Genomic DNA, 57,671 nt, shown 5'->3' with positions numbered 1-57,671 from the left:
GGAGCAAACAGAAGGGTTATTGGGGCATATGCTCCGATTTGCTGGGAAAGTAGTTCATAAAATTACTGATCTATCATTTAAGTTCATAAAGTATGTATTTAACTTATTGTTGAAGAAGTTAAATAGTTCAGTCTTCAAAGCACTACAGTAACTATTGCCTACCCCACCACAGAGACATTCTCAGCTACCCATTTAAGAAGCTGTTTTGCGGCTTTGGACAGCACTTGGTTTTGGCGAACGATGTAGCCAAAATCGGTGTTGGGGAAGCTGGGTAACGGCGTCACTTTTCTTGATAGTTTCAATCTTGGATCGAGTGAGAAGTCCGGCACAATTGCGGTTCCAAATCCGGCTTCTGCCCAATCAATTTGAGCCTCTACACTGCCCACTTCCATGACTCTATGTTTTGGCAGGTTTAGCTCTGGTAGCGATGCATCAATCAACTCGCGCGTTCGGGTATCGTGACCGAGCAATATCAGTGTTTGGTTCTCTTCACTGTTATCTCGCCAATCGAAGATGTTATCGCCGAAAGCACACCAATGAATTTGCGTCAGAGGCGTGAAATGCAGTGGCTGACTCTCTTTCTGGGCAATAACAAAGCCGATGTCTGCACGGGCACTTTTTACCAAATCCACCGCTTGCGATGAGGTGGTATTAAACAGCGCTAAGTCGATACCAGGATATTCGTTTTTGAATTGTTGAAACGGCTTGATAAGTAACAGACGCGAGACAATATCGCTCGCCGCAATCGAGAGCGTCCCTTGTGTTAAATCGTTAATGGCATTGAGATCGGATTGGCAAATTTGCAGCTCATTCAACATGTGTTGGGCGGTATCTAATAATCGCTTACCCGCTTGAGTCAATTGTACTGGGTTGCGTTCAATCAACTTGGTACGAGTGGCTTGTTCTAACTGCTTGATATGAAGACTGACATTTGGCTGCGTCATGTGCAGTTCAATCGCTGTTTTCCCGAAATGTTTCACTTCTGCCAAGGTGACAAATGTACGTAACCAGTTCAAATCCAACATAGAAAATTACCCGATATGACTTTCTTATCAAGTTAATGAGTATAATTAATTTCTCTTATTCATGCGAGCATCCTAAGATTTTCCGGTCTGTTTTTGGAGAATGAATTATGTCGTCTATCGTTGTTGTGGGTGCAAACTGGGGTGATGAAGGCAAAGGCCGCATCGTTGACTTTTTGGCAGAGCAAGCTTCTGCAAGCATTCGTTTCCAAGGTGGTAACAACGCGGGTCACACCGTAGTTAACGACCTAGGTACGTTCAAGCTGCACCAGCTACCAAGTGGCGTTTTCAACCCTGACTGTTTGGCAGTTTTAGGTCCGGGTATGGTTATCAGCCCTGCGTCGCTGTCTGAGGAGATTGCGGAAGTCGCGGAAGCGGGTGTTAAAGTGAACATGTGCATCTCTGATCGCGCAACACTGTGTCTACCTCTACACGCACTAGAAGATACGCTAGAAGAACAACGCTTAGGCGACAAAGCATACGGTTCAACTCATCAAGGTATTGCACCTGCATACGGTGACCGTGTGATGAAAAAAGGCATCCTAGTTGGTTGGCTGAAACAACCAGAAGTTCTAGTAGAACGCATCAAGTTTTGGATGGACTGGAAACTTCCACAACTACGTGCCCTTTACCCAACGTTCGAATTCGAACAAACCGCTGAAGAAATGGCGAACTGGTTGCTAGAAGTATCAGCACCTTGGCGTGATGCTATCTGCAACGTAACGCTGCCGCTAAAAGAGCTGCAAGCAAAAGACCAAACTCTACTGTTCGAAGCACAGTTAGGTGCGGGCCGTGACCTTGTTTACGGTGAGTACCCATGGACTACATCTTCAAACGTTGTGTCTATGTACGCAGGTATTGGTAGTGGTCTTCCTGCTCTACGTCCAGAGCGCGTTATTGCAGTAGCAAAAGCGTTCAGCTCATCAGTAGGTACTGGTACGCTAATCACTGCAATGGAAGAGCAAGATGCATTCCGTGAACTTGCGGGTGAATTCGGCGCAACAACAGGTCGTCCACGTGACATGGGTTACTTTGATGCAGTAGCGACTAAGAACGGCGTTGAGCTTCAAGCAGCGACTGAAATCGCTCTGACCAAAGTAGACTGTCTGACTGGTCTTAAAGATCTAAAAATCTGTGTTGGTTACGAAGGCGAGCACAGCGAAAACCCAATTTGGCCTCAAACGGCTGCACTAGCACCAATCTACGAGAAGATGGAAAGCTGGAGCGAAGACATTACTGGTTGTCGTAAATTCGAAGAGCTACCAGTTGCGGCACAAAAATACGTTCTGCGTATTGAAGAACTAATGGGTGTACCAGTGAAAATGGTATCGGTTGGTCCTGGTCGCGAGCAAATGATTATGCGTTAAGGCGTGGATTAACACGTCTATATCCAAGTCACATTAAGTACTTGGTTATATTAGCAAGCGGCTTTTTATCTTTTCCGGGGTAAAGCCGCTTTTTTTTAACTTATTTATCGTTAGATACATCGAACCAGTGTTGCAGAAAAGAATGCTTGTAGGTTTCTTGTATCAAATACCTAAATCACTCATCGGCCTGACAATCGAACCGTGTTGTTGAGCCAAAAAAGAAAATTCAACTTCCTGCCCACAGCCGCAGTGGAAGTCATATCCCTCCCCAACTAAGAACGGTGTAGTTCGGTCAATAAACCAATCTTTCGATTGTTGAGTATGCAGCTCACCACAGCACGGACAAGTCACTTTAACAGAGTAAATTTTCGCGATCATTTCTCTAACCTCTTAATAGTGGAATGCTAACTAACGAAAACGTTTGCCTTGGGTAAAGTAAACGAAGTCTTGAAACACTTCGTTAAGAAACTGTCAGATCAACGACCGAAAATTGAGTGTTTCAACCGCATTTCAAACAAATCATATTTTGGTACTAAATGGGCGAGACAAAAACAGGGAAGTAACCGAAAGAATTAATAAACATTCGAACTAAGTTCAAATAAACAACGAGGATTAATTTGATATTTTTTATTTTAAAATAGCAACTTAGCGAAATTTTATAAGATCATGCTCACAGTTTGAATTAACCATTTCCTAAATTTGAGACAGTTAATATAATTTTATATCATTATTTGTTTGCACTAGTTATTTCTGTGGCCAATCAATTCCTCAAAAAGACATCTAAGAAATGGAATAACAATATTCAACTGGGCGTAGTTGGAGTTCTATCATTTACTATCTCGATGCTGGCATTCATCCCTCTAGCAAATCAGCATCATAAAAAGCTCACGGAACAGGCAGTTTCAGCGATCGAGTCTGAAATGCGTGAGAATGTTCAGCAGCTAGCGCCTTTGTTAGATGGCAAGTATTTCCTCAAACCATGTGATGAACTGATCCATGACTTGCGCACTAGCATTTTCAATTTAGGGATGGCGAAAGATATCTCGACGTTCGATCAAAATGGAAACGCTCTTTGTACCAGTAGTGAACGTCGCCCCTCTTTTCGTATTTATTCCAGCATATTGAATCGCTTGGGCGATAGCGACATACATGCCACTTTATCTTTTACTCAAAGGGCACTCACCGATAATCAAGCCTTGATTCTCTTCTTTACTCAACAACAAGGGCGAGGTATCAGTGTCGTGTTTCCAAAGCAAATATTGGAAGTGTTGGTCACCGATGTCTTTAGTTTTGGTGACATGCATTATCGTATCGACATCATTGATAGAACGGCGATAAACACCATAACTCAAAATGGTCTTAGACAAGAGCAAGCTACATCCAAACTATTACCATTTACCGTCTACTCAACAATAGGCTTTCCATTTTATTGGCAATACTTGGTAAGCAAACTCTGGATTGGGCTCTTAGGCATGGCTTGTACTTTGGTTATACACTTGTTTTTTTCATCAAAGAAGTTTGCCAAAAACAGTTTAGAATTCTCGCTAACACAAGCTATAAAAGGCCGTAATTTGAGCGTGCACTACCAACCAATTGTCGATCAGCGAGATAGAACTGTAATTGGTGGAGAATCATTAGTCCGTTGGAACGATCCAGTACAAGGGTTTATCTCTCCGGGTATTTTTATTCCTTTGGCAGAGAAAGTCGGTTTGATAGACCAAATCACTTACTTGGTTTTAGATAATGCAATCACCATGATCAGCGAAAACAAAATCATGTTCAGTGAGCGCTATATCAGTGTAAACGTGAGTCGCTCTTTGATACTTCGAGGAGATTTTATTAATGAAGTCGAGTCTCGATTGAAGTATCACTATCTAGCTAGTGAACGTTTGGTGTTTGAAATTACCGAAGAGGCTATATTCAATGATGACGAATTCTTGACCTTGCGTGCACACTTGGACCGCCTATCAAGGCTAGGTATCCGTATTGCTGTTGATGATTTTGGTACCGGTTACTCAGGCTTAGATTTCATCACTCAGTACCCATTTGATATCATAAAAATCGATCGTGTCTTTGTGAACAACTTGAGTAACGGACATACCATCCAGCCTTTGCTCGAAGCCATTCATACCCTTTCGCAAACCTTAAATATGTCGGTCATAGTCGAAGGTGTGGAAGATCCTTCTCAACTGAGAGTGTTACATGAGCTTGGGTTCTATAACATTCAGGGGTTCTACTTTTCAAAGCCTATACCAAAACAAGACTTCCTTGAGTACGTACAATCAAGCCAGTCATCCCAGTTGCAAAAACTTCAACCTGTATTAAACTGAAGCACAGACCATTAGAACTACACGGAACTTTGGTTAGGCGGAACTGCCCTACCACTTCCTGTTCCCGACCAGTGGTACAATGGCGCTTCTTTATTTACTAATAAATCAATTACGATTAATCAATTGTTGACCAGATTACTGGAAAGGCTCACTTGTTAATCAAGCACGTCGATTACGTTAACCATCTGATTTGATATTCTTTAAGTGCTTGGTTGATCACTATTTTTATCTGTAAATTGGTGAGGTTGTGCTCAAAAAATCTACCGTACTGTTTTTAGGATAGATAACGCTTCCCCCAACATCTAACCCAAAAACAGGTGATCCCTATGAAGAAAAATCTTTTCCGCCTCAGTGCGATAACACTTGGTTTGTGCTTCAGCTCTTTATCATTTGCTCAGTCAGATCTTCCAAATATAAAGATTCTTGCGACTGGTGGTACGATTGCTGGCGCTGGACAATCAGCCACTGAATCCAACTACACAGCTGGTAAGGTCGGAGTAGATTCTCTGATCAACGCGGTGCCTAGCATGACAAATATTGCAGATATCTCTGGTGAGCAGGTTGTCAGTATCGGTTCTCAAGATATGAATGACGAGGTATGGTTGAAATTAGCGAAGCGCGTCAATGAATTGCTCGCGCAAGATGATGTCGACGGTATCGTCATTACTCATGGTACGGATACATTAGAAGAGACAGCCTACTTTCTTGACCTCACCGTAAAAAGCGACAAACCCGTCGTCATTGTTGGCGCGATGCGACCTTCTACCGCGATGAGCGCAGACGGCCCAGTGAACCTCTACAATGCCGTTGTGACCGCAACAGATGAAGACTCACAAGGCCGCGGCGTTTTAGTCGCAATGAACGACACCATATTTGATGCCCGTGATGTCACTAAGACCAACACCACTTCGGTCAGCACGTTCCAATCACCGAACTTTGGTCCACTTGGCTACATTCATAACAGCGATGCGAAATATCAAAGAAGTCCAGAGCGCAAACACACTACTGAAACCACTTTTGACGTATCTAAACTTGATAAACTGCCTCAAGTGGGCATTGTTTATAACTACGCCAACGCGTCTAATTTGCCAGTCAAAGCGTTAGTTGATGCGAAGTTTGATGGTATTGTCAGTGCTGGTGTGGGCAATGGGAACTTATACCATAGTGTGTTTGATGAGTTAGAAAAAGCGAGCAAAGACGGCATTCTGATTGTTCGTAGTTCCCGCACGCCTACTGGGTCTACTACCTTGGACGCAGAAATAGACGACGACAAATATGGCTTCGTTGCATCTGGTACATTGAACCCGCAGAAAGCTCGTATTTTATTGATGTTGTCTCTGACACAAACTAAAGATTATCAAGCCGTGCAAAAGATGTTTGAGTTTTACTGATCACCTAAGTAAAAGGTCAATAGAAGCATGACATAATCGGCAACCAATGAGGAGGCGAATACTATGCCTCCTCAAGGCTTACTCACTATCTCGTTGATATGAATTGCTCTCTGACATCAACGGAAATCTTTCATATATTGAGCAGGAGGTTTACCTAATAATTTTTTGAAAAAAGTGATGAACGCACTAACCGACTCATAGCCTAAATCTTCGGAAATTCGCTGAACACTTTCTCCTTTCGACAGTTTTTGTATCGCGACAATCGCATGTAATTGCGCTCGCCATTGGCCAAACGTCATACTCAATTCTTGTTGAACCAACCTTGCTAAAGTGCGCTCGCTCATCGCCAATGATTTCGCCCATTGACCAATGTGTATTTGATTGTTCGGATCATCAATCATCCAATACGCTAATTTATTGAGTCTCGACTCTCTCGGAATTGGAAAATCAAACCGCTCTGTCGGCATGCTAATAAGTTCATCGATTAAAACTTGAGCTAAACGCCCAACTCGTCCTGCTTCATCATAATCTTTCTCTTCGCTGGCAAGCTTTATGACTAACTCTCGCAATAAAGGAGAAACCGATAAGGTGCACGTTTTATTGGGTAAACCTTGAATAACCGGATCGACAAACAGCATGCAAATATCAGTATTTGCCGCAATATCATTATTGTGGGGAATGTGGCTCGGAATCCACACCGCGCAATGATTTGGCACCATCCAAATCGCATCTTCTATCTGACTCTTTACAAATCCGGTCAAAGGCATGATCAATTGCCCCTTGCGATGCTGATGGTAAGGCACTTCATCTTGCTCGATTTCATGCATCCGTAGCGCAACCACTTTTTGGTGATAGTCATCGGAGTCAAAATAAGAGCTAGGAAGAGGGTTCGCCATATTTGTCTGTTTTTAGCAATAATATGTCAATATCAATAAATTCAGATTCTAATCGAAGACGTACTATGACGCCACTATCTAGGAGGCGACGTTTTGTCACATAAAAATAAAGTAAAGCTCAATCATCCTCTGCTCCTGATTCTTGGCATTATGCTTATCGCGAGCACGCTAAGAGCACCAATCACCTGGGTTGGTCCCATTCTTGATTTCATCTCTAAAGACTTAGGACTTTCCCCCACTTTCGCTGGTTTTATTACAACCTTGCCTTTGATCGCCTTTGCAGTATTTTCTCCAGTGTCGTCAGGCGTTGCGCGTAAAGTAGGGCTAGAACCAGCATTGATGTTTGCGCTCGTGGTTATCTCTTTCGGGATTATCCTACGCTCACTTGGGGCAGTTACTATGCTTTACCTTGGCACTCTGTTGATTGGCATTGGCATTGCTTTTGGGAATGTACTTTTACCCAGCCTACTGAAAAGAGATTTTCCTCATAAGGTCACGACACTCACCTCTATGTATGTCTTGATGATGGGCGTCGCATCAACATTCAGCGCAAGCGCAGCGTATCCGATCATGGATTGGGCAACCAAATGGCATATTGACCAAATCCCACACTGGGGATTGTCATTGGCTAGCGTCTTGATTTTCCCAGTTCTTGCGATTGTGCTGTGGCTACCGCAAGTACACCAACATACTCGACCAACGGCAGATACCACCACATTGGAAGGCCATCAATACCTTTGGCGCACACTTGCAGCATGGCAGGTCACGGCTTACCTCGCGCTTAATTCTTTTATGATGTACATCTTCGTAAGCTGGTTACCAAGCATATTGCTTGAAAAAGGTTATTCAGAAAATGAAGCCGGCGTCTTACATGGGGTGCTTCAACTTGCCACTGCTGTTCCTGCTTTGGTTCTTATCCCTCTTATGGCCAGAATGAAAGACAAACGCGGTTTAAGCAGCATGATTTCAGCTTGTGCTGCATTGGGGCTTATCGGGTTAATGCTATTGCCTCAGCTTGCTGTGGTGTGGGTCATTGCGATCGGGTTTAGTCTTGGTGGCGGGTATTTATTTGCCGCCACCGGCCCGATGATTTTCGGCTTTTTGCATGAATCCTTTCATTCTTGGCAAGAGCCTTTGATTTTCCTATTCGCGATTTCCTTGGTATGGACTGGCATCGCTTTCATTGCAGGCAAACCACAAATGATCAAAACCCGTTAAGGCTCTCGGCTTACTTAGCATCAACGCTACGAATTGAGACAAGATCTCCATAAAAAGACACACCCATAAGAAAACAAGGTGCCGATATTGGCTATCGGCACCTTGTTAAGTTCTGTACTCAAGTAATATCTGGAAATGTCCTTAAAATAGGCGACGTTTCATTCCTGCTCTTTCTAATATACGCGTGGTGATTTCTTCCACCGACAGCGATGACGTGTTGATGTAAGGAATTGCTTCTCTTCTGAACAGCGCTTCTACCGTATCAAGCTCCAACTTACACTGCTCAGTGCTGGCGTATTCGCTGCCTGATAAGCGGTTCTCGCGGATTTCATTCAACCGTTCAGGGTTGATGGTTAAACCAAACAGTTTATGACGATGGATTTCGAACTCCGGCAATAAACGCATCATCTTGACGTCTTCGGCGATAAACGGGTAATTCACTACGCGCATACCAAATTGCATCGCCATGTATAGACTGGTGGGCGTTTTACCACTTCTCGACACACCCAGCAAAATAATATCGGCCTCTTCTAAGCCTTTTAAAGTGATGCCATCATCATGAGCCAGCGTGTATTCAATCGCAGCGATTCGGTCGAAATAAGTATCAGAATCTTTACCAACACTGCGTGAACGTTGCAGCTTTGGTTGTGGCTTCATTTGAATGTCGTCTCCTACTTTCTGCACAATGCTCTCTAACACGTCATAACAATTTGCAGGTGCTTTGCGAAGCAATTCACGAAGTTCTGGTACCACAATTGAGAAGAATACCAATGGTTTAACGCCTTCTCGCTGGTAGGAAATTTCAATTTCTTTAATAACATCGGCAACTTTGTCTGGCGTTTCGACAAAAGGAAAGGTTTTTTCATTAGCAATGAAGGGAAACTGACCCAGAACAACATGCCCTAATGTCTCACATGTTATGGCAGTTCCGTCAGAAACATAGAATACATCACGACTTTGGCTATTTATTTGCATTTTTGTTTATTTTTTCAAATTCATTTGAGTAGGATGGTTTACATAATATTAATAAATCAATTTGGCTTGCAATTACGTTCCCCACAGCTTTGAAAATTCCTTGAGAATTTTTTTCAGCCAATACGTAATCGTTTGCCTTTAAGTCCCCCTACAATTGCTGCAATGTTTCTGGAGAAAGACATGCAAAAGAACACCCTCTGGTTCAATGGCCTATCCATGGATGATGTCGACAAAGTCGGCGGTAAAAATGCTTCACTTGGCGAAATGGTTTCTAACCTAGCCAATGTTGGCGTATCAGTACCAAACGGTTTTGCGACCACCTCTTATGCGTTTAATCAATTCCTAGACCACGAAGGTTTGGATGAACGTATTCACCAACTACTTGATGAACTAGACGTTGAGGATGTAGAAGCACTGCGTGAGACAGGTGCAAAGATCCGTCAATGGGTATTAGAAGCGCCATTCCCTGCGGATCTTGAACAAGACATCCGCGATAACTACAAAGAACTGACAGACAATCATCCTGAGATTTCTGTTGCCGTTCGCTCTTCTGCAACTGCAGAGGATCTACCGGATGCGTCATTTGCTGGTCAGCAAGAGACGTTCCTAAACGTAAAAGGCATTGATGCAGTACTAGAAGCGACCAAACACGTTTACACTTCTTTGTTCAATGACCGTGCAATTTCATACCGTGTACACCAAGGCTTTAACCACCGCGGCATTTCGCTATCGGCAGGTATTCAACGCATGGTGCGCTCGGACAAAGCCTCTTCTGGCGTTATGTTCACCCTCGATACGGAATCTGGCTTCGACCAAGTCGTATTCATCACCTCTTCTTGGGGCTTGGGTGAAATGGTGGTTCAGGGAGCGGTTAACCCTGATGAATTCTACGTTCACAAACCAATGCTAGAAGCGGGTCAACACCCAATTGTTAAGAAGACCTTTGGCTCTAAGCAGATCAAAATGATCTACTCAGACCGTCAAGAGATCGGTAAGCAAGTTGAGATCATCGATACTTCAGTAGAAGAGCGCAACGCCTTCTCTCTGAATGATGAAGAGATCAAAGAGCTAGCCAAACAAGCGATGATCATCGAAAAGCACTACAAACGTCCTATGGATATTGAGTGGGCAAAAGATGGCATCGACGGCAAGCTTTACATCGTACAGGCACGCCCAGAGACAGTATGTTCTCAAAGCGAGCAAAACGTGATTGAGCGTTACGAGCTAAGCAACAAAGCAGATGTTTTGGTTGAAGGTCGTGCGATTGGTCAACGTATCGGCAAAGGCCCAGTGCGCTTAGTCGACTCTCTAGACCAAATGTCATTGGTGCAAGATGGTGATGTGCTGGTGACAGACATGACTGACCCAGATTGGGAACCAGTAATGAAGAAGGCGTCTGCGATTGTCACGAACCGTGGCGGTCGTACTTGTCACGCAGCCATCATCGCACGTGAGCTAGGTATTCCTGCAATCGTTGGTTGTGGTGACGCCACCAGCAAGCTAACAGACGGCGAGACAGTGACTGTGTCTTGTGCAGAAGGTGAAACGGGCTACGTTTACCAAGGCGAGCTGGATTTCGAAATCAAACGCTCTGCGGTCGATGAGCTTCCACTGCTTCCAACCAAAGTCATGATGAACGTGGGTAACCCAGACCGTGCGTTCGACTTCGCTCAAATCCCGAACGAAGGTGTGGGTCTTGCGCGTCTTGAATTCATCATCAACAAGATGATTGGTATTCACCCGAAAGCACTACTGAACTTCGATGCGCAGAGCGATGAGCTAAAAGCGGAAATCACTGAGCGTATTCGTGGTTACAACGATCCAATCGATTTCTACGTTAGCAAGCTAACCGAAGGCATCGCGACTATCGCGTCGGCATTCTGGCCAAAACGCGTGATCGTGCGTATGTCTGACTTCAAATCGAACGAGTACAGCAACTTAGTTGGTGGTAAAGGTTACGAACCGCATGAAGAGAACCCAATGCTGGGCTTCCGTGGTGCGTCTCGCTACATTTCTCCAGTGTTTGAAGACTGTTTCGAGCTAGAAACTCAAGCAATCAAACGCGTTCGTAACGAGATGGGTCTGAAGAACGTTGAAATCATGATCCCATTCGTACGTACACCAAGCGAAGCGGCATCGGTTATCGACCTACTAGCTAAGTTCGACCTACGCCGCGGCGACCAAGGTCTGAAAGTCATCATGATGTGTGAGCTACCGTCAAACGCAGTACTTGCTGAAGAGTTCTTGAAGTACTTCGATGGTTTCTCTATCGGCTCAAACGACATGACTCAGCTTACACTTGGTCTGGATCGTGACTCTGGCGATGTTGCACACCTATTCGATGAGCGTAACCCAGCAGTGAAAGCCATGCTGCAAATGGCCATTGATGCGGCAACCAAAGCAGGCAAATACGTCGGTATCTGTGGCCAAGGCCCATCAGACCACGATGACCTAGCGGAATGGTTGATGGAACAAGGCATCAGCTCTGTGTCATTGAACCCAGATACGGTTATCGATACATGGTTGAAGCTAGGTAAAGTGAGCAAGTAATACGCTCGTTTCCAACTCGCAATGCTAAGCCCTCAAGCCTCGGTTTGAGGGCTTTTTCTTTGTCTATCATGTCAAAGCTCTGTGAGTTCGTGACGACAATCCCAACCTAAACGGCGTGCTAATTTCCCCTCTGAGATTTTTCACCTAGAATGAAAGAATCTGATTTCATAAAAGAATGGACCTATGAAAAAGCCACTTGCACTTGTTACCGCTTTAACGCTACTCGCCTCTCCGGCTTATGCGGACTGGGACGACATTTCTAACAGTCTCTCAGACCTTGGTGACGCCGTCTCTGATACTGCAAAAGACACTTGGGATGACACCAAGGCGTTCTCTAAACAAGCTTGGCAAGATTTCACTAACTGGTCTGAAGATGCGATCAACACCGCTGGTGAATGGACCGACGCCAGCATTGAGACCAGTAAAAAGTGGATCGACGACGCCGATAAGAAAATCGATGAATTGATGGAAGGCGATACGCCAGAAGAAGCACGCCAAGCGATTGATTTAATGGCGGATAGCACTTTACTAAAACTCTTCAACGAGAAACCAGAAGCGAAAGATCTTTACGACAAAGCTTACGGTTATGCCGTGTTTGATTCACGTAAACTGTCGCTGATGTTCCACACCAACTCAGGCTCCGGTGTTGCAGTGAACAAATCGACGGATAAGCGCACTTACATGAATATGTTTGGCGCGGGTGTTGCCCTTGGTGTTGGCGGTAAGTTCTACCAACAAGTGGTGTTGTTCGAACATGAAAAAGACTTCAACACTTTTGTCGAAGAAGGTTGGGAAGCATCAAGCGAAGCCTCTTTAGTTGCGGGTGAGGATGGCGAAGAAATGACAGCCCAATTCAACAGCGGCGTAGCGGTATATCAGTTAAACACCACAGGCTTGTTGGTTGATGCGAACGTTTCTGGTTCGAAATACTGGGTCAACAAAGAGCTGACCGATTCGCAGTAATCGCTTAGTGACAAGGATTTATTGATGGGGAGCACAACGCTCCCCTTTTTGATCACTTTGGGATATCAGTCTGTTGCGTTATGCTTATCTCAACCTTTATCGCACGCTCGAATTCCCATGCCTAACGACGCATTCAACACTCAACTTGCAGAAACAATTTCTGCCCTTAACTCACCAAGCTTTACGCCTAAACTCATGCGCGTTATTGCTTCGTTATTGAGTTTTGATTGCGCGGTGATCCTTGGCTACCGCGAAGGCAAACACCCTATCTATCTGTATGATTCGATTGAGAATGAACGCGAGCTTTTGTTCCAGCGTTACCTCACCACCTCTTTTCAAAACGACCCGTTTTACCAGAAGCTTAACGCCAACAAAGAGCAAGGCATTTTTACGCTCAAAGATGTCGTAGGCAAAGACGTCGCGCGTAACGATCTCGATTACCAAGCCTACTGTGAGCAGTTTTACCATCAAACGGGCTGGAAGGATGAACTCAGTATGCTGATCGAAATCGAATCGACGCGTTGGGTGATGCTCTACTTTGGATTTATGCAAGACGATAAACGCTTCACCAAGGCTCAAGTCACCAAGCTCAAATCTTACTTCGCGATTATTCAGTCTTTGTGCCAACAACACTGGAAACAGACCGAGTTTACACTCGCCGAACCAGTATTCAGCCCTAACGCATATTCAGGGCACATGCGTGCAGCGATTGAATCCGCACTGGCGTCTTTTGGCGAAACTGTCCTCACCAAACGAGAACAGGAAATCGCAGCATTGATCGCGCAAGGCTATGACAGCAAAGAGATAGCAACGCAGCTAGATGTGGCAGAAGGCACAGTTAAGAATCACCGTAAACGCATCTACGCGCAGCTGAATGTGGCGTCGTTGAGCGAGTTCTTTCAGTTGTTTCTCAACCACCTGATCACTCAATCAAGATAACAAACTGTCCCTTTAGGGATATATCTCGATTCCACATCGCCTTTTAATCTGAATACAACCAAACCAGACAAAGATAAGACGATGACACTGATTGAAGATTTACAAGCTCGCGGTTTGATTGCCCAAGCGAGCGATTTAGACCAAGTTCAACAACTGCTATCTGAGCCACAAACCTTGTACTGCGGTTTCGATCCAACCGCAGGTAGCTTGCACATTGGCCACCTTGTTCCACTGATTATGCTCAAGCGCTTTCAAGATGCAGGACATCAAGCCATCGCTCTGATTGGTGGTGCGACCGGTATGATTGGTGACCCGAGCTTTAAAGCCACAGAGCGAAGCTTAAACTCAGAAGAGACCGTAACGGGTTGGGTACAAGATCTGTCGAATCAAATTCAACAGTTGATGAATAACCAAGTCAGCAAGCCAATGATCATGGTAAACAATGCGGATTGGGTGAAGCAGATTAACGTGATCGACTTCTTCCGCGACGTAGGTAAGCATTTCTCCGTGAACACCATGATCAGCCGAGAGTCGGTGAAGCAACGCTTACAACGTCCAGATCAAGGCATCTCATTTACCGAGTTCAGTTACGCACTGCTGCAATCTTACGACTTCGCAGAACTAAACCGTCAGTACGGTTGCCGCCTACAAATCGGTGGCAATGACCAATGGGGCAACATTGTTAGCGGCATTGACCTTACTCGCCGTCAAAATGGTGAGCAGGTCTTCGGTCTAACCCTACCTTTGATCACCAAATCTGACGGCACTAAATTTGGTAAAACCGAAGGCGGCGCTGTGTGGTTAGATCCAAGTAAGACCTCACCTTACGCTTTCTACCAATTCTGGTTGTCTGCGGAAGATGCCGATGTTTACCACTTCCTGCGCTACTACACCTTCTTGAGTTGCGATGAGATTGCTGCGATTGAAGCACAAGACAAAGAGAGCAAAGGCAAACCACAAGCACAGCGTATCTTAGCAGAGCAAATGACGCGTTTTGTCCATGGTGAAGAAGGCTTAGCAAGTGCGGAGCGAATCACTCAAGCGCTATTTAGCGGCAATGTGCAGCAACTAAGTTTGAGCGAGCTAAAGCAGTTGGAACTCGATGGCTTACCGAGCATGCAAAGTGCTGAGCAAGACTTGGTAGAACTACTGGTTGAATCGGGCTTAGCCAACTCAAAACGCATTGCTCGTGAGCTGATTGGCAACAACGCCATCAGTGTGAACGGCGAGAAAATTGATGCAGAAAACCCAAGTTTGAACTTCCCGTTGTTCGATCAATACTGGTTGCTTCAACGAGGTAAAAAGCATTTCTACTTGGTGAAGAGAATAGCTAACTAATAACAAGCCACCATGAAGAACTTCATCATGGTGGCTTTTGGTTTATTTCACGTGTTTAAAGTTTGGCAGAATCGTTTCTGGCTTTTGCTCCACAAACGCTTTGCTTGGTGAGTAAGCACGGAAGTACACAAACCAGTTTTCATCTGGTCGAGTTTGTACCCAGTTCGCTTCATTCACACCTTCTGGCTTGGTTGGCGAGAAGTGGAAAGTGTAGTTACCATCCGCGTCTTTTACTGTGCCCGGAACGTTTGAGCCCACATCGGCACGTTGAATGTCGTTATCGATGATGGCGCGGTTTTCCACGTTGTACACCGTAATGGTCCAGAACAAATCGGCGTAATTCACATCGCCATCTAAAGTCAGTGTGTAGTGATTGCTACCATTTAGGCCATAGCCTTCGCCATCACGGTAGTTATCAAGGTAAATCTGACCCCAGCCACCATTTTCAAAACCATGCATCGCAATATCGTTCGTCACCGCTTCATAAAACCATGCAGCGCGACCATCGAGATCCATGCCATAAGCTCGATCTTGGTTTGGTGTTGATGCTGTTGCAACTTCCCAACGGTTCCCTTCAGGCCCATATTCTGATTGATGTAAACGCCCCGTTTTGTTGAAGTCGATATTCTTAGTCATGGCCTCACCAAGCACTACCGCTTCTTGCATGATCTTCACTTGTTCGGCATTTGGTTCGAAAGGTTTACCCTTCTCAATACCCAATGGACGCAACATGTCATGCATCATGCGATCGCGCTCTGCAACAGGTTCTGTTTGAATGGCTTCGTTGAGCACTTGCCAAAACTCCATACCACGTGGGTGTTTCGCATCGAGACCTTTTTTCGGGAAGTTAACACCTCGATCGCTGAGTGGTTTGCCATCCAGATGCGTGATTGACATCGACTCCAAGTCCGTCATGCGTTGTTTCTCTGTTTTCGCCATTAAGCGCACACCAAAGAAGACATAGTTAGTATCCGATTCAAGTACCACCGCATCTTTTGGTAGGTTCTTCGGCGTTTCGCTGCCCTTTGCTTTTATCACGTATGTGCCTGGTTTGGTCATTTGTGCAATGCCAATCTGCCACATGGTATGCACAGCACCACGCAGTTCATCGGTCGGAATGTTTACCACGACTGGTTCTTTTTCTACGTTGAACCACGTAATCGCATACGGCGTTGAGGTGTTGTAAGTCAGACCGCCCAACTTCGATTGGTGCGATTCTACATACGTAATTTGGCCATCTTCTGAGCCCATTTTTTCATACGCTGCTTTCCACGCGTAGCTAGACGTCAGCGGAATAGACCAGATGTAAGCTTGCGTCGAACGTTGAAAATCCATCAAGTTAAACAATTTCTTGGAGCTTTCCTCTGTTGGAATGCCGTTAAGCACGCTGGTTTCAAAAGCAAAATCACCAGAGCGGGTGTGCATGTTCTCAATCTTGATGTTGCTTTGCGCGTAAGCGGTGCCGGTTAGAGCCGCAAATATCAAACCAGAGATAAGGGTTTTCGCTACTTTTTTCATGTCTATTCTCTACTCGTCGTTTCAGGCGAAATCAGGATGATGAAGGTGAAGTCAGCCATATCTTGACCAACTCAATGTGACGCAGTATAAAAACAAGCTACGATTGAAAATTGACATTTTGAGAATATTTTAGTGAAAAACGAATATCGATTGAGCGCGTTATATCTATCGGCCTTTCCTGAATTGTGCAGAAGATATGGTATTGAGCCGCAGATATTGACTTCACAACTCAACATTCAGATCTCAACCTTGCATGATGAAAACCAAGAACTTAGCCACCAGCAGTTTGCTGAACTTCTGAACTTAGCAGCCAACGAAACTCAAGACCCACTATTCGCTCTAGAACTGAGCACCTTAATTGATTACCAGTCTTTGGATATCGCCATGTTATTGATTGCCAATCAGGAATCACTCGCGAATATCTATCCTGTTCTGTTTGGTCTTTACCGCTATCAACAACGTGCATCACGCCATCAACTCAATATTCGTGACGACATTGCCCGCCACCTTACTCAATTCTTGTTTGAAACCGAGGTAGACACCAGCCAGCACGCTCTACTCTCCATCGGTGGCATCATTACAACTTTTAAAATGGTGTTGGGTGATCGGCTAAAGTTACATCAAGTCCACTTTAAAGCTCGCTACCAAGGCGAATCGGGATCACAACAACAAACTCAGATTGAACGGCTCGAACACTTCTTCGGATGTAAGGTGATATTGGGTAGCCAGTTCGATGGTTTTGAGTTTCCAAAAACACTGCTCGCAGAAAAGCCCAGCTTGGAGATGGCCATTACCTACCAAATGCGGCGCAAGATTTCTCACGGCCTTCAACATCACAACACCCTGCTCGAAATCACAACCAACTCCATTCTGCTGTTGTTCCCTCTTGGCGATATCAGCAAAACCTTGGTCAGTAAAATGTTGGGTATACATCCGAGAACACTGCAAAACTTATTGAATAAAAATGGACTCACCTACCGCGATATCGTGAATGCAGTTCGAGACTCTGAGAGCAAAAAGCTACTCATCAGTAGTGAATACCCAATAGGCACAATTGCAGACATGCTTTGCTACGCCTCTGCCGATTCCTTTATCCGCCAGTTCAAACGCACCAATGGCACAACGCCTTTGCAATATCGTAAGCAGCATAGCCTGTGATGACTAACTAGCAACGAACTTCCAATAACTTAGGCTTAGGTTAAATCAAACCTTACAATTCGGTTTGGTTATTATTTGAATCACATCAATTCATTTCTGTCATTCCATTAGTGTCAAGGTTGGTACCGCTGTGGGCTGGGCTGGCTTACCAGCAGAGTACGCGGTGTACTCTTCACGAGCAGGTACTGGCAAAGTTGAGTGTGCTGACATCACCTTCGATAAACCGTCACTAAGCTATGAAAAAGGCGGTTACTGGTCTATCACGGCATACTCAGGCAAAGGCTGGTTGATGACGGATAACAACAGCGCAGACTCAACCTCCGCTGTACCAAACAAAGATGGCTCTTACACCATTCACTTCGCACCGAAAGGCGAGACCTGTGGTGCCGCCAATAACGTAATTGAAGTGAACGATGCGGGCTGGAACTTCGCCCTGCGTGCTTACCGTCCAAGTGACAAAGCCAAAGCGATTGAAGAAATGCACAACTTCCCGAACGTGACGGCAAAATAACGCAGAACAGGCTTAATCTCCCCAGACCAAGCCTCTGAGAACAAACCTCTAAGAAGAAGCCTCTAAGAAGAAGCCTCTCGATGGAGAGGCTTATTGTTTTTCTTGGATGATGGCGTGAGAAGTGGTGATGATTTTTCGTTTGAGCCACTGATGCATCGGGTGCATGCGCTTATTGTGCGATTCCACCAGCACAATATTTTTAAGCTCATCTGGGGTGTGATTAGGGAAAGAGACATACTCAAACTCACCGCGCAGATAATGAGCAAGCTGTCGAGAGCAAGGCAAGATGATCTCACTCTGCTTAACCACATCGAGTAAGGTATGCAGATAGGAGCTTCGCGCTTTTACTTTCAACACTTCACTTGAAAGATGCTTGGCAATAAAGGGCTGAGTATCATTCCAACCCGGCACCACCAAACTGGCGTATTCTGCTTGATTGATTTCAGCTTGAGACAGAGTCTTTCCTGCCAAAGGGTGGTTGATTTTCACTAACCCAACAAAATCATCTTCACCAATCACTTGGTGGGTAAATTGCTTATTGGTGTCGATTGGCGAGTAGTTGATGGCCGCTTGAATCTCACCATCGAGCAGTTTTTTGAGTGTTTGAGAACCCCAATTCACTATGTTTACTTGTGCGTTTGGTGCCTCTTCAATCACCGCGAGGCACAAGCGTGCACCGAGCCAGTTGGAGATAAAGCCATTAATCGCAATGGTAATGTTACCTTGGTAATCGGCAGGCCCAAACGTTGGCGAGTCTAGAATCACCTCATCCAAACTCTCCATGATCATCGGCAGCTTGTCACCCAACTCAAGTGCACGAGGCGTTGGCTTTAAGCCAGAGTGAACACGAGTAAACAACTCATCATCAAAGTAATCACGCAGCCTTCCCAACGCTTTGCTGACGGCGGGTTGACTCAACGCTAATTGGTCACCCGCAATACGCGTGTTCTTAGTTTCGAGTAACACCAGAAAGATGCGAAGTAAGTTGAGATCCAGTTGCTTCATCGTGATTCGTTCCCTAATACAACCCTGTTTAGTATCGGCTATTCATTCCGAATCGGTGCGACATGTCATCGTCCATACGACCGCCTTTCCAGCCACCCGAACCAAGTAGATTCAGCACGTCTTGCGCCGTGTAATCACAACCATCGAAAAAGTCATTCGAGACATCGGCACGCAAGGAAGTAAGCTCAGTTCTAACTTCTTCGCTCAGTTCTTGAGGATCGGCATACAGGGCCAAAGCGATTTCTTGTTGGCGCTTGCTCAACTCGCTTGTGCTGCTTTGCACTTGTCCGATAGAGAAATACTCGCGACTTCCATAGCCCTTAATCAATCTGGCAGAAAGCAACTTAATGACCTTCTTGATTCGACGACGTTGAATGACTCTCAGCACATTAATTCCCTATTTCTCTTTTTAAAAAAGTATCTGTTATCAAAAGTCACGTTATATTTTGTGCATAACGTTATGATGCTTTAGAGTGTCACGGTTTAGTACAGTGTTCAATAAGCATGGAGCGCCAGTGTGAAAATCGACGATCTTAAACTCTTCATTAAAGTGGTCGAGCTAGGAAGCTTTACCGCCGCGGCAAACGCATTGGATCTGCCGCGCGCGAATGTGAGTCGACGAATTGGCGAATTAGAGCAATCCTTAAGCGCTCAGTTATTCCATCGCACCACACGCAGTTTATCGCTAACCAATAACGGCGAAGCCTATTACGAAAACTTGCAAAAAGCGCTGACGATGCTCGATTCGGCGAACGAACAAGTCAGCAACGACACCAATGAAGTTCGCGGCCGCATCAAACTTGGGTTATTGCCGGAAACCGATGAACTGGTTCGCCCAATTCTGTTTAACTTCCACGATAAATACCCACATGTTGAGTTGGATATTCGCAACATCAACAATGGCTTTAGTGACATGTTCCAACAAGGCTTGGACATCGCTTTCCATGGTGGTGCTCTATTTGATTCCGACATCGTTGCCCGTAAGCTTTTGACACTCGACCGTTGTTTAGTCGCTTCTCCCAATTACCTTGAAACACACGGCATACCAGAGAACCTAGAACAACTGAAGGAACACCAGTGTGTCTGTTTTCGTTGGCCAAATGGCGAGGTAGACAATGTCTGGCACTTCCAAGAGCAAAGTGTACAACTGCATCCGAAGCTCATTTCCAACAACATTGGCTTTATTAAGAACGCGACGATTTTAGATCGTGGCATCACCTTTATGCCCAAACTACTGGTGAAGCGAGAGTTGGAATCCGGTAGCTTGGTGCAGCTATTGTCACAATATTCTGTCACTGAAGAATCGGGGTGGTTGCTTTACCCGCAGCCAAAGACATTGAGTCAGGCGAGCCGCCTACTTATTGATCACCTCATTAAAGAAGTCCCAAAACTCGTTTAGCTGAATACATTGTCTCGTTTTTTGAGACAGTGAGTCTCATTGTCGAGTGATTATCTGAACATTGTACAATTGTATGATGGCACCAAAATTATGGAGCCATCGTATGAATCGTCTATTCAAAACTACTGCATTAGGTGCCGCAACATTGGCACTGTTTGGCTGTAATCAAAGCCAAAACACGTTCACCGAACCAGAGTCCCCTCGTCCAATTCAAGTTGTTGAAGTCACGGGTGAAAACGCGGCATTGAACAAATCGTTTAGTGGCATTGTTCAAGCAAAAGAGACCGCATCCCTTTCTTTTCGCGTTCCTGGCACGGTTGACCGCGTTTTGGTGAAGAAAGGCGATCATGTCGAGAAAGGACAGATCATTGCTACGCTTGATCCACACGATTACCAAGTCTCATTAGAAGAATTGCAAGCACGTATGCTGGAAGCGAAGTCTGCGCATAAACTGGCAAAGGCTGAGCTAAGACGCGTAAAACAAGCCACCGATGATGACGCGATTGCCAGTGTGAGTTTGGATCGAGCCATCAGCGGTTATGAGCGTAGTTTGTCTGCGGTTAAAGTGGTAGAGAAGAATATTCAACGCGCAGAAGATGCCTTGGCTTACACCACGCTGCGTGCGCCATTTTCTGGCAGCATTGGTGAGGTACGAATCGATGCATTCGAGCAGACATTGCCGGGCGTAAGCGTCGCCACCCTTCAACAAGACGGTCAGTGGGAAGTGGATATCGATGTGCCTGAAAACATGATTCGTCAGTTCACTCTTGGGCAAACAGCGGCACTGTCTTGGTATGGTTCAGAGCAAACATACCGTGCGAACGTCGCTGAAATCGCGCCTAAAAAGCATCTCATCAAACAAACTTACCCTGTCACCCTCGCTATCGATTCGATTTCTGACGAACTGTTCAATGGCAAAGCCGTAACGGTAACGACCTCATTCCAACCAGACCAATCCAATCATTGCTTCCCGTATTCTGCGATTTTAGGTGAAAAGAAAACGCTACACGTCAATGTAGTTCGTGACGCTATCGTACACACCGAGCCAGTGAAATTGCAGTCCATCGATTCTCATCAAGCCTGTGTCTCTGGTGCTTTCAATCAAGGTGATTATGTGGTCATTAGCGGCACCCATTATCTGCAAGCTGGCGACAACACGCCGAATTTAACCATCAAAACGCTATAGGTTCGAACCATGATCAATTTAGCTGAATTCGCGATAAGACAGCGCACTTTCGTGTTGTTCTTTATCGCCTTAAGTGTGGTGGCAGGGCTGTATTCTTACTTCGATTTAGGCAAGTTGGAAGACCCAAGTTTCACGGTTAAAACCGCGGTCGTCGTCACCTTGTATCCGGGTGCATCAGCACAAGAAGTAGAGCAACAAGTCACCGATACCATTGAGACCAAACTGCAAGAAATGGCAGAGTTGAATCGCCTGCGCTCATTGTCTCGTCCGGGGATGTCGATGGTATTTGTCGACTTGAAAGAGAGCCTCAATTCCAAAGCGCTTCCGCAACAATGGGATTTACTGCGCCGCAAAGTCGACGACGTAAAACTGCAACTGCCGTCTACAGCGCAAATTAGCATTGTTCAGGATGAGTTCTCTGAAGTGTATGGCATGCTTTTCTCCATCCATAGCCAAGACGCTGCACCAGAAGAATTACGCCGTTATGCAGAAGAATTGCAACGTCAAATCAAAGCCGTAAAAGGCATCAAGAAGATTGAGCTACACGGCGTGCAACCGCGAGTGGTTTACATTGATATGCCTGACGAACGTCTGGCTCAATATGGCTTATCTGTCGCGCAGGTGTGGAATCAACTCAGCACACAGAACATGACCTTTGAAGCAGGCAAGTTCGATGCTGGAACCGAACGCGTCCGCATCACTCAAACCAGTGAATTTCAATCATTAGATGATATTCGTAACTTGGTCATCAAGGGCGGCGTGAGTGAATTAGGTACAGGCTTGATTCGCTTAGGCGACATAGCTAACGTATCTATGGGCTACCAAACACCAGCGCTAACAGAGAGCCGATTTAATGGTGAGCCTGCGGTGACGCTAGCGGTCAGTCCTGTTGAAGGCATCAATGTGGTCTCGCTCGGCGACACGATTCGCGACATCATCCAAAACTACCAACAAACACTGCCGCTTGGCGTTGATATTTCTACCGTGGCTTACCAACCTGAAGAAGTGCAAAAAGCGATTGATGACTTCGTCGGTAACCTGCTTGAAAGTGTCGGTATTGTGTTTGTGGTGCTGTTGGTCTTCATGGGCTTTAAGAGCGCGACGATTGTTGGTTCGAGCTTATTGCTGACTATCCTGCTCACGCTAATCTACATGAACATTGCAGGCATTGATTTGCATCGAGTCTCGTTAGGAACCTTCATCCTTGCTCTAGGTATGTTGGTAGACAACGCCATCGTGATCACTGACATGATGATCGTAAAACTGAGCAAAGGCATCGAACGCACACGTGCTGCTATTGATTCAGTCAAGGAAACCGCAGTCCCTCTGCTCGGCGCAACAGTGATTGCCATCATGGGCGCAAGTCCGGTTCTGTTCTCCAAAACCGACTCAGCCGAGTTTGCGGGTTCTGTGTTCTACATCGTAGCGTCTTCACTTCTTCTGTCTTGGTTGGTAGCGATGACCTTCACCGTGCTGATGTGTTGGATGTTCATCAAACCAACACCTGTTGATGAAGACGCAAAGCCAAGCCGTTACAAGCAGTTGGTGTTTTGGACAGTTGATAACCCAATCAAAGCACTGACAGCATTGATTCCTCTGCTTTTAGTGACTGCCGTGGCCGTTCCTTACGTAGCGGTGAACTTTATCCCCCAATCGGATCGCCCTATCGTGTTCCTTGATTACTGGCTACCGAATGGCGCCAAGATCGAACAAACCTCAGCAGACATGCGCAAAGTCGAGCAGTGGCTCCTCAAGCAGCCAGAAGTAGAAAGCATCTCTAGCTACATGGGCGCAAGTGCACCGCGCTTCTCGGTGACCGTAGAACCAGAGCCGCTTGATCCTGCATACGGGCAGATATTGATTAACACCAAGGATTACGAAAGCATCAGCCAACTTGTTGAACGTGGTGACAAGTGGTTGCAAAACACTTTCCCAGACGCAGAACCTCGCTTTAGAGCGTTAAAACTGGCGACCTCAGACAAGTACGCAGTAGAAGCGCGCTTCTCTGGCCCTGATGAAGCGGTGTTGCACCAACTGGCGGATCAAGCGAAAGCGATTTTTGCCACGCATCCCGATGCCAAATATGTTCGTGATGACTGGCGTCAAGAAAGCAAGGTGCTGAAACCCATCATCAATCAAGACAAGATGCGCCAAGCTGGCATTAACCGAGCAGATATCGCCTTTGCTCTGAAACGCGCTTCTGATGGCATGCCATTAGGTCAGATGAACCTTAACGACGAGTTGATTCCAATTCAGCTGCGTGGCACGTCTCAAAACATGGCGTCACTAGAAACATTGCCCGTGCGTTCGCTACTTGGCATGCACAGTGTGCCTCTAGGACAAGTGGTTGATGGCTTTGAGCTAGTACCAGAAGAGAGCATGATCTGGCGCCGCAATCGCGTCAAAACCATCACAGCACAAGCAGGTGTTGAGCGTTCAACCACACCAGCAAGAGTACGCAACGCGGTGAAAGATCAAATCGAAGCGATTCCTCTGCCAGCCGGCTACAACTTGGAATGGGGCGGCGAATATTACGATGAACACAAAGCGGTTACTGACATCTTTAAACAGCTACCAAAAGCCATGCTGATCATGGTGATCATTCTGGTCGCAATGTTTAACGGCTTTAAGCAACCGATCATCATTCTAGCCACACTGCCTTTGGCGGCTACCGGTGCCACCTTTGCTCTGCTTGGTTTTGATAAACCATTCGGCTTTATGGCGTTGATTGGTGCCATCACCCTGACGGGCATGATCATTAAAAACGGCATTGTGTTGATGGACCAAATTGAGTTGGAACGTGCGAACGGCCGCCCATTATCGGATGCCATCAAAGAAGCCACCGTTAACCGCACCATGGCGATTTCGATGGGTGCACTGACAACCGCACTCGGCATGATCCCGCTGCTTTCGGATCTTTTGTTCGACCAAATGGCAGCCACCATCATCGGCGGTCTGGCAGCGGCGACCGTGTTGTCACTGTTCATCATGCCGGCACTGTACCGCTTGGTATACAAAGAAAAATCACCAACAACGCAAACTGACGCTGAATTGAAGGAGGCGTAATCATGAGAAAGTTCGTTATCACGCCACTGGTATTGGCAATAAGTTTATCAGGTTGTGCCGTTGGGCCAGACTATCAAACGCCAACCACCAGCATGGCAGAGACTTATTTGTATGCCGACCAAAATGGCGTCAGCCGCAATGCTGAGAGAGAAGCGTTTTGGTGGACAGAGTTTAACGACCCGACGTTGAACGATTTGGTGCTTGATATGCAAAGCCAAAACATCCCGCTTAAGGTCGCGGCAGAGCGCATCAAAATGGCAGACAACTATAAGACCGTTGTTGAGTCATTCAAAGTGCCTACCATCAATGTTGGCGCCGGATATGTCAATTATCAGCTGAGTAAGAACGACTCGCTGCTTGGTCCTGCGCTAAATCCGATTGGTGATTCCGCAGCTGGCCTGCCGCCACAAATTGGCAATACAACCTTGTTGGACAATCAGCATGATGGTGTGTTTGCCGGCGCAAGTATCGCTTGGGAGTTGGATTTGTTCGGTCGCATTGATCGTCAATCCAATGCGGCGCAAATACGTGTTGAGCAAGCAGAAATCTATCAAAGCGGGCTGACGACTTTGCTTACTGCGGATTTGATTCATAACTACTTGCAGTATCAAGGGGCAAGCGAGCGTCTCGACTTAGCCAAATCAAACCTTGAAGACCAAAGAAAAACCATGGACTTGGTCGAGAAAGTGGTTCGTAGCGGTTATGGCTCGGATCTCGATTTAGCGCAAGCCAAAGCGACGCTTGCAGCGATGGAGTCAATCATTCCTCAGTTGGAAATCGCACAACAGGTACACAAACATCGTATCGCGGTACTGCTTGGTGAGCCTTTGTCGAAAGTCGAAGTGCGACTTGCAGAAACTCAAGCTGTACCAGCAATGCAACATGTCGTGCCAATTGGATTACCTTCAGACTTACTTCAACGACGCCCTGATATCCGCTTAGCGGAGCGAGAAATGGCAGCCATCAATGAAGAACTTGCGGCAAGTATCGCCAATCAATATCCGAAGTTCTTCTTAACCGGCGCTCCGGGCGTGTCCGCTTCCAGCTTTGATGATCTGTTTAGCAGTGACTCTTTCGGCTGGGTTGGTGCAGCTGGCATCAGTTGGAATGTCTTTGATGGTGGTCGTGGCGATGCTTTAGAGGACATCAACCAAGCTCGTTTTGACGCAGCAACACTGACTTACCAACACGCTGTGGATTCGGCTTTTTCTGAAGTGGATTCCACACTATTTGCGTATGGCAGAAGCCAAGAGAATCAGCGTCGTATTGATGATGCTTTGGTTGCGACAGATAAAGCCGTGGGGAAAGCCAAATCTCTCTACCGTGCTGGGTTGATTGACCACTTGTCGGTACTGGATGCTCAACGCCAGCAACGCATTATGCAAGATCGACAAATCGCAGCCAAATTGCAAACGGCTCAGGTCACTGTCGCACTCTACAAATCATTGGGTGGCGATTGGGCATTAGAGCAATCTCCACAAAGTTAAACCGAATGAGTTAAGTAACGATTTTGGGGAGTGGGTTAGCTTCATCGGGGACCTCGAATCTAACCCCTCCTCTTTTTTATTGGGTATAAAGTCGCGCATTAGCTCGCATTTCCTATAGTTAAAAGGATTGAAATCAGAGAGTAAGGAAGGAACTCCCTCATGATGACATTAATCTTTTTGCTATTATTGATTGCGATGCTCAGTGCATTTCTAGGTAAGAAAGCGGTGGGCTATGCCTTTTTCGCTTCTTCCGTGATCATTGGACTGTATTGGTTCAATCATCACGCCACCGACCCTCTTTCCATCTTATTGTAAGGGGGATTGCACATGAATCGAAACTATCTGGCTTTACTTAATACTCTTGGTTTACTGGGCATGACAGCCGTTCTACTGATTGGCTTTGTTCTGCAATTTGTACTGAATGAATTGCCTTGTCCTTTGTGTTTATTACAGCGCATTGGCTTCATCATGATCATGTTTGGCTTCTTGTTGAACGTGGTGTATGGACCGCAGTCTCGACATTATGGAGTGGTACTTATTGGCGCACTCTATGGCGTCGCCACGTCACTGAGACAAGTCTCTTTACACGTAATTCCTGGTACGCCTGGATACGGTAGCCCTATCTTCGGGATGCACTATTACACTTGGGCGTTTGTGTTGTTTGTTGCCACCATTTTCGCGGTCGCCGTTATTCTGATGCTGACCAGTAAAGAGGAGTCTCCAGAACCTTACGAAATGAGCAACCTAGGTCGCATCACATGTTTGCTAGCGATTTCTGTTGTGGCACTCAATGTGATTGGGACTTTTGCCGAATGTGGTCCTTATCAATGTCCAGATAACCCTGTGAGCTATTGGTTATTTAATTAATCATTGAGACAGGCTTAACGAGTCGTTGCTTAGTGAACGATCCGTGGCTGACTAGACTTTCGTTGTACGCCAACAAGTTCATTTACTAAAACGCCATTAAGCAATTCAACGTGGGGAGTGATGCATAGGTTTGTTTAGCCTAGTGTTGCTCCCCTTTTCTATTCATTAAAAAAATGTCATCTGACGCACAATCCGACTTAGTTCAAATTCGTCGTTATGCAATTGGATGTCATACAAACATGTCAGTATGTTTAAAAGACGAGCATACGGATTGATTTTTATATCGTATGTATTTACCTCAACAGGAGTGGCTATGAATTTTGTCGACGGCGTATTACAAGTCGAATCTTTTCTCGCGGTGACACTTGGGATCATCGTTTTGTTTTTGGGTAGGCGCTTAACACAAGCCAGTTCTTTTCTTAAAGAATTCAGTATCCCCGAACCCGTTTCTGGCGGTATTTTAGTATCGGTCATTTTCGCGATCATCCATTATGTCACTCACATTGATGTCCAATTCGACCTCGCTACCCGTGACTTGTTACTGGTGTATTTCTTTACCACCATCGGCATCAATGCCAGCCTTCAAGATCTGTTCAAAGGCGGTAAGCCATTATTGATTCTGCTTACCGTCACCATTGGCTACATGTTGATTCAAAATCTCACCGGTATTGGTATCGCAACCATGCTGGGGCAACCCGAAGCCGTCGGTCTGTTAAGTGGCACAGTATCTCTGATTGGAGGTCACGGCACCGCGATTGCGTGGTCACCAAGAATCGCAGAAATCTTCGACCTAGACACAGCAATGGAGATAGGCATTGCCAGCGCGACATTTGGCTTAATTTTAGCAAGCTTGATGGGCGGACCGATTGCAAAATACCTGATCAACAAACACAACCTAAAGCCTGCTAAAGTGGAAGAAATGGACGTGGGTACGGCGCAAGATGAGCCCCAACCATCCATCAATGCTTATGACTTTTTGGATGCTATGTTAGCGATTCACGTATGTATTATCTTGGGTGCAATATTGAATGAAGGCGTGAGCAGTTTAGGCTTAGAGTTGCCTCTGTTTGTAACCTGTTTGTTTGCTGGTATTTTGATTTCTAATCTTATTCCAACCTCTTACCCTCGCCTTACAGGTACTCGTTGGCCAGCACGGAAACCAGCGGTTGCATTGATTGCTGACATGGCCTTGGGCGCTTTCCTCGCTATGTCACTGATGAGCATGCAATTATGGGCGTTAGTCGATCTGGCTGGGCCAATATTCATCATTCTTGGTGCGCAGTTCTTTGTGGCTATTTGCATCGCCATATTCGTCGTTTTTCCTCTAATGGGAAAGAACTACGACGCTGCGGTTGTTTGCTCTGGTTTTGGGGGGATTTCTTTGGGCTCTACCCCAACCGCAATGGCTAACATGTCGGCCGTTGCACAAAAATACGGTAACTCTCACCAAGCCTTTATTATTGTGCCTTTGGTGTGTGCTTTCTTTATCGATTTGGCGAACGCGCTGATCATCCCTTACTTCATCCGATGGATTGGCTAATTAAGATGCTAACCGGTTAAAAAGGGGTCACTTCGGTGGCCTCTTGATTTAATCGTGCAAATATTGCTACCACCTTGCCCCTCACTCAGTTGTATAATGCTTGTCTTGTAATATTTTGTTACGAACGTCGTAACCCTTGAGAAGACGCATGAACAGCAGCAGATGGGTTGGCTTAACAGTCGGCACACTTTTTTTAATTGGTACATTAATTCTATTTGGATCAACCGTGCATTCCGCGTGGTACAAGATTCCTGTAGAAGCCGTAAATGGTATCGCATTCACCTTATCCTTCGGATTGGGGTTGAATCATCTTGTTGCTTATATATCCGCTTTTTTCACACTCGCTGCGCTATTCTATCTTGGTTACGCGATGGGTTACCGTATCCATCAAAAACTCAAGTAGACACCTAATACTTTAGACTGATCTTGCATTTTATCAGTAGGACGTAAGTGCTAGTTTTACCTCATTAAATTTGCTGTTTACTCACTTTTTATGCGGACATATTGAGATCGGGGCATTTTCCCGAAAACCGTATAGTTTTATGCAACCCTGCCTCATAGAATAGTTTATAAAAACGGCAGTAGGTATCGAGCAACTTTATGAAATGCAGTGTCGCTTGCAGACGAGAAAAACGCCCGAAAAAGCACATGCGCCTGGCATTTCCAGACTCATGCGGGGTAGTACGTTTAGTCTTTCCAAGTCATCCATCCACACTCAATCCATACAGAATTCTTTCCCAGTCTGCCCATTATTTGCTGTTCCTTTGAGACATAACTATGGACAGAACACAGTTCACCAAAATTTTTACGCGCTATTACATGCGCTCTACAAGTTTGGGTATTCTAATTACCCTATTCGCTTGTGCAATCAGAGGGGTAGAATTTGTTGTATACCTTCCTTACCTGCTATCCGCCATCTCCTGCCTAACTTATCTTTGGGCTGGACACTTTTTCGTTCTCGAACAGAAAAGCAAACTGGTGGTCATTGCGTTAATTCTTGGCTTTACACTCACGTTTTACCTGTATTACTTCCTCGGCGGGCATTTCCTTTTTTCGTCCTTGGTGACGGTCAACCTCCTTTTAGCCTTGATTGAATTTGGCGTTTTCTGGTCACTGATCACATACACATTGTCAATGACTGTCTGCTTTAACATAGATTTGATAGTTGCGGCGAATGACCCGTTTAAACTACAAGGTTTAAGTGAGTTCTCCATTCGGAGTACGTTTCTGTACCTGTTCAACCTTTTCATTTACAAAGGATTACTTTCCATAGAGCGTGACTGGAAAAACGCGTGGCAAACGCAATATGAACAGGTCGAAAAACTAGAAAGACTGCTCGAGATCGACGAGCTGACAGGGTGTTATTCCCGCTTTAAAGGCCATCAGTTGATTGAACATCAGATACAACGCGCTCAACCGTTTGCTCTGTTGTATATCGATTTAGATGGCTTCAAAGCAGTGAATGATGAATTCGGCCATGACGCTGGCGACAAGGTTTTAAAAGTTACCGCCCAACGCATATTGCAACTGCTGGGGGACGATCAATTTGCCACACGAATTGGCGGTGATGAATTCATCCTTTGTCTCCCCAACCTAGAAAGTACAAAGGATTTAGAACAATTTCAGTCTTTGCTACAACACGCATGTAGTGCACCTATTTTTATCCATTTTCAAAACGTTCACATCGGTTTGAGTATTGGTATGGCGCGCTTCCCTTATGAAGGGAGTAACAGTGACGCGCTTATCCAGCATGCAGACCAAATGATGTACCTCACTAAAAAATCTAGAACATAGAAACTTGGCTCAGTTCGGGCCGCTTCAAACAATCAAAAAATATAATGAGCTCAGGACGTAGATATATGGTTAGCAAGTTAGAATTTTCGCATGCTGTTGCTGCAATTCGAAAGGAAAGGGGTTTAACTCAAGGCCAGTTAGCCGATGAGTTAGCAAGGAGTTACAGCGCGTTCGACAGCTTAAATCAACCGACATTAAGCCAATGGGAAAGCGGGAAAGTCACACCGAGTTTATTAAAACGGCTCGCCTTTTCACACTTTATTGGAGAGCAGTATCAATACACTTCTAGCGAGTACAAACGAGTCAAAGCCTCACAGAGCAAAAACATTTATTTGAGCTTTAAAGATATTGTGTACGAATACCAAGTCACCGATGTAAAGAGTTGCTCTCTCAACCAAATCAGTGTGTCTGAATTCGAGCAAATCAACGCCGTACATAAACAGCTAATTACGCCAGGGGGCATGGAAGACACACTCAATCAATTCAATCAATCACCCAGTAAGGCTCGGCTTTATTACTGCAAAGGCATGCTAGTTGGTCATATGATTTATCAAGAGCTGAGGTCTGAATTTAGGATTCTCAGCTTATGGCATTTAGGCCGGTCAATTTTGAAGTTTTTGGTCTCTGACATTATTCAAGTAATGGGCAACGCGATCATCCACTTCCCTGTTCATGAGCCCGTAATTAAACAACTTTTGTTCGACATTTTTATACGGGATTTCTACCACCATCGGCGAGTCACCTTTTTTAAAGCCCCCGCCACACGGATATTCGAAAACCCCATGGTGAAGCATTGCTTTGATGGATTACTCGATCTGGTGCTCTATCGCTTCCACCAGGTAGGAAATGAATTTATGCAGTCTCGACAGGAAGCCCACTAATGATGAATAACAATACAAAAAACAACACCATCTTATTGTTTACCTTCAACAATATTCAAGGCAGAGGATTACAAACCGCCATCGAGCAGCGCTTAGGGCAACCCGTTTTACTGGCCAAAGGGGCAGACGTTGAAATACCCGATCACCACGACGAACACTACGTCGCAATTGTCGATAGTTCTCTGCCCGATCTGAGTGATGTCAAAGTGACATTGAGTGAGCTTCACCACGTCGACGCTACGATATTAGTCAATGCCGAACCAAACTTAGGTGTGGAGAGTTTACTCAGCTGGTCTAACCTAAAAGGTTTATTTTATTTTGAAGACGATTTCGACAAGGTGATCAAAGGCCTTAAAGGCATCTTAAATGGAGAGAACTGGCTATCCCGAGACATTCTCAACCGGCTTATTGGCTACTTGGTAAATTTAAATCACACTGTCACGGAGCACGATTCTAAGCTCGATATTGAGCTCACACGACGAGAAATGCAGGTTCTGACCGCATTGTGTCAAGGTGGCTCAAACCTTGATATCGCGGACACTCTGTTTGTCAGTGAGCATACGGTGAAGTCACACCTTTATAGCATTTTCCGCAAACTTGAAGTCAAGAACCGGATGCAGGCCATTAATTGGGCCAAGCGCAATTTGTTCTAATTAAAGCAAGAAACAACAAAGGGAGCACGGAGGCCCCCTTCATATTACTTTTATCTGACGACTCGCTTTATCTTACTTATTGCATCAAATGGTAAACTCGCAGTGACTCTGCCATCGCCGCCACATCATCACCTAAGAACTCTATCGTTACTGGTTGATGAGCAAGTAAAGTCAAACTTGATTCAGAGAATCGACCATCGGTATCCGATTCTAAATGCACAAAGAACGCAGGCTTATCTGAAGCTAGCGTAATGTGGTTTGCTTCAATCTTCACTTCTATCTTTGCCTTCTCCATCGGCAAGGTTTTCAGTTCATGAGTGCTAAACCACGTGTTCGTGATTCGCTCTTCGCCTACTTGTCCCTCTGCGTAGAAGAAGCCCGATGTTAGATTCGCGATATCAAACTGGTCGTCAAGTTGCCAAACGACAGTATTGCTATCCTTTGATACGCTTTGCTCTAGCTGCCAAGTTTGCTTCACTTCACCTTGCCAGTTCACCCATTGCAGCTGAGCATTAACACTCACAGGCTCTTTTGCGTCGTTTAACAAATGCAAGCTCAACTTACCTGTATGCTCTGAGAACACCAAATACTGAGGCGCAAAGAAGCGTTTGGCATGGTAATGCAATTGCTTCCAACGGCCACTGTATTCTAAGCTCGACCAAGAACTCACTGGCCAGTTGTCATTGAGCTGCCAATACAACATACCTCGACATACTGGTGAGATGGCGCGCCAATGGTCACAAGCGGTCTTAATTGCCATCGCTTGCTGAACTTGGCTTAAGTACAACATCTCCTCGAAGCCTGATGGGAAGCGGAAGTAACGAGTAAACATCTCCGTGATGATGCTGTTACCACGAGGGTTCTTTTGGTGCTGCTCAAACGTTGGTGAGGTGACGTTCCAATCCTGCTCTGGCACAAACTGTTTTGCCTCAGCAAAAGACGGCCAAGATTGGAAGCCAAACTCGGAACAAAAACGCGGGTTAATGTTTAGATAAGCATTAAACGATTTTCCTGAGTGCCAAACGTCCCAGAAGTGCATGTCGCCTTTGCTGTCATCATGCCACGCATCGCCAAAATCCAACTCGCCATTACAAGGTGAACTCGGCCAAAAACGGCGTGAATCGTCTTGCTGACCAATGACTTGTTCGATCATTCGATTCAGACGATCGTAATTCACCGTGTATTTGACTTTGTTGTGCTTGGATTCGTCGTACCAGCCAATCGCACCAATCACTTCATTATCGCCACACCACAGTGCAATCGACGGGTGCTCTTTCAAACGTGGGATTTGGAATCGCAACTCTTGTTCCACATCTTTCAAGAAATCGTCATCGGATGGATACAGCGAGCAAGCGAACATCATGTCTTGCCACACCAACAAGCCCAATTCATCACACAGGTTGTAGAAGGTTTCACTTTCATACTGGCCGCCCCCCCAAACACGAATCATGTTCATATTGGCATCGACTGCACTCTGTAACAGATTGCGGTATCGGCTTTCGCACTCACGCCCTGGCATCGCATCCACCGGAATCCAGTTTGCGCCTTTCGCATTGATTGGGGTGCCGTTAATGATGAACTCCATCGCGGAGCCGTGTTCATCCGTTTGATTGTTCAGCCTTAACTCTCGCAAACCAATCTTGCGCGATAGTAACTGCTCACCACAATGAACAGAAATAGAATACAAATGCGCTTCACCGTAACCCGCAGGCCACCAGCGTTTTGGCTCGATAATATGGAACTGACAGTGGTAGTGACCACTTCCTTCGGTTCGAATCGATTGGCGCTGATCATCAAATTCAATTGTGATTTCATGAAGTTGAGTATCGGTTTCTACTTCAACTAATACATCAACCAGCACACTACCATCAGCTTTCCATTGCTGCTCTGTCGAGAATCCTTTGAGCCACACATCGTCGACGACCTCAATTTGAATCGGGTCATAGATACCGGAAACCATCAAACAAACACCCCAGTCCCATCCCGAGTGACATTGGGTTTTACGAATCAAGTTCATGTGCGGGATCTGGTTGTTCCCCATTGCCGACGGAATGGGAAATGGCAGTTTCTTTGCTCGCTCTGCACCTTCTAAGTCGACTCGGGCAAACTCAACTCGAATCGTATTAACGCCTTGTTTTAAGTTTGTTTTAATATCAATACGTTGCTGAGCAAACATGTTGCTGCAAGTCAGTACTTGCTCACCGTTAATATAAAAGGTGGCTAAAGTATCGACGCGAGTTAACGTCATCCAAACTTGTTTGGCCAATAACACAGGTTCATCGACAGTAAACTCGCGTTCAATATGCCAATCGCATTCTTCAATCCAACGAACCTTGGATTCATTATCTGCCACATATGGGTTAGGAATAAGCTCTGCTTGCAAAAGTGCAGAGACATTATCGCCAGGCAAAGTCATCGGAATATTGATGTCTGGACGCTGTGGCGAGGTAAGTTGCCACTGTCCATTGAGTTCAAAATGAGCCATAGGGTAAGACCTTTAATTTTTATTAGAACAGGTTGGCTCAATGTAATCCTGTGGTGTCCTTACAAGAATAAGGGGAATGTCATTTACATACGAAATGCGGCGCACTTCACGCAAAAAATCTCTACCCAGAAATCAGTAATTTGCCGCTTACGTAGACAATTATTCCGAATCTACGGTTATATTGAGGTGCTCAACGTGCTAGTATCAGCGGCTTTTTGATCATCCTCACACTTTTCGACCTATTTGTGTGAGGGAAATGCACGGCTTCCGAGCCCTAAAAAGCGAAGTAATTATGTCAAATATGACGAATGCCGCCTCTCATGCTCCTATTCAGGAGGCAGACTATTCTGCTATTCATCCTCCTTCCCTTATCAAGCGCCTTGAACTCACTAACCCTGTATTTTGGTTAAGTGGTAGCTTCCTTACCGTCTTTGTTCTGCTCGCTCTAACAAATACAGAATCTCTGACCGCGATGGTCAACGCAGGCTTCGGGTTTGCGACTCAATACTTCGGTGCCTTTTGGCAAGTATTACTCCTTCTGAATTTCCTTATTGGTTTGGCTATTGCACTAGGTCGTACAGGCTACGTACGCTTAGGCGGTCTAGCGAGACCTGATATCGACACCTTTAAGTGGTTGTCGATCGTACTTTGTACCCTACTCGCCGGTGGCGGTGTTTTCTGGGCAGCTGCAGAGCCTATCGCCCACTTTGTTTCTGCACCACCTCTGTATGGTGAAGCGTCGCCAAAAGCCTCCGCAATCAATGCACTTTCTCAGTCTTTCATGCACTGGGGTTTCCTTGCTTGGGCTATCCTAGGTTGTCTTTCTTCAGTCGTTTTGATGCACCTTCACTACGATAAGGGCTTACCACTCAAACCTCGTACCCTGCTTTACCCAGTATTTGGTGACAAAGCGATCAACGGTTGGATTGGCGACGTCGCAGACGCATGCAGCATTATCGCCGTAGCCGCAGGTACTATTGGTCCAATTGGTTTCTTAGGTCTGCAGATCAGTTACGCCCTGAACTCGCTATTTGGCTTACCTGATACCTTTGTTACTCAAAGCTTAGTGATCGTCGCTGCGATTTTGATGTACACCTTGTCTGCCCTAAGCGGTGTAAGCAAAGGCATCCAGCTTGTGAGCCGTTACAACATCGTGTTGTCTGTGGCTCTAATTGGTTACATCCTGTTCTTCGGCCCAACCAGCTTTATTGTGGATGGTTACGTGCAAGGCATTGGCCGCATGGTAGATAACTTCTTCCCAATGGCGCTTTACCGTGGTGACACCGAGTGGCTAAGTTGGTGGACAGTCTTCTTCTGGGGCTGGTTCATTGGTTACGGTCCGATGATGGCAATTTTCATCGCGCGAATCTCACGCGGCCGTACAATTCGCCAATTAATCCTTTCTATCAGCATTGCTGCACCATTGATCACGTGTTTCTGGTTCAGCATCGTTGGTGGCAGTGGCTTGGCGTTCGAGCTAGAAAACCCAGGTTTGATTTCATCGGCGTTTGAGGGCTTTAACTTGCCTGCCGTTCTGCTTGCGATTACTTCTGAGCTACCATTCCCGATGGTGATTTCAGTATTGTTCTTGATCCTGACCACGACGTTCATCGTGACAACGGGTGACTCAATGACATACACCATCAGTGTGGTAATGACTGGCTCTACAGAACCAAACGCAGTGATACGCTCGTTCTGGGGCTTAATGATGGGTGTGGTGGCGATCGCGCTTATCTCGATGGGCTCTGGCGGTATCTCGGCATTGCAGTCTTTCATCGTGATTACAGCTGTTCCTGTGTCTTTCATACTGCTTCCAAGCATCTGGAAAGCGCCGAGCATCGCTAACCACATGGCGAAAGAACAAGGTTTGATTTAATACACAACCAAGACTTTCGCGTCACTAGATGAAAATCGGCCCCGATACAAGTTATGTATCGGGGCCGAATATTATGGGTTGGATGCAAACAGCTTCACTACTTTACAGATGAAGTTTACGCAGCTCTTTCTTATCAACTTTGCCCACGCTGGTTTTCGCAATATCGTCAACCATCTTCACTTTCAGTAGCAACGCTTCTCTGGCAAGAATGCCTTTGCTGATAAAATCTTTAGCAAAACCTAACAGCTCTTTCTCTGTCATCTCTGCATCATCTTTTAACGTTACCAACGCTAAGGGCACCTCGCCCCATTTGTTATGAGGCATACCAATCACGGCGACTTCCGACACGGCCTGATGCTGGTGCAGAATGTCTTCCAGCTCCAAAGAACTGACCCACTCACCAGAAATCTTAATCATGTCTTTTACACGGTCAGTGATCTTGATGAAGCCTTCATGATCGATATGCGCGACATCGCCAGTGTGTAGGTAACCACCACGCCACAAGGCTTTCGAGTTCTTGTTGTCTTTGTAATAGCTCGGAGTCAACCAAGGAGCGCGAACCACAATCTCACCCGCACTTTCGCCGTCGTGGGGGAGCTTGTTCATTTCATCATCAACAATGTAAGCGTCTACCAGCGCGACTTTCTTACCCGTTTTAGAGCGGTACTCCGCTTGCTGATCTAGGTCGAATTCGAGCTGCTCAGGAGTCAGTTGAACAATAGACAGAATTGGTCCTGTTTCGCTCATGCCGTAACCCGCAAACACATCAATATCGCGCTCAAGGGCTGATTTACATAACGCTTTTGGTAGCGCTGCACCGCCAATCACGACTTTCCAACCAGAGAAATCCATCGACTTGGATTTTGGTGAGCTCAACAACAGATGCAGGATGGTTGGCACACAGTGCGAGAACGTCACCTTCTCCTGCTCAATCAAGTTAAGCAGAACATCTGGTACATATTTGCCCGGATACACTTGTTTCACACCAAGCATGGTCGCCATGTATGGAAGTCCCCAAGCGTGGACATGAAACATTGGCGTAATTGGCATGTAGATATCACCTTGATGCAATCGACCTTGTGACGCATTGGTGCCGATGGTGCTCAATATCCCCATGGTATGGAGAACCAGTTGGCGGTGAGTAAAGAACACGCCTTTAGGGAAACCCGTCGTACCTGTCGTGTAGAAAGTGGTCGCAACGGTATTCTCATCGAAATCAGGGAAGTTGTATTCCGTACTTTCTTGCTCCAGAAGGCGCTCGTATTCACATTCATCGTTATCGCGCAAAACCACGTAACGCGTGACCGTATCAATACGACCTTTGATCTGATCCAGAATTGGCAGAAATTCTTCGTTGATCAGGATAATGTCATCTTCCGCATGGTCGATGGTGTAAAGGATCTGCTCTGGAGACAAGCGCACGTTGATCATGTGTAGCTTGGCACCAATCATCGGGATGGCAAAGTAGCATTCAAGATAACGGTGTGAGTCATAATCCATTACCGCTACCGTATCACCTTTCTTTACGCCCATTTTGGTTAGCGCGTTTGCAAACTGTCTTACGCGGTCATGAAACGTTTTGTAGCTGTGACGACGGTGGTTCGCGTAGACGATTTCTTGCTCGGGGTTGAAAGCAACTGGGGAAAACAGCAAGTTTTTAATTAACAACTGATAATTGGATGGATCATTTACATACTGGTTCATATCGGGGATTCTTTTTGTATTTTTCTTAACGTTCGCTTTGCGCGAGTGGCGCTATTATCACTCAAAGACAAGACTGTATTCAGTACACAATATTGAGATCAGGTTCGAAAGACGCCATATATCTAAAGTACGCGGTTTCTAAAGTACCTCTGTATTGTAGCCTTCTATCACCAAGTCAGAAATGCTTCATCCCACGACTTAGTCATTAAGTTTTGTCATGGTCAGAAAAAGTGCAACGAAACCGTCACAGTTTGTCGTTAGCATACGTCCCACACTCGTAAACCTCGCTCTATACTGAACGACACGTTACATCGACCTCAATTCAAACTGTGAGAAGCCACCTATGTCCAAGCCTTTGTATGTTTTTGATCTGGATGAAACCTTAATCAACGCTGACTGCGCAATGATTTGGAATGAATTTATGGTTGAGAAAGGCATCGCCACTGCGCCTAACTTTATTGAGGAAGATAAGCGTCTAATGGGCTTGTACGCAGAAGGCAAAATGGACATGGAAGATTACCTAACGTTCTCCATGAAGCCGCTAGAAAACATGCCTATTCAACAGGTAAACGCCTTGGTGGAAGAGTGCGTTGAAAACCATATTCTGGCTAAACAATTCCCGCAAACCAAAACACTGATTGAACAACTGTCTCGTGATGAGATTGATATGGTCATCATCTCTGCCAGCGTCACTTTTTTGGTTGAAGCGGTTGGTCGGCGCATCGGTATCCCTAACGCTCTTGGGATTGATTTAGTCGAACAAGACAACTGCTACACCGCTGAAATAAAAGGTATCCCTAGTTATCGCGAAGGCAAAGTTACACGCTTAAAACAATGGCTAGATGCAAAACCAGCGACCTATTCAGACATTCATTTCTATACAGATTCGAACAACGACTTACCACTGTGTGAACACGCGGATTACGCCTATCTGATCAATCCATGCCCTCGCTTAAAAGAGCACGCCGATCGGCCGAATTGGACGGTGTTGAGTTGGGGTTGAAACCAGCCTCTCAAGCCGGCATCTATTAGACAAACCCATTCTTATTTCAATAAAGGGCAGTTTCTCCTGCTCTTTTTATTATCTCCCTTCACAAATTAATCATTTGATTAAATACTGATTAATTTTTCGCATGTCGCATGAGAAATCAGCGGCTTATAATTAATCAAATGTTTAATATTTTGAGAGACGATATTGTGACGGAAGCTCATCGAAGGGCTGGAAGGCCTACCGATAAAATCGACGCACGGGAAAAACTGATTTTTCACGCGCGTGAACTCTTCACCATCATGGCTTACGACAAAGTTTCGACTCGCTTGGTGGCCCAAAAAGCGGGGGTGAATGTCGCCATGATTCGCTACTACTTTGGCAACAAAGAAGGGTTATTTGAGACCATGCTGCGTGAAACGCTGTCACCGATGCAAAAGCAAATGCAGGCCTTATTGTCTGACAGTAATGAAAAGAACTTCCTCGACTTAATGCGTACCTACTATCGTGAGATGATCAAAGTACCGCAATTCCCCCGCTTGATTGCTCAAGTCATGCATATGCCCCCCTCAGAGACTCAACGCAAGTTACTAGAAAAAGTCTTTGCTGACATCAGCAAGCCGATGCAAGGCGTGATCTTTGATAAGTTAGTCGATGGTGGCGTTTTGCGAAAAGACGCGGATCCTCAACTTTGTCGCGTTTCTTATATTAGTCTCATGGTGTTCCCATTTATGGCACCACCGGCCTTACTTGCGATTCATGGCATTGAGCTTTCTGAAGCCTTCTTGAACCGATTATTCGAACACAACATACAACTGATGAAACATGGATTTCTAGACTCGAGCGACCAATATGAAAATCAATAAAAAGCTTCTGTTCTTTCCTGCTCTTGCTGTCGGGGTCATTATCCTCTTTCTTGCGATTAGCCTTAAACCAGACTTACCCGTTAAACCCGCAGGTGATAGAGCAAGGCTGGTCGAGACAATTCCACTGGCGCTTAAGGCGATAGCACCTGTCGCAATTGGCTTTGGCAAAATAGCACCAAAAGTGGAATGGAAAGCCATTGCAGAAGTGACAGGGAAAGTAGTTTACCGCCATCCGCAGCTGGAAAAAGGACAAGTGCTGCAAGCAGGAACGGAAATCTTGCGAATCGATCCTCTCGATTACGAATTGAAATTGGTTCAAGCTCAAGCTGACCTCAAATCTGCCGAAACCTCTTTGGCTAAGCTGACTCAAGAAGAAGCCAACCTCAAAAGTACACTCAAGATCGAAGCAAACCGTTTGGTTATCGCCAACAAAGAGTTAGACCGCAAACAAAACCTGCGTAAGAAAGGCTTAACGTCTCAATCGGATGTTGATCAACAAGAGCAAAGCGCGCTTTCTCAACGTAAGTTAGTGCTGGATATCGAAAACCAAATCGGTTTGATGCCGGATGAAAAGCGTGTCGCAGAAGCCCTAGTTAAGGTCAATGCATCAAAAGTGGATGAAGCGAAACGTTCGCTTGATAAAACCATTATCACCCTTCCTTACGACTTGCGTATTGCAGAAGTCGAAATTGAGCAAAACCAAGTGGTTAACCTACAACAAACCATGGTGACCGGGCATGGCATTGATGTCATGGAAGTGGAAGCTCAACTGTCCATTCATGACATGCAAACTTTGGCGGCGAGTATCGGTGAGTTTGTTCGTGATGAATCTGGTATTCCACAACCTGATATGAATGCGATTCATGCCAACATTGAACTCAGCAGCGGTAACCTCTCTGCAAGTTGGCCTGCGAAAGTTGCACGCATCAGTGAAACGGTTGATCCAAGCCAAGCAACTGCCGGTGTGATTCTAGAAATTGAACAAGACTACCGTGCATTAAACCCAACCTCTGCTCCGCCATTGGTGAACGGCATGTTTGTGCGTGCCTTGATTGAGGGGCAAGAGAACCCGAGTTGGGTCATCCCAGAGCGTGCGCTTCATGGCGATAAGATTTACCTGATGGGCGATGACAATCGTCTGCAAGTCGTGACGGTTGAAGTGTTATATCGCCGCAATAACCAAGTGGTGATCGATGGTGAACTAGAGCAAGGTCAGAAGCTGATCATCAACGATTTGCTGCCTGCGATTAACGGCATGCTATTGAAAGAGTCACCTGAACAGTCAGAAACGGCCATTGAGGAGTCTGATTCATGATCCGATTCTTCGCCAAGCACCCAACAGCAGCCAACTTGCTGATGCTAACGCTGCTGATATTGGGGATTTCTTCACTTTCCACGATTAAGCGTGAAACCTTTCCTGAGTTTGATCCGCCCTACATCCTAGCTGGTGTGGTTTACCCTGGCGCTTCCCCTCAAGAAGTCGAAGAAAGTATCTGTGTCCGAATGGAAGATGCTGTTGATGGCCTTGCTAACATTGAAGAAACGCAATGTGAAGCGATTGAAGGCTCTGCGCGTCTTATCTTAAAACTGAATGAAGAAGCCGACATCGGCCGCATGTTGGTTGATGTTCAAACTCAAATCAACTCGATAAACGACTTCCCACAAGAAATTGAGTCTCCTGTGGTCCAAGAGCTAGATTGGAATGAGCCAGTTGTGGATGTCGCAATTACCGCAGACACCACATGGCCAGAGCTAAAAGCCTACGCAGAACAACTTAAGCGCACGTTAAAGCTCGATTACGATGTGTCTTTGGTTGAAGTTGCTGGCTTCTCTGACCACCAATACCGAGTAGAGTTAGACACTCAAGCGATTCGCCAACTTGGCTTAAGTGTTGGTGATATTGCGGAGCAGATTGGTCGTCAAAACGTCAAGTTGCCAAGTGGTAATGTCGAAACGCCAGATAAGAACTTTCTGATCCGCTTTGACGAACGACGCGTGACGCCAGAAGAGCTTGAGACTATCGTCGTGGGCTCTGGACCAAATGGATCAATCATCCGTCTAAGAGACATTGCAACGATTACCGATCGGTTTGAATTGGACGAACAGAAAGTCCTCTTCGATGGTCACCCGTCAGCTCTACTAAAAGTCAGCAAAAACAAAGAAGACGATGCACTGCGCATCAAAGAGCGTGTTGCTCAATTTGTCGAAGAACAACAAGCCATCGCGCCAGACGGTGTCATGCTACAAATGACCAATGACCTTTCATCCGTGCTTTGGGATCGTCTGACCATGATGGTCAAAAACGGTTGGCAAGGTATCATTCTGGTTTTCGCCACCATGTGGTTGTTCTTTAGTTTTCGCTACTCTTTTTGGGTCGCGGCTGGTTTGCCCGTTGCCTTCTTAGGTGGGTTATTTTTGATGGCGCAACTTGGCCTGTCGATCAACATCATGTCTTTGGTCGGGTTACTCATGGCCATCGGTATCATGATGGATGATGCCATCGTTATTGCCGAATCGATCGCCGCTCACCTAGACCGAGGAGAAGAGATCGATGATGCCGTGATTAAAGGGGTGAAAAAGGTATTGCCGGGGGTGATTTCTTCCTTCCTAACCACGGTGTGTATTTTCGGTAGCTTGTTATTCCTGCAAGGTGAAATGGGTGCTGTACTTAAAGCGGTTCCTCAAGTTCTGATCCTCGTATTGAGTTTGAGTTTGGTGGAAGCCTTCCTGATCCTACCTAACCACCTTTCTCACTCACTACACAAACAGAAACAAGAGCGAAAGACACCGAAGTTCAAACAAAAGCTGCTCGCTTCTTTTGAAAACTTCCGCAACACCACCTTGGTCAACGCAGTGGATAAAGTGGTCGAGTATCGCTATGCCTTTATGGGTGGCGTGGTTGCCTTGCTTCTTATCTCCGCAGCAACGTTAGTCGGTGGTTTACTCAAGTTCCAACCCTTCCCTGAATTAGATGGCGACATTGCAGAAGCGCGTATTATTCTTCCGCCAGGTTCTTCTCTGTCTCAAACTGAAGCCGTCGTCGATAAGATCGTTGCTTCCGCTCAAAAGCTAGATAAAGAATGGACAGAGAAAGTGGAAGACGGCAATCCATTGGTTCTGCACATCACCAGTCAATTCAACGCTAACGCCGACGCAAATGAATCTGGTCCTCATATTGCCACGGTACGTCTGGATTTGCTGGGCGCCGAGAGTCGTAACACACTCATCGATGAATTTATCGATGCATGGCGTGAAGACATTGGTGAACTTGCCGATCCTATCTCGTTGGTATTTAAACAACCGACCATGGGTCCGGGCGGTCGAGCGATTGAAATTCGAGCTAAACATGATGACCTAGATGCCCTTAAAGCGGCTTCTATCGACATTCAGCAATACTTGAATGAATTTGACGGTGTCCATGGCGTGTTGGATGACATGCGAATGGGTAAAGAGGAAGTATTGGTCAAACTGCGTCCGGGAGCGGAAGCATACGGCATTAATGGCCAACTGATTGCCAATCAGCTTCGTGCGGCCTTCTTCGGCCAAACCGCAGATGAAATCCAAGTCGGTGTCGAAAATATCTCGATAGAAGTCCGTCTCGATAAAGTTCAAGCGGGCGATCTACAACAATTAGCAAACTTCCCGATCATCTTATCAGATGGAAGCCAGATTCCCCTCGCAACGATCGCCACTCTGGATTTCCAGCGAAACTACGTACGTATCCAGCGCATTGATGGGCTGCGCACCATTAGCGTATTTGGCGACATCGATAATACAAAGGCTAATTCAACCGCAATTATTCGTCAGTTCCAACAGGATGAAGCACCAAAGCTTATGCAAAAGTATCCTGGTCTTCGCTTTGATTTTGAAGGCGAAGCCAAAGATACCGCTGAAACTGGCGCATCAATGGGTAAAGGCTTCTTGCTTGGTTTGTTTGGCGTATTTGCGATTCTGAGTTACCAATTCCGCAGTTATTTGGAACCATTCGTGGTAATGCTTGCTATTCCACTCGCCTTTATTGGCGTGGTATGGGGACACATCCTACTCGGTCACTCATTAAGTATGCCAAGTATGATGGGCTTCGTCTCATTAGCGGGGATTGTGGTGAATGACTCGATTCTGTTAGTTCAGTACATACGCCATCATGTCGATGAAGGGGATAACGTGCACGACTCGGTAGTCAAAGCCAGTCGAGAGCGCTTTAGAGCAGTATTCCTAACATCAATGACCACTGCAGCAGGTTTGCTTCCGTTACTGACTGAAACCAGCCTGCAAGCACAGGTTATCCAACCACTGGTGATCTCCATCGTGTTTGGTATTTTTGCATCCACTCTGCTGGTGTTGTTTATGATCCCTGCAGCGTATGCCATTTTAGCTGATTTCGGCCTAGTCCATAAGCACGAAGAAATCTAAAACGACTGATAAGTTTACTTATCAAAATGAACAAGAGCGGCTTAGGTCGCTCTTTTTGTTTTCAGTGAAAAGCGTTAAAAACAACACAAACACTTAACAAATGCAGGGTTATTATGTGGCATTAAGTGCAAATATGAACAATTGAGAATGCAGTATGTCGAGTTTTATATAACCAACTCAAATGATCGCCGTAGGATTTATGATAAGTTTTATTATCAAAAACGACATTTAGCACAGTATAAATACAAGCAGACAACACATTCACAATTTGAACTAACGATAATGAAATCATTGATTGAAGAATTAACATTTTAACAATGATTACAACAATGTTAACTTTAGCCTCGTTGGTTGCACTGGTGGTAAGCCTCTCACCAAGCCTATTGTCAGTTTGATATGGACGTTCGACCATCTCCAAAATGAATAGACACCCAATTTGGTGCCCTTTTTTCGCCCGTGAAGGTATTCTTCGCGGGCTTTTTTCTGTCTGCTATTTCTAGCGAGCCGCAGAAACAAATAATCACCTATTGAATACCTTCGCATAAGTCCAGAAATAAAAAACCAGCTTACTAAGCTGGCGTATGTGCCCATGTAGCCTCTATGGCCGGGCAAAGAGCAACAAGGTTGACGCCGACTGCTCACTAGCGTCTCGCTTGTTTCGGATGCTCTAAGTTAATCACTCATCTTTGTGACCAACACTGAGTCTTTTTCATCAGAGACTATGATTTGGTTGCCTCTGTCTTTTGGCATTTGATCTTTACCAATTGAGCTTGTTGTTCTTTGATATGTTTTACAATGCGTTCGTCGCGTTCATCGATAGCGTCCATGTTCATCTGTTGGATATCTGCTACCGCTTCATGCTTCATGGTTGTAAATTCTTGACGTAAATCTGCACTCCACTCGTCTCTGTCTAGAGTGTTAGCAGCAGCGATTGGTGATGACATTACAGCAATAAGACCTAGAGTAGAAAGAAATACGCTTTGCATAGTAAGCTCCTTAAGGATTAGCAGTTCATTGGTTTACAATCTATACATTGCACATAGGATGCCAACTTTTTAAACTTTTAATATCAACAACTTAAAGAAATGTTTATTTTTCCACCATCTGCTCAATGGCGAATTTCACACACACAGTGTCAAATTAACCAAAGATATTTGTAAACAGTTAGTCATTCACTCAGTTTATAGTATAGAGAGCCCATTTCAGTTCGCTTAAGGCACAAAAAAAAAACAGCCCGAAGGCTGCTTTATATTTTCATGCTCGATAAAACTAACTTTGCGTACTTTCTTTACCAACCGCATTCGATGACTGCGGTTTGAGCTTAGCAATCAAACGGCCAAAGAACCGTTTAACAATGCGGAAGATGTTTTTAATATCCTCTAGCATCAGGTACAAACAAGGCACCAGAATCAAAGTAAGGACAGTTGCAAATAGAACGGCAAAACCAAGCGCGACCGCCATCGGGATAACAAAACGCGCCTGCAAGCTAGTCTCAAACATAATAGGTAGGACGCCAGCAAAGGTAGTAATAGACGTTAACGTGATCGCTCTAAAACGTGCACAGCCAGCTTCAACAACCGCTTGCTTAATGCTCATGCCTTTTTCTCGCACTTGGTTAACGTAATCTGTCATCACCAAGGAATCATTGATAACAACACCCGCTGCCGCGATTAAGCCAAATGTCGACATCATACTGATGTCCATATCCAGCCAAAAGTGTCCCCAGATTGCTCCCGTTAAGCTGAACGGAATGACCGACATTACAATCAATGGTTGGGTGTAACTCTTCAACGGTACTGCCAACAGTATGTAAACGATGATCATACCTGCAATAAAGAACATGATTTGTTCATTACGTTGCGCAGCTTGTTCTTCGATGTCACCACCCAATTCCGTTTTCACACTTGGGAAGGCTTGCTTCATGTCCGGTAAGATTTTGTCGTCGATAACTTTCACGACTTCTTGAGGTTCAACCAACTCTTCATCTATAGAGCCATACACATAAACGGTCTGATACCCACCTTCACGACGAATGGTACTCACACCCGGTTGCTCACTGATCTTGACCACATCACCCAGCATCACTTTTTTACCAGCCGGTGTTGTGATCACTGCGTAACGCAAGGAAGAAAAAGCCTCGCGAGTCAGTTTTGGATAGCGAACCATGACTTTGATTTCTTCACCATCGCGGATCAGTCGTTGTGCTTCACCACCATAAAAACTGCCACCGACTTGCGCAGCGATCATCGTTAGGTCTAAACCGAGATCGTAGGCCACAGGAGCAAGTGAAAGCAGCACTTCTTTACTACCCGAATCGATAGAAGAAGAGATATCATATAAGCCTTCTTCTTGCTGTAAGCGACCAATCAAGTAACGTCCCGCTTCATTGAGTTGGTTGATATCCGAGCCAAACAACAAATACCCAAACTCGTCTCGATCGCCACCACCTGCACTTTGTTCTCGGATCTTAAAGCTCTTCATACCCGGAATCACAGGCATCGCTTCGCGCCAACGACGAGCAAGCTCGAACGTATTGAACGGACGAAGTTCCTCATCCACGAGCGGCACTAAAATACGCCCCTCTGTACGACTGCGGTTGTAAGACAGCACGTCACGAATCATCCCCTGACCGTGCTCATCAATGATCTGGTTCTCGATATCTTGCATCACTCCTTCAATGGTTTTTAACGCATTGATGGTCTGCTCACTCGATACCGTGTCATTCATTTCAATCGTAATCGCCGGATAATCCGTTGGGACTTTCGGGTTTGGAATGACACGAACATAATTTGAACTCACAAGAGCTGCACTGATGAGCAATAAGCCGCAAAAAACAGCAAATACCGTCCAGCGCCAATGCGTACAAGCTTTAACGAAGCTACGGTAAGGGCCGTTAACAAAGCCAAAGAAACGCTTGTTGAAGTTATCACGCCAACCACCAGGCTTAATCGGTTTGAAGTTAGTGTGCGCTAAGTGAGCGGGAAGAATCAGTTTCGATTCAATCAAACTGAAGATCAGACACAGGATAACCACACCAGCAATGCCATAGAAGAAAGCACTGTCGATTCCGCTGGATAACAAGAAAGGCGCGAAGACCGCGATGGTCGTCAAAACACCAAAGGTTGCAGGCGTCGCAACTCGCTTTACACCGCGAACGACGTTCTCGACACCACCTCCCTTCTCTTCGATTTCACTGTAAGCACTTTCACCGGTGACAATGGCGTCATCAACCACGATGCCCAGCACCATGATAAAGGCGAACAGAGAAACAATATTGACCGTGACGCCGAGCATTGGCATCAGCATGACGGCACCGAGGAAACAGACCGGTAATCCCACCATGACCCACATCGCCAAACGGAAGCGTAGGAAGATCGACAACATAATCGCCACCAACGCCGCACCTTGCAGTAAGTTTTTCAACATCATGTCGAGACGACCATTGAGGTAATAGGTCATATCAACCAGCACTTTCAGTTGAATGTCATTAGGGAGGGTCTTATTTTTCGCTTCGATGTAATTACGAACTGATTCCGCCACAGGGATGATGTTTTGGTCACGTGTTGCTTGCACGGCCATGTAAATAGCATTTTGGCCAGAGTATTCGAAGTAGCGATCTTCTTCGGTAAAACCATCCTTGATCGTTGCAATGTCTTGCAAAAGAACCTTCGCACCATTTGCACCCAGCTTGACCGGAATATTGCGAAACTCATCACCGTGGTAATACTGGTTCTCAATGCGAACAGCAATCATGCCTGAGTTGGTTTTGACTTCACCCGCAGAGAAATTAGCGGAATAACGACGAATTGCGTTACTCACATCATTCAACGTTAAGTCATACTTACGAAGAGTCAATGGATCAACTTCAATCGCGATCTCTTCTTCCGGAGCACTCAAGTCCACCAACATGACATTTTTCAGTTGGAGTAATTCATCTTCAACTTGCTTAGCAATGGGCTTAAGCTCTTCAAGCGGCCTATCACCCACCAAGCCCATCTCAATGACTTCCTGTCGCCATTCAACTTGATAAACGTTAATGGGCTCCATACCCGCGGGTAAGTTGGATAAGGTATCAACCCTTTGTTTGATGTCTTCCAAAACACGTTTAATGTCGGCATTGACATCGACTTCAATCGACACATAAGCACTACCACGAGACGCTCTCGCCACGGTCTTTTTGATGCCCGTTACGTCTTTGATTGATTCCTCAACCTTGACCAGAATACTTTCTTCAATCTCTTGTGGAGAAGCCCCCGGATACTCCGCACGAATGTTGATGTAGTTAACCTCAACATTCGGGAACATTTGACGTTGAATGAACATGAAGCTCACGATACCCATCACAATAATGAACATCATCATCAGGTTCGCGGCGACAGAGTTGTTAGCAAAATAAGCAATAATGCCTTTTTGTTGATTCTCTTCCATGATTGACTCCTACTTACTGTACGACGATTTCGGAGTCGTCATTCTTTTTTGCGACTTGGACTGCCATACCTTGTTGAGGATACTCAGGAAGCGTCAATACTAACTTATCCGATTGCTCCAACCCTTCACCAACCAACAAGAACTCACCTTCTGCACGAAGCACATTGACGGTTCTCGGTTGCAGTTCATTTTCATCATTAACCACCCACACCGTGCGATTTTTCACTAGCTCTTGTGGTAGACGATAAATGTGTTTGAGCTCTTTGCCTGTGAAACTGACTTCAACATAAGAACCAAATTTGATCGGAGGTTGTTGGGTATCTAACCCGTATGGATCGTTGACTTGAATGACCATATTGATCATACGCGTTGCGCTATCGATCATGCCGAGATCACGCACGACAATACCTTCACGCGTGGTTGATAAAATGCCTTGTTGCGTCACTGTTGCTCGAAGTTCAGTAATGGATTCTGGTAGGAACGCACTGTCGAAGCCAGCAATAGGAACATGAATCTCAGCCACTTCAATGTTGTTTAGTGTTGCGACGCGAGAGCCTGATGATACAAACTGTCCCACACCGATGTCACGCTCAACCACTAATGCATCGTATGGCGCAACCACTTTACAATTCTCCAAATCACGCTTCGCACGTTTCAGTGCAGCTTGAGCAGACTTCACTTGTGCTTGCGCACTTAGTACATGCGGCTTACGTAGGTAAAGGTCGCTGACTTGCTTGTCGCTCAATTTTTTGGCTTGACGCTTTGCCACTTCAGCTTTTGCTTGCTCTTCAATCAAAGCTGCACGCGCACTTGCGAGCCCTGCCTCGGCTTGTAGAACATCCGCTTCGTAGTTATCACTTTCTATCGTAAATAGCACTTCACCGCGTTTAACGATACCACCAGTGACAAAATTAGGATGCCAACTGACAACCTCACCACTGACTTGCGCAGCTAAGTGTGTTTTCTCAAAAGGCACCATCTCGCCGTGGCTCGTGATAACGACTTTATGATCGGTAGGGAAAAGTGAAGAAGTTTGTACGGTCGGCTCACTGACCGTATCTTTGATTGACTCTTTTTCGGGTGCAGTCGCGGCAATCGCGGCATAACCCGCATAAGAACCACCAACTACGACGAAGGGTAAAAGCCAACGTAATACTGGTTTTGCTAACATCAAAAATCCTTTTTTATTTTTGTTTTCTCCTATTTGTCCCCGTTAGGCCTTCGCGCTAGAGTTGAATAAACTAACTGAACGTTTGATTACCCAATCTTTTACTCCTCGTGGACAAACAGTAAGTGTTTGCATCTGAAATAGACAACTTTATAAGAGCGCCGTGCTTCCGCTGTGTTTCGCGATTATCAATCACAAAAGAACTATCCATGGCAAGTTAATAAAATTAACAAAAACTTAACCATCTTCGCAAGTTACGACCTCTCACGTTCACTGTTTATACGCAATCGGCATGCCAAACGTTTACTCATTAAATATCAATAACTTAAAGTAAAACGATTATTTCCCTCAGTTCAGTGTTGGTAATTACCACCAGATATTAGTGATATTGACCATTTACAAGCAAAAGATAAGTAAAAAACATGATATTGTCCGCCTGAATAATATTCTTTCCGAAAGCCATATCGATTCACTCAGATTCGGTTGCTTTATTGAGAAATCTGCGACTTGACCACACTCACTTGCATTACCTAGGTTCAGCACTTGATATATAATCAAAGAGTTACGTTATGTATTAACAAGGAAGTGTGCATTGCTACGTTCTCTCTCTAAAGCCTTACTCGGTTCAATGCTTGTACTTATCTCGGCTTGCTCCTCAGTTCAGCCAAGAGATCCCAGTGAGAAATCCACCAGCTTTCAGTTCGGTTATCAAAGTGACTCATCTTTGGCAGAATTCTTTGAAAGCTACGACAAAGATCCTAACTCAGACACTGGCTTTTACCCTCTTAATCAGGGAAATGACGCGCTTTTAGCTCGAATCGCTCTGATTGAATCAGCAGAAAAAAGCTTAGATTTGCAGTACTACATCTACCGCAGTGACGAAACCAGTCAGCTAATGACGTGGCGTTTATATGAAGCAGCTCAACGTGGTGTAAGAGTCCGTTTATTATTGGACGACATGCAAAAGCGTAACGATGCTGGCATGGCGGAACTGAATGCCCATCCAAACATCGAAATTCGTTTGTTCAACCCTCACCAATATCGAGATGCTCGCGTTTTCGCGCTTGCCAGCGATTTCGAACGCCTCAATCGACGTATGCACAACAAAGCCTTAATTTCTGACAGTGTCTCAGCAATTGTCGGAGGCAGGAATATCGGGAACGAGTACTTTTCTTTCGAGTCGAATGTCGAATTTGGTGATTTCGATGTGATGCTTTATGGCGAAGCTGTGGCTCAAACCGCAGACCAATTCGATTTGTATTGGAATAGCCTCTATGCCATACCAATGGAGTGGATTGTACCTGAGTCTCAAAAAGTTGCGGACGATGCGATTCAAGCGCAAGTAAAAATGCTGCAACTTGAAGAGAAGTTTTCTACCGGTCCATACAATTTCAAAGAACTCGATCTCTATGAAGAGTTACAGCAAGGCAAATTAAAACTCTATTGGGGTAAAGGCGAAGTCTGGTTTGATTTACCAGACAAGATCGCAACTCAAGAAAGTCAATTGATCGATAACCTAGCCGAACTGCTCGATAACGTAGAATCCTCTTTTGTCTTAATCTCACCGTATTTTGTCCCTACGGGATCCGGTACAAAAGCGCTAACAGAAGCAGCTAAACGTGGCATTGATATTACGATTGTCACCAACAGTTTAGCCTCGAACGATGTGTTTGCTGTCCACGGTTGGTACGCGAAATATCGTGAAGACTTAGTCAAAGCGGGGATCAAACTTTGGGAAGTAAAAGCCAGTGCAAATATCAAAAGTAAATGGAGCTTAACGGGCAGTAGCCGTGCGAGCTTGCATGCTAAAGCCATGATGATTGATGAGAAAACCTTGTTCGTGGGTTCAATGAATTGGGACCCTCGTTCTGCCGAGTTAAATACTGAGATGGCGGTGGTTATCGAACAACCGGAGTACGTGCAAGCACAACAAGCTATACTGCCGGAACAGCTTAAAGAGAATGCCTATCAGGTTGTTATCAAAGATGGTGCGATTGCTTGGCTTGATATAGAAACAGGTGAAACGTTTGATTCAGAGCCCGAAGCGAGCATTTGGCGCAAAATAGGCGCTTGGTTTTCCGGTATTCTTCCTATTGAAGAGCAACTTTAACTCACACGGTTACAAAGCCAGTCACCAGTCACCAAAGAAATTGGGTAATCCCTTGAAGCACAAAAACAAAACGCTATTCAAGGTTGAGTTACGTCTATTAATAACTAGAAAGGAATCACAATGTCAGTGAAATGGAACGAATACTATCAAAAGGTCGCCAAGCAGCCACATCGTCCAAATGTAGAACGCGCCGCCAACTTGCTTGCACTGAACAATAAAACCGCCATCGATGCGGGGTGTGGAACAGGTCGAGACTCTAACTATCTTCTTAATCAGGGTTTTACCGTTCATGCTTTCGACGCACACGAAGATGCCGTAGAAACTTGCTTAACACGCTTTGAAGGCAATCCTTGCTTTTACATATCGCAATCTTGCTTTAGTGACTTTCATTACCCGCAATGCAGCTTGTTCATTGCCAGTGCGAGTTTGTTCTTTTGTCCGAGTGAGCACTTTGAAAGCGTATGGCAAAGAATCGACTCAGCCTTAGTCTCCGGTGGTGTTTTTTGTGGGGATTTACTGGGCGTGAAAGACTCTTGGGTCAAAGCAAAAACGCATCCAGACATCAGTGCGTTCACCAGGGAGCAAGTCGAAGCATTGTTTGAAGGATATGACATTATTCATTTCCATGAACGAGATGAAGACGGTACAACCGCAGTCGGTAATACCAAACACTGGCACATGTTCAGCATCACAGCAGTCAAACGCTAAGAAAAGGTAGGCTATGTATCATTTCCAAGGTGTAACGCTCCGGCGAGCGATTCCGGAAGAAGCCAAAGCGCTTTATAAGCTCATCACTGAGGATGAACGCTGGGCGCAATTCAATGGTCCTTACTTCCCTTATCAAACACCGACATTAGAAGGCTTTCGTAACCACACCTTTCAACGCCTACTGAAAGGTGAAGACATGTTGTTGGTTGAGTTCGAAGATAAGCCTGTTGGCTCAGTGAGTTGGTATTGGGAATGTGAGAGCACTCGCTGGCTTGAAGCTGGCATCGTCATTTACGATTCGAACTACTGGGATAAAGGGTTGGGCTTTTGTGCGCTAGTGCCTTGGATTAGCCATATATTCGAAACCCAAGACATAGCACGAGTTGGTTTAACAACATGGTCGGGTAACCCAAGAATGATGCGTTGCGCAGAAAAGCTTGGCATGCAACAAGAAGCCCGGATTCGTAAAGTACGTTACTACCAAGGCGAGTATTACGATTCGATCAAATACGGCATATTAAGAGAAGAATGGCAAACGCTGATCCAACGGCTCTATAGCCAAGAACAATTGGCGTAAATCATCGTATTTAGTGAAAAGGCTTGGCAACGCGCCAAGCCTTTTTTGTTTGGTTACTTGGATATAGGATAAACCACTCTAAAACGCTCAAGCACCAACAAACGTTGTTCATGCCAATCGATGCCAAGTTCCTCACATTCCACTTTAAAGAATTTAGTGTGCGCTTCTCGCCACCCAGCTATCGTGCGATCACCTTCCCCTTCAGCTTGGGCAAACTCTTCACTAACGTCCGAATATCGGCAGGTACTGACGTCTGTGATTTGAATAATACAAACAGGTTCGCCGTCCCAATTGGTCACCACTTGTAAGTGCCCAACCTGAGGCATCACTTCTCCGTGTTCGCTGTACCAGAGTTCCATACTGCAAGAGGCCGTTTTCTGGCCGATTCTAACCAGCTCAGCACAAGTATTGGCGTTGTACTCGTCAGCACAATAATAATCAGCGCTTACTGAGGGAATCGCTGCTTGCTCTTGTTGAGAGAGCGTTTCCATATATGGGGTGAGATAAGCTTGTGCGTTAGCGTCCATACTTCTGTTCCTTGGTTCTGCTTTTCCATCGCTTTACTAACCGGAAAGAGTATCCATTCATGATCAAAAGAACAAGATATGAGCCCATCAGAACGCTTTATAAAACAAGCATTTTTCATCTGATTTTTGCTAAACCTTGTCTGTATTTGCTATGGTTTCAGAGATCCATCCATTCTCGACGCAAAAGGACGTTCTATGCGCTTATTCATCGGCATCTTCTTCGCTGCTCTCCTCTCTTTCCCAACTCTTGCATCAGAAGAAAAATACTCAGAGTCCGAGATGCTAGACAGACCATTGATGGAACGCTACATCCTCGATGAACTGAAATCACTGCGTCAGGAACAACAAGATCTGGAGCGACGAATGATCGTCGAAATCACCGATCGCGAACTGACTGTCGCGGACAAATCGTTGAACTACGCCAACGTAACGGTCACCTACTTCTTCTACATCATTGCTGGAGTCGCTTCTTTGATCGCCTTTGTTGGTTGGCAATCTCTTCGCGAATTTAAGAACAACACCACAGAAATGGCGGACAAACGCCTCGAAAAAATTGCTCAAGAATATGAGAAGAAGTTTGTTGCACTCGAACGCGATTTAAAACGCAAAACGCGTATCATCAGTGAAAACAACAAAGAGATTGAGAAAATCAACGAAATCCACAACTTATGGTTGCGTGCACAGAGCTCACAAACGCCTGAGCAGCGTATCGATATTTACGATGAGATCTTACTAGTTCGACCTGGAGATTTAGAAGCACTAACATACAAAGCAGACGCAGCAATGGAAATCAAAGAGTACCACTGGGCATTGAGCCTTTGTAACCGCGTACTTGAAGTCGATGACACCAACGGCCCAGCGTTGTATCAACGTGCTTGTGCTTACTCTCGCTTAGGGATAGAAGAACAAGCGATTGAAGATCTTGAACGTGCGATAGACACCAGCCCATCAATTCGAGACCTGCTAGCGGAAGAGCAAGACCTTGAACTTCTTCATGGCCATGAACGATTCGAGCGCTTGCTGTACTCAGCCGCAGAACAATAATCCACATTCAAATCTTAAAGTATGCAGATGGAGAAGGCGTTCAACCTTCTTCATCTAGCGTCAAATTCGACCCTGCATGATCTTTCCCTAATACGTCTTCCGGGTTTCTTAATGCACAAGTTTCTAATGACAAACAACCACAGCCAATGCAGCTACCTAAGTCACTTTGCAACGCCTTGAGTTTCTGAATTTTCTGCTCTAGTTGCTCATGCCAATGGCTTGCCATGGTTTCCCATTGAACTTTGTTCGGTGCTTGGTGCTTAGGTAATTCTTCAAGTGCTTGCTTTATCTCTTCTAATGACAAGCCCACCTGCTGCGCGGCTTTAATGACCGCTACACGACGTAGCACACTGCGATGATAACGACGTTGATTTCCTTGATTCCGCCAACTTGAAATTAACCCCTTTTGCTCGTAAAAGTGCAATGCAGATACCTTAACGCCAGAACGCTTTGCCACTTCACCAACACTGATTTCCATCTCTTCATCCTTTTTCTAAAAGCACTTTACCTCAAGTATGCTTGAGGTTCTAAAGTTACACCACGTTAACATATTCAAGCAGACAAAAACGAAGAAAATACAATCATTTCAATGATGTTTGGCGCGATATAATTTCCTCTCACAAACCAGAACCGCACATCCATATAGAGATGCAATCCTTAATGAAGTAAATTAGAGATTCTCATCTTGCTCAATAAACGCAAAGGAAAGCGCAGTGAACTTAAGACAACTGGAAGTCTTCTATGCCATCATGCAAACCGGAACAGTCTCTGGCGCTGCACGTTTGTTACATGTCTCTCAACCAAACGTCACTCGGGTGCTTGCACATACGGAACAACAACTTAGCTTTGCTTTATTCGAACGCATCAAAGGTCGCTTAGTGCCAACGCAAGAAGCCAAAGCACTGTTACCAGAAGCAGAGAAGGTCTATCAGCAACTCGGCCAATTTCGCTCGCTCACCAATAAGGTGAAACAAGGCACTCAACACTTGAGAATTGGAGCTCCACCCGTATTGGCTTCCCAATTGCTTGCTCCAACCGTTGCCACTCTTTCCAAGCAACAAGGTATCTCGTTTGAACTACTAACGGCAAACCGTGATGAGCTATGTTCAGGCTTGCTTAAGCACGAATTGGATGTGGCGATTGCCTTTGGCGAAGAAGCCCCTCCCGCGATTTTGAGTGAGGTTTTACTTAAGCAACAACTTGTTCTAATTGCACCAAAAGAAGCGCTCAATTCGGACAACGACACCATTTCGTTTGATGATTTGATTCAGCACGAATTGCCAATCATCGGCTTGGACAGTCGTGACCCGCTTGGTTTATTGCTGCACCAAACCTTAACCGCTCGCGACGAACACTACCACCATCCAATTACGGTGCGCAGTTACGCTGCTGCGGCAGAGTTAGTCAAACACCACGCGGGTTTCGCCATTGTTGATCCTTGGACCGCAAAACAATATCAGTATGATGAGGCAGTCAGCGTGCGCTCACTCTCTCCTACATTGTCGTTTTCAGTGTCTATCTTATTTGCCGAACACACCCCACAGTCCATTTCTACCAAGCTATTTATTGATTCCGTAAAGCAATTGGTGAATCAGTAAGTTAGCGCTTACCTTAATCCATAACTTCAAGTTATAGGCGTACAACAAATAGGCATTCGGCTTCCCTCTTCAAACTGGCTACATTGTTTGAAACGCCATTACTTGAAAACGTATTGTTTGAAAACATATTGAATGACAGAGGGAACCATCATGCAAATCGCTCAACCTTACTTACTATTTCTCGGCGACGTCACCGACCCACTCGCCGCAAAAACCGCGCGAGGCATTCATCAATGGCGTCCTGAAATTTGCTTAGGGCAACTTCGCCTTACGTCAGAAACCGTCTCCCTAGATTTAACGGATATGACGCTGCAACAGGCACAGCAGCAAGGCGCAAAAACGCTTGTCATCGGTACCGCAAACCCTGGTGGTGTTATTCCTGAATCATGGCAGGCGACGTTACTAGAAGCGGCGGAAATGGGGTTTGAAATTGCCTCAGGTATGCACCAACGTCTTTCTGAATTTGCGCCTTTGAATGACTTACAACAACGCGGTTTAACCAAGTTGCACGATGTACGCCATTACGATGAACCGCTGAAAGTGGGCAATGGTAAAGCGCGCTCGGGTAAACGCTTACTAACGGTTGGCACCGACTGCTCGGTTGGAAAAATGTTCTCAGCCCTCGCGATTGAGAAAGCCTTACAGCAATCTGGTTGTAAAGCTGAGTTCAAGGCTACAGGTCAAACCGGAATCCTTGTCGCAGGCAGCGGTATCTCTATTGATGCGGTCGTTGCGGACTTTATCTCCGGTGCAGTAGAAGCCATCAGCCCAGAGTTTACCGACCACGATTGGGATATCATTGAAGGTCAAGGCTCATTGTTCAACCCTTCATTTGCAGGGGTGAGTTTAGGCTTGCTTCACGGTGCTCAAGCAGACGCTTTGGTCCTGTGCCATGAGATTGGTCGCCCACACATTCGTAATCTCCCGCATGCAAAATTACCAAGCATCGAACAAACCATTGAAGCCAATTTGCAAGCTGCACGTTTAACAAACCCTGACACACAACTTGTGGGAATCTGCTTGAATACTTCTGCGGTGAGTGAACAAGAGGCCGCACAGCTTTGCCAAGATTGGAGTAAGCAATACCATGTACCAGTGACTGATCCTGTGCGATTTGGTGTAGCA

46 protein-coding genes and 1 pseudogene (2 of these 47 running past the window's edge) are annotated in these 57,671 nt (G+C 45.6%); 33 read left to right on the top strand and 14 right to left on the bottom strand.

All coding sequences use genetic code 11. The features are described 5' to 3' along the window. Positions 1 to 151 carry the 3' portion of a lipase family protein gene (locus C1S74_RS19810; protein WP_045397160.1) on the top strand. The gene continues 995 nt to the left of window position 1, outside the view, so 151 of the gene's 1,146 nt are visible here — the last part of the coding sequence; its start codon lies off the left edge, out of view; the stop codon is at positions 149 to 151. A gap of 7 nt (positions 152 to 158) precedes the next feature. Here the strand turns inward: C1S74_RS19810 and C1S74_RS19805 are convergent, their stop codons facing one another. Further along, positions 159 to 1,025 (bottom strand): LysR family transcriptional regulator, encoded by an 867-nt coding sequence (locus C1S74_RS19805; RefSeq protein WP_045397158.1) that lies wholly within the window; start codon positions 1,023 to 1,025, stop codon positions 159 to 161. Between the two features lie 107 nt (positions 1,026 to 1,132). On the opposite strand from C1S74_RS19805, the gene C1S74_RS19800 reads away from it, so the two are divergent. Then, positions 1,133 to 2,389, top strand: coding sequence for an adenylosuccinate synthetase (locus tag C1S74_RS19800; RefSeq protein ID WP_045397155.1), 1,257 nt, complete (start codon positions 1,133 to 1,135; stop codon positions 2,387 to 2,389). A gap of 162 nt (positions 2,390 to 2,551) precedes the next feature. On the opposite strand, the gene C1S74_RS19795 is transcribed toward C1S74_RS19800, so the two are convergent. Continuing rightward, on the bottom strand, positions 2,552 to 2,767 hold the full coding sequence (locus C1S74_RS19795; RefSeq protein WP_080774341.1) for a hypothetical protein: 216 nt from the start codon (positions 2,765 to 2,767) through the stop codon (positions 2,552 to 2,554). Between the two features lie 464 nt (positions 2,768 to 3,231). On the opposite strand from C1S74_RS19795, the gene C1S74_RS19790 reads away from it, so the two are divergent. Together C1S74_RS19790 and ansB are read left to right on the top strand one after the other, a co-directional pair. After that, positions 3,232 to 4,719, top strand: coding sequence for an EAL domain-containing protein (locus tag C1S74_RS19790; protein WP_045397153.1), 1,488 nt, complete (start codon positions 3,232 to 3,234; stop codon positions 4,717 to 4,719). A gap of 326 nt (positions 4,720 to 5,045) precedes the next feature. Further along, entirely contained in the window at positions 5,046 to 6,110 is a 1,065-nt protein-coding gene (ansB, locus tag C1S74_RS19785; protein WP_045397150.1) for an L-asparaginase 2, read from the top strand. 116 nt (positions 6,111 to 6,226) lie between these two features. On the opposite strand, the gene C1S74_RS19780 is transcribed toward ansB, so the two are convergent. Continuing rightward, the gene (locus C1S74_RS19780; RefSeq protein WP_045397148.1) at positions 6,227 to 7,006 is read right to left on the bottom strand and encodes an AraC family transcriptional regulator; all 780 of its coding nucleotides are present in this window, start codon (positions 7,004 to 7,006) and stop codon (positions 6,227 to 6,229) included. 93 nt (positions 7,007 to 7,099) lie between these two features. Here C1S74_RS19780 and C1S74_RS19775 point away from each other — a divergent pair, with 93 nt between their 5' ends. Then, on the top strand, positions 7,100 to 8,224 hold the full coding sequence (locus tag C1S74_RS19775) for an MFS transporter (protein WP_045397147.1): 1,125 nt from the start codon (positions 7,100 to 7,102) through the stop codon (positions 8,222 to 8,224). Positions 8,225 to 8,365: 141 nt separating this feature from the next. On the opposite strand, the gene ppsR is transcribed toward C1S74_RS19775, so the two are convergent. Further along, complete coding sequence (ppsR, locus tag C1S74_RS19770) at positions 8,366 to 9,199, bottom strand: posphoenolpyruvate synthetase regulatory kinase/phosphorylase PpsR (RefSeq protein ID WP_038865048.1); 834 nt, start codon at positions 9,197 to 9,199, stop codon at positions 8,366 to 8,368. Positions 9,200 to 9,379: 180 nt separating this feature from the next. Between ppsR and ppsA the strand changes: the two genes are divergently transcribed. The 4 genes from ppsA to tyrS all read left to right on the top strand — a co-directional run bounded on the left by ppsA (position 9,380) and on the right by tyrS (position 14,989). Further along, positions 9,380 to 11,749: a phosphoenolpyruvate synthase gene (gene ppsA, locus C1S74_RS19765; protein WP_045397144.1), complete on the top strand. Its 2,370-nt coding sequence runs from the start codon at positions 9,380 to 9,382 to the stop codon at positions 11,747 to 11,749. Positions 11,750 to 11,932: 183 nt separating this feature from the next. Then, complete coding sequence (locus tag C1S74_RS19760) at positions 11,933 to 12,712, top strand: lipid-binding SYLF domain-containing protein (protein WP_039975510.1); 780 nt, start codon at positions 11,933 to 11,935, stop codon at positions 12,710 to 12,712. A gap of 117 nt (positions 12,713 to 12,829) precedes the next feature. Next, positions 12,830 to 13,651 carry a helix-turn-helix domain-containing protein gene (locus C1S74_RS19755; RefSeq protein ID WP_045397142.1) on the top strand — a complete coding sequence of 274 codons (822 nt, stop codon included), beginning with the start codon at positions 12,830 to 12,832 and terminating at the stop codon, positions 13,649 to 13,651. Between the two features lie 81 nt (positions 13,652 to 13,732). After that, positions 13,733 to 14,989 (top strand): tyrosine--tRNA ligase, encoded by a 1,257-nt coding sequence (gene tyrS / locus C1S74_RS19750; protein WP_045397140.1) that lies wholly within the window; start codon positions 13,733 to 13,735, stop codon positions 14,987 to 14,989. Between the two features lie 42 nt (positions 14,990 to 15,031). Here tyrS and C1S74_RS19745 read toward each other — a convergent pair whose 3' ends face one another. Continuing rightward, positions 15,032 to 16,507: a DUF1214 domain-containing protein gene (locus C1S74_RS19745; RefSeq protein ID WP_045397139.1), complete on the bottom strand. Its 1,476-nt coding sequence runs from the start codon at positions 16,505 to 16,507 to the stop codon at positions 15,032 to 15,034. A gap of 132 nt (positions 16,508 to 16,639) precedes the next feature. On the opposite strand from C1S74_RS19745, the gene C1S74_RS19740 reads away from it, so the two are divergent. Both C1S74_RS19740 and C1S74_RS19735 read left to right on the top strand, forming a co-directional pair. Next, positions 16,640 to 17,665 carry an AraC family transcriptional regulator gene (locus tag C1S74_RS19740; protein WP_045397137.1) on the top strand — a complete coding sequence of 342 codons (1,026 nt, stop codon included), beginning with the start codon at positions 16,640 to 16,642 and terminating at the stop codon, positions 17,663 to 17,665. 118 nt (positions 17,666 to 17,783) lie between these two features. Further along, positions 17,784 to 18,176 (top strand): annotated as a pseudogene (locus C1S74_RS19735) (DUF1214 domain-containing protein); the annotation flags it as partial. A 90-nt stretch (positions 18,177 to 18,266) separates the two neighbouring features. Here the strand turns inward: C1S74_RS19735 and C1S74_RS19730 are convergent. Then, complete coding sequence (locus tag C1S74_RS19730) at positions 18,267 to 19,181, bottom strand: LysR family transcriptional regulator (RefSeq protein ID WP_045397136.1); 915 nt, start codon at positions 19,179 to 19,181, stop codon at positions 18,267 to 18,269. A 28-nt stretch (positions 19,182 to 19,209) separates the two neighbouring features. Then, on the bottom strand, positions 19,210 to 19,569 hold the full coding sequence (locus tag C1S74_RS19725) for a DUF6559 family protein (RefSeq protein WP_045397133.1): 360 nt from the start codon (positions 19,567 to 19,569) through the stop codon (positions 19,210 to 19,212). 129 nt (positions 19,570 to 19,698) lie between these two features. Between C1S74_RS19725 and C1S74_RS19720 the strand changes: the two genes are divergently transcribed. The 11 genes from C1S74_RS19720 to C1S74_RS19675 all read left to right on the top strand — a co-directional run bounded on the left by C1S74_RS19720 (position 19,699) and on the right by C1S74_RS19675 (position 32,054). Beyond that, complete coding sequence (locus C1S74_RS19720; RefSeq protein WP_045397130.1) at positions 19,699 to 20,580, top strand: LysR family transcriptional regulator; 882 nt, start codon at positions 19,699 to 19,701, stop codon at positions 20,578 to 20,580. 103 nt (positions 20,581 to 20,683) lie between these two features. Beyond that, positions 20,684 to 21,766: an efflux RND transporter periplasmic adaptor subunit gene (locus tag C1S74_RS19715; protein WP_045397128.1), complete on the top strand. Its 1,083-nt coding sequence runs from the start codon at positions 20,684 to 20,686 to the stop codon at positions 21,764 to 21,766. Positions 21,767 to 21,775: 9 nt separating this feature from the next. Further along, positions 21,776 to 24,832 carry an efflux RND transporter permease subunit gene (locus C1S74_RS19710; RefSeq protein WP_045397127.1) on the top strand — a complete coding sequence of 1,019 codons (3,057 nt, stop codon included), beginning with the start codon at positions 21,776 to 21,778 and terminating at the stop codon, positions 24,830 to 24,832. 2 nt (positions 24,833 to 24,834) lie between these two features. Next, entirely contained in the window at positions 24,835 to 26,319 is a 1,485-nt protein-coding gene (locus tag C1S74_RS19705; protein ID WP_045397124.1) for an efflux transporter outer membrane subunit, read from the top strand. A 159-nt stretch (positions 26,320 to 26,478) separates the two neighbouring features. Beyond that, on the top strand, positions 26,479 to 26,634 hold the full coding sequence (locus C1S74_RS26540) for a DUF5993 family protein (RefSeq protein WP_005429588.1): 156 nt from the start codon (positions 26,479 to 26,481) through the stop codon (positions 26,632 to 26,634). 12 nt (positions 26,635 to 26,646) lie between these two features. Next, positions 26,647 to 27,186 carry a disulfide bond formation protein B gene (locus tag C1S74_RS19700; protein ID WP_045397122.1) on the top strand — a complete coding sequence of 180 codons (540 nt, stop codon included), beginning with the start codon at positions 26,647 to 26,649 and terminating at the stop codon, positions 27,184 to 27,186. A 313-nt stretch (positions 27,187 to 27,499) separates the two neighbouring features. After that, positions 27,500 to 28,726 carry a sodium/glutamate symporter gene (gltS, locus tag C1S74_RS19695; protein WP_045397120.1) on the top strand — a complete coding sequence of 409 codons (1,227 nt, stop codon included), beginning with the start codon at positions 27,500 to 27,502 and terminating at the stop codon, positions 28,724 to 28,726. Positions 28,727 to 28,874: 148 nt separating this feature from the next. Further along, positions 28,875 to 29,129, top strand: a complete 255-nt coding sequence (locus C1S74_RS19690) for a hypothetical protein (protein WP_038865015.1) — start codon at positions 28,875 to 28,877, stop codon at positions 29,127 to 29,129. Positions 29,130 to 29,503: 374 nt separating this feature from the next. Further along, a complete protein-coding gene (locus C1S74_RS19685; protein ID WP_045397118.1) occupies positions 29,504 to 30,520 on the top strand; it encodes a GGDEF domain-containing protein in 1,017 nt (338 codons plus the stop codon). Between the two features lie 65 nt (positions 30,521 to 30,585). After that, positions 30,586 to 31,401 carry a helix-turn-helix domain-containing protein gene (locus tag C1S74_RS19680; RefSeq protein ID WP_045397115.1) on the top strand — a complete coding sequence of 272 codons (816 nt, stop codon included), beginning with the start codon at positions 30,586 to 30,588 and terminating at the stop codon, positions 31,399 to 31,401. Continuing rightward, positions 31,401 to 32,054, top strand: coding sequence for a LuxR C-terminal-related transcriptional regulator (locus tag C1S74_RS19675; protein WP_045397113.1), 654 nt, complete (start codon positions 31,401 to 31,403; stop codon positions 32,052 to 32,054). The genes C1S74_RS19680 and C1S74_RS19675 overlap by 1 nt, the downstream gene beginning before the upstream one ends. Before the next feature lie 76 nt (positions 32,055 to 32,130). Here the strand turns inward: C1S74_RS19675 and C1S74_RS19670 are convergent, their stop codons facing one another. Next, positions 32,131 to 34,539, bottom strand: a complete 2,409-nt coding sequence (locus C1S74_RS19670; protein ID WP_045397110.1) for a beta-mannosidase — start codon at positions 34,537 to 34,539, stop codon at positions 32,131 to 32,133. Positions 34,540 to 34,831: 292 nt separating this feature from the next. On the opposite strand from C1S74_RS19670, the gene C1S74_RS19665 reads away from it, so the two are divergent. Beyond that, positions 34,832 to 36,415: a BCCT family transporter gene (locus C1S74_RS19665; protein ID WP_038865353.1), complete on the top strand. Its 1,584-nt coding sequence runs from the start codon at positions 34,832 to 34,834 to the stop codon at positions 36,413 to 36,415. A gap of 102 nt (positions 36,416 to 36,517) precedes the next feature. Here the strand turns inward: C1S74_RS19665 and C1S74_RS19660 are convergent, their stop codons facing one another. Beyond that, positions 36,518 to 38,119: a long-chain fatty acid--CoA ligase gene (locus tag C1S74_RS19660; RefSeq protein ID WP_045397108.1), complete on the bottom strand. Its 1,602-nt coding sequence runs from the start codon at positions 38,117 to 38,119 to the stop codon at positions 36,518 to 36,520. A 343-nt stretch (positions 38,120 to 38,462) separates the two neighbouring features. On the opposite strand from C1S74_RS19660, the gene C1S74_RS19655 reads away from it, so the two are divergent. The 4 genes from C1S74_RS19655 (at position 38,463) to C1S74_RS19640 (ending at position 44,386) form a co-directional block, all read left to right on the top strand. Continuing rightward, positions 38,463 to 39,122: an HAD family hydrolase gene (locus C1S74_RS19655; RefSeq protein WP_045397105.1), complete on the top strand. Its 660-nt coding sequence runs from the start codon at positions 38,463 to 38,465 to the stop codon at positions 39,120 to 39,122. 194 nt (positions 39,123 to 39,316) lie between these two features. Further along, positions 39,317 to 39,973 (top strand): TetR/AcrR family transcriptional regulator, encoded by a 657-nt coding sequence (locus C1S74_RS19650; protein WP_045397645.1) that lies wholly within the window; start codon positions 39,317 to 39,319, stop codon positions 39,971 to 39,973. Beyond that, on the top strand, positions 39,960 to 41,288 hold the full coding sequence (locus tag C1S74_RS19645; protein WP_045397103.1) for an efflux RND transporter periplasmic adaptor subunit: 1,329 nt from the start codon (positions 39,960 to 39,962) through the stop codon (positions 41,286 to 41,288). Before C1S74_RS19650 ends, C1S74_RS19645 begins: the two co-directional genes overlap by 14 nt. Beyond that, entirely contained in the window at positions 41,285 to 44,386 is a 3,102-nt protein-coding gene (locus C1S74_RS19640) for an efflux RND transporter permease subunit (RefSeq protein WP_045397102.1), read from the top strand. Before C1S74_RS19645 ends, C1S74_RS19640 begins: the two co-directional genes overlap by 4 nt. Positions 44,387 to 45,105: 719 nt before the next feature. Here C1S74_RS19640 and C1S74_RS19635 read toward each other — a convergent pair. The 3 genes from C1S74_RS19635 to C1S74_RS19625 all read right to left on the bottom strand — a co-directional run bounded on the left by C1S74_RS19635 (position 45,106) and on the right by C1S74_RS19625 (position 49,985). Further along, positions 45,106 to 45,372 carry a hypothetical protein gene (locus C1S74_RS19635; RefSeq protein ID WP_045397100.1) on the bottom strand — a complete coding sequence of 89 codons (267 nt, stop codon included), beginning with the start codon at positions 45,370 to 45,372 and terminating at the stop codon, positions 45,106 to 45,108. Between the two features lie 283 nt (positions 45,373 to 45,655). Beyond that, the gene (locus tag C1S74_RS19630; RefSeq protein ID WP_045397098.1) at positions 45,656 to 48,814 is read right to left on the bottom strand and encodes an efflux RND transporter permease subunit; all 3,159 of its coding nucleotides are present in this window, start codon (positions 48,812 to 48,814) and stop codon (positions 45,656 to 45,658) included. Between the two features lie 13 nt (positions 48,815 to 48,827). Further along, on the bottom strand, positions 48,828 to 49,985 hold the full coding sequence (locus C1S74_RS19625; protein WP_045397097.1) for an efflux RND transporter periplasmic adaptor subunit: 1,158 nt from the start codon (positions 49,983 to 49,985) through the stop codon (positions 48,828 to 48,830). Positions 49,986 to 50,574: 589 nt separating this feature from the next. On the opposite strand from C1S74_RS19625, the gene C1S74_RS19620 reads away from it, so the two are divergent. From C1S74_RS19620 to C1S74_RS19610, 3 genes are all read left to right on the top strand, one after another. Beyond that, complete coding sequence (locus C1S74_RS19620) at positions 50,575 to 52,092, top strand: phospholipase D family protein (protein ID WP_045397095.1); 1,518 nt, start codon at positions 50,575 to 50,577, stop codon at positions 52,090 to 52,092. Positions 52,093 to 52,212: 120 nt separating this feature from the next. After that, a complete protein-coding gene (locus tag C1S74_RS19615) occupies positions 52,213 to 52,800 on the top strand; it encodes a class I SAM-dependent methyltransferase (RefSeq protein ID WP_045397094.1) in 588 nt (195 codons plus the stop codon). Positions 52,801 to 52,813: 13 nt separating this feature from the next. Beyond that, on the top strand, positions 52,814 to 53,377 hold the full coding sequence (locus tag C1S74_RS19610; protein WP_045397091.1) for a GNAT family N-acetyltransferase: 564 nt from the start codon (positions 52,814 to 52,816) through the stop codon (positions 53,375 to 53,377). 53 nt (positions 53,378 to 53,430) lie between these two features. Here the strand turns inward: C1S74_RS19610 and C1S74_RS19605 are convergent, their stop codons facing one another. After that, complete coding sequence (locus tag C1S74_RS19605; RefSeq protein ID WP_045397089.1) at positions 53,431 to 53,904, bottom strand: ASCH domain-containing protein; 474 nt, start codon at positions 53,902 to 53,904, stop codon at positions 53,431 to 53,433. A 195-nt stretch (positions 53,905 to 54,099) separates the two neighbouring features. Here C1S74_RS19605 and C1S74_RS19600 point away from each other — a divergent pair, with 195 nt between their 5' ends. Continuing rightward, positions 54,100 to 54,948, top strand: a complete 849-nt coding sequence (locus C1S74_RS19600; protein ID WP_045397088.1) for a tetratricopeptide repeat protein — start codon at positions 54,100 to 54,102, stop codon at positions 54,946 to 54,948. Between the two features lie 40 nt (positions 54,949 to 54,988). On the opposite strand, the gene soxR is transcribed toward C1S74_RS19600, so the two are convergent. Beyond that, on the bottom strand, positions 54,989 to 55,426 hold the full coding sequence (gene soxR / locus C1S74_RS19595; RefSeq protein ID WP_038864987.1) for a redox-sensitive transcriptional activator SoxR: 438 nt from the start codon (positions 55,424 to 55,426) through the stop codon (positions 54,989 to 54,991). A gap of 235 nt (positions 55,427 to 55,661) precedes the next feature. On the opposite strand from soxR, the gene C1S74_RS19590 reads away from it, so the two are divergent. Continuing rightward, positions 55,662 to 56,546, top strand: coding sequence for a LysR family transcriptional regulator (locus tag C1S74_RS19590; protein ID WP_045397086.1), 885 nt, complete (start codon positions 55,662 to 55,664; stop codon positions 56,544 to 56,546). Positions 56,547 to 56,696: 150 nt separating this feature from the next. Beyond that, a protein-coding gene (gene dgcN, locus C1S74_RS19585) for an N-acetyltransferase DgcN (RefSeq protein ID WP_045397084.1) crosses the window boundary here: on the top strand, positions 56,697 to 57,671 show its 5' portion. 30 nt of this gene lie beyond the right edge of the window; 975 of the gene's 1,005 nt are visible here — the first part of the coding sequence; the start codon lies at positions 56,697 to 56,699; its stop codon lies off the right edge, out of view.

The organism is Vibrio hyugaensis (assembly GCF_002906655.1).
GTDB classification, from domain to species: domain Bacteria; phylum Pseudomonadota; class Gammaproteobacteria; order Enterobacterales; family Vibrionaceae; genus Vibrio; species Vibrio hyugaensis.
The sequence above is the reverse complement of the archived record's forward strand: the minus strand, read 5'-3'. Positions and strand labels throughout refer to the sequence as shown.

Coding starts and splice junctions, on each gene's coding strand:
- C1S74_RS19805 (WP_045397158.1), bottom strand. CDS start 1,025: ATGTTGGATTTGAACTGGTTACGTACATTTGTCACCTTGGCAGAAGTG.
- C1S74_RS19800 (WP_045397155.1), top strand. CDS start 1,133: ATGTCGTCTATCGTTGTTGTGGGTGCAAACTGGGGTGATGAAGGCAAA.
- C1S74_RS19795 (WP_080774341.1), bottom strand. CDS start 2,767: ATGATCGCGAAAATTTACTCTGTTAAAGTGACTTGTCCGTGCTGTGGT.
- C1S74_RS19790 (WP_045397153.1), top strand. CDS start 3,232: ATGCTGGCATTCATCCCTCTAGCAAATCAGCATCATAAAAAGCTCACG.
- ansB (WP_045397150.1), top strand. CDS start 5,046: ATGAAGAAAAATCTTTTCCGCCTCAGTGCGATAACACTTGGTTTGTGC.
- C1S74_RS19780 (WP_045397148.1), bottom strand. CDS start 7,006: ATGGCGAACCCTCTTCCTAGCTCTTATTTTGACTCCGATGACTATCAC.
- ppsR (WP_038865048.1), bottom strand. CDS start 9,199: ATGCAAATAAATAGCCAAAGTCGTGATGTATTCTATGTTTCTGACGGA.
- ppsA (WP_045397144.1), top strand. CDS start 9,380: ATGCAAAAGAACACCCTCTGGTTCAATGGCCTATCCATGGATGATGTC.
- C1S74_RS19760 (WP_039975510.1), top strand. CDS start 11,933: ATGAAAAAGCCACTTGCACTTGTTACCGCTTTAACGCTACTCGCCTCT.
- C1S74_RS19755 (WP_045397142.1), top strand. CDS start 12,830: ATGCCTAACGACGCATTCAACACTCAACTTGCAGAAACAATTTCTGCC.
- tyrS (WP_045397140.1), top strand. CDS start 13,733: ATGACACTGATTGAAGATTTACAAGCTCGCGGTTTGATTGCCCAAGCG.
- C1S74_RS19745 (WP_045397139.1), bottom strand. CDS start 16,507: ATGAAAAAAGTAGCGAAAACCCTTATCTCTGGTTTGATATTTGCGGCT.
- C1S74_RS19730 (WP_045397136.1), bottom strand. CDS start 19,181: ATGAAGCAACTGGATCTCAACTTACTTCGCATCTTTCTGGTGTTACTC.
- C1S74_RS19715 (WP_045397128.1), top strand. CDS start 20,684: ATGAATCGTCTATTCAAAACTACTGCATTAGGTGCCGCAACATTGGCA.
- C1S74_RS19710 (WP_045397127.1), top strand. CDS start 21,776: ATGATCAATTTAGCTGAATTCGCGATAAGACAGCGCACTTTCGTGTTG.
- C1S74_RS19705 (WP_045397124.1), top strand. CDS start 24,835: ATGAGAAAGTTCGTTATCACGCCACTGGTATTGGCAATAAGTTTATCA.
- C1S74_RS26540 (WP_005429588.1), top strand. CDS start 26,479: ATGATGACATTAATCTTTTTGCTATTATTGATTGCGATGCTCAGTGCA.
- C1S74_RS19700 (WP_045397122.1), top strand. CDS start 26,647: ATGAATCGAAACTATCTGGCTTTACTTAATACTCTTGGTTTACTGGGC.
- gltS (WP_045397120.1), top strand. CDS start 27,500: ATGAATTTTGTCGACGGCGTATTACAAGTCGAATCTTTTCTCGCGGTG.
- C1S74_RS19690 (WP_038865015.1), top strand. CDS start 28,875: ATGAACAGCAGCAGATGGGTTGGCTTAACAGTCGGCACACTTTTTTTA.
- C1S74_RS19685 (WP_045397118.1), top strand. CDS start 29,504: ATGGACAGAACACAGTTCACCAAAATTTTTACGCGCTATTACATGCGC.
- C1S74_RS19680 (WP_045397115.1), top strand. CDS start 30,586: ATGGTTAGCAAGTTAGAATTTTCGCATGCTGTTGCTGCAATTCGAAAG.
- C1S74_RS19675 (WP_045397113.1), top strand. CDS start 31,401: ATGATGAATAACAATACAAAAAACAACACCATCTTATTGTTTACCTTC.
- C1S74_RS19670 (WP_045397110.1), bottom strand. CDS start 34,539: ATGGCTCATTTTGAACTCAATGGACAGTGGCAACTTACCTCGCCACAG.
- C1S74_RS19665 (WP_038865353.1), top strand. CDS start 34,832: ATGTCAAATATGACGAATGCCGCCTCTCATGCTCCTATTCAGGAGGCA.
- C1S74_RS19660 (WP_045397108.1), bottom strand. CDS start 38,119: ATGAACCAGTATGTAAATGATCCATCCAATTATCAGTTGTTAATTAAA.
- C1S74_RS19655 (WP_045397105.1), top strand. CDS start 38,463: ATGTCCAAGCCTTTGTATGTTTTTGATCTGGATGAAACCTTAATCAAC.
- C1S74_RS19645 (WP_045397103.1), top strand. CDS start 39,960: ATGAAAATCAATAAAAAGCTTCTGTTCTTTCCTGCTCTTGCTGTCGGG.
- C1S74_RS19640 (WP_045397102.1), top strand. CDS start 41,285: ATGATCCGATTCTTCGCCAAGCACCCAACAGCAGCCAACTTGCTGATG.
- C1S74_RS19635 (WP_045397100.1), bottom strand. CDS start 45,372: ATGCAAAGCGTATTTCTTTCTACTCTAGGTCTTATTGCTGTAATGTCA.
- C1S74_RS19630 (WP_045397098.1), bottom strand. CDS start 48,814: ATGGAAGAGAATCAACAAAAAGGCATTATTGCTTATTTTGCTAACAAC.
- C1S74_RS19625 (WP_045397097.1), bottom strand. CDS start 49,985: ATGTTAGCAAAACCAGTATTACGTTGGCTTTTACCCTTCGTCGTAGTT.
- C1S74_RS19615 (WP_045397094.1), top strand. CDS start 52,213: ATGTCAGTGAAATGGAACGAATACTATCAAAAGGTCGCCAAGCAGCCA.
- C1S74_RS19610 (WP_045397091.1), top strand. CDS start 52,814: ATGTATCATTTCCAAGGTGTAACGCTCCGGCGAGCGATTCCGGAAGAA.
- C1S74_RS19605 (WP_045397089.1), bottom strand. CDS start 53,904: ATGGACGCTAACGCACAAGCTTATCTCACCCCATATATGGAAACGCTC.
- C1S74_RS19600 (WP_045397088.1), top strand. CDS start 54,100: ATGCGCTTATTCATCGGCATCTTCTTCGCTGCTCTCCTCTCTTTCCCA.
- soxR (WP_038864987.1), bottom strand. CDS start 55,426: ATGGAAATCAGTGTTGGTGAAGTGGCAAAGCGTTCTGGCGTTAAGGTA.